At 37.0% G+C, this 57671-nt stretch carries 53 protein-coding genes; 22 read left to right on the forward strand and 31 right to left on the reverse strand.

What is annotated here, in order from left to right; translation table 11 throughout:
- The first annotated feature begins 155 nt into the window (after positions 1-155).
- Positions 156-989 (forward strand): hypothetical protein, encoded by an 834-nt coding sequence (locus PHX18_03825; GenBank protein MDD3593739.1) that lies wholly within the window; start codon positions 156-158, stop codon positions 987-989.
- Here PHX18_03825 and PHX18_03830 read toward each other — a convergent pair.
- From PHX18_03830 to PHX18_03850, 5 genes are all read right to left on the reverse strand, one after another.
- Entirely contained in the window at positions 978-1940 is a 963-nt protein-coding gene (locus tag PHX18_03830; protein ID MDD3593740.1) for a glycosyltransferase, read from the reverse strand. The genes PHX18_03825 and PHX18_03830 overlap by 12 nt on opposite strands.
- Positions 1940-3208 (reverse strand): 3-deoxy-D-manno-octulosonic acid transferase, encoded by a 1269-nt coding sequence (locus PHX18_03835; protein ID MDD3593741.1) that lies wholly within the window; start codon positions 3206-3208, stop codon positions 1940-1942. The genes PHX18_03830 and PHX18_03835 overlap by 1 nt, the downstream gene beginning before the upstream one ends.
- A 27-nt stretch (positions 3209-3235) precedes the next feature.
- Complete coding sequence (gene rimO / locus PHX18_03840; protein MDD3593742.1) at positions 3236-4543, reverse strand: 30S ribosomal protein S12 methylthiotransferase RimO; 1308 nt, start codon at positions 4541-4543, stop codon at positions 3236-3238.
- A gap of 3 nt (positions 4544-4546) precedes the next feature.
- Positions 4547-5047, reverse strand: a complete 501-nt coding sequence (locus tag PHX18_03845; GenBank protein MDD3593743.1) for a YajQ family cyclic di-GMP-binding protein — start codon at positions 5045-5047, stop codon at positions 4547-4549.
- A 165-nt stretch (positions 5048-5212) separates the two neighbouring features.
- Positions 5213-5548: a hypothetical protein gene (locus tag PHX18_03850; GenBank protein ID MDD3593744.1), complete on the reverse strand. Its 336-nt coding sequence runs from the start codon at positions 5546-5548 to the stop codon at positions 5213-5215.
- A 241-nt stretch (positions 5549-5789) separates the two neighbouring features.
- Here PHX18_03850 and PHX18_03855 point away from each other — a divergent pair, with 241 nt between their 5' ends.
- Positions 5790-6161: a hypothetical protein gene (locus PHX18_03855; GenBank protein ID MDD3593745.1), complete on the forward strand. Its 372-nt coding sequence runs from the start codon at positions 5790-5792 to the stop codon at positions 6159-6161.
- Here PHX18_03855 and PHX18_03860 read toward each other — a convergent pair.
- The 4 genes from PHX18_03860 to PHX18_03875 all read right to left on the reverse strand — a co-directional run bounded on the left by PHX18_03860 (position 6151) and on the right by PHX18_03875 (position 11077).
- Positions 6151-6981: a TIM barrel protein gene (locus PHX18_03860; GenBank protein ID MDD3593746.1), complete on the reverse strand. Its 831-nt coding sequence runs from the start codon at positions 6979-6981 to the stop codon at positions 6151-6153. The genes PHX18_03855 and PHX18_03860 overlap by 11 nt on opposite strands.
- A 2-nt stretch (positions 6982-6983) precedes the next feature.
- On the reverse strand, positions 6984-8372 hold the full coding sequence (locus PHX18_03865; protein MDD3593747.1) for an MFS transporter: 1389 nt from the start codon (positions 8370-8372) through the stop codon (positions 6984-6986).
- A 12-nt stretch (positions 8373-8384) separates the two neighbouring features.
- On the reverse strand, positions 8385-9635 hold the full coding sequence (locus PHX18_03870) for an aminotransferase class I/II-fold pyridoxal phosphate-dependent enzyme (GenBank protein MDD3593748.1): 1251 nt from the start codon (positions 9633-9635) through the stop codon (positions 8385-8387).
- A 578-nt stretch (positions 9636-10213) separates the two neighbouring features.
- Positions 10214-11077: a hypothetical protein gene (locus PHX18_03875; protein MDD3593749.1), complete on the reverse strand. Its 864-nt coding sequence runs from the start codon at positions 11075-11077 to the stop codon at positions 10214-10216.
- 197 nt (positions 11078-11274) lie between these two features.
- Here PHX18_03875 and PHX18_03880 point away from each other — a divergent pair, with 197 nt between their 5' ends.
- Positions 11275-11706, forward strand: coding sequence for a hypothetical protein (locus PHX18_03880; GenBank protein ID MDD3593750.1), 432 nt, complete (start codon positions 11275-11277; stop codon positions 11704-11706).
- A gap of 128 nt (positions 11707-11834) precedes the next feature.
- Positions 11835-12854, forward strand: coding sequence for an acyl-CoA dehydratase activase-related protein (locus PHX18_03885; protein ID MDD3593751.1), 1020 nt, complete (start codon positions 11835-11837; stop codon positions 12852-12854).
- Position 12855: 1 nt separating this feature from the next.
- On the opposite strand, the gene PHX18_03890 is transcribed toward PHX18_03885, so the two are convergent.
- From PHX18_03890 to PHX18_03900, 3 genes are all read right to left on the reverse strand, one after another.
- Positions 12856-13338: a hypothetical protein gene (locus tag PHX18_03890; protein ID MDD3593752.1), complete on the reverse strand. Its 483-nt coding sequence runs from the start codon at positions 13336-13338 to the stop codon at positions 12856-12858.
- A 29-nt stretch (positions 13339-13367) separates the two neighbouring features.
- Positions 13368-13703, reverse strand: coding sequence for a hypothetical protein (locus tag PHX18_03895; protein ID MDD3593753.1), 336 nt, complete (start codon positions 13701-13703; stop codon positions 13368-13370).
- A 109-nt stretch (positions 13704-13812) separates the two neighbouring features.
- The gene (locus PHX18_03900) at positions 13813-15042 is read right to left on the reverse strand and encodes a replication-associated recombination protein A (protein ID MDD3593754.1); all 1230 of its coding nucleotides are present in this window, start codon (positions 15040-15042) and stop codon (positions 13813-13815) included.
- A 39-nt stretch (positions 15043-15081) separates the two neighbouring features.
- Here PHX18_03900 and PHX18_03905 point away from each other — a divergent pair, with 39 nt between their 5' ends.
- On the forward strand, positions 15082-16335 hold the full coding sequence (locus PHX18_03905; protein MDD3593755.1) for a sugar ABC transporter substrate-binding protein: 1254 nt from the start codon (positions 15082-15084) through the stop codon (positions 16333-16335).
- A gap of 88 nt (positions 16336-16423) precedes the next feature.
- Positions 16424-16972 carry a hypothetical protein gene (locus tag PHX18_03910; GenBank protein ID MDD3593756.1) on the forward strand — a complete coding sequence of 183 codons (549 nt, stop codon included), beginning with the start codon at positions 16424-16426 and terminating at the stop codon, positions 16970-16972.
- Here PHX18_03910 and PHX18_03915 read toward each other — a convergent pair.
- A complete protein-coding gene (locus PHX18_03915; protein MDD3593757.1) occupies positions 16962-17714 on the reverse strand; it encodes a M55 family metallopeptidase in 753 nt (250 codons plus the stop codon). The two genes, PHX18_03910 and PHX18_03915, sit on opposite strands and share 11 nt — an antisense overlap.
- Before the next feature lies 1 nt (position 17715).
- On the reverse strand, positions 17716-17949 hold the full coding sequence (locus PHX18_03920; protein MDD3593758.1) for a hypothetical protein: 234 nt from the start codon (positions 17947-17949) through the stop codon (positions 17716-17718).
- Positions 17950-18141: 192 nt separating this feature from the next.
- Between PHX18_03920 and PHX18_03925 the strand changes: the two genes are divergently transcribed.
- Entirely contained in the window at positions 18142-19647 is a 1506-nt protein-coding gene (locus tag PHX18_03925; protein MDD3593759.1) for a hypothetical protein, read from the forward strand.
- Positions 19648-19650: 3 nt separating this feature from the next.
- Here PHX18_03925 and PHX18_03930 read toward each other — a convergent pair whose 3' ends face one another.
- Positions 19651-20613, reverse strand: a complete 963-nt coding sequence (locus PHX18_03930; GenBank protein MDD3593760.1) for an HD domain-containing protein — start codon at positions 20611-20613, stop codon at positions 19651-19653.
- Between the two features lie 136 nt (positions 20614-20749).
- Here PHX18_03930 and PHX18_03935 point away from each other — a divergent pair, with 136 nt between their 5' ends.
- Complete coding sequence (locus tag PHX18_03935; GenBank protein ID MDD3593761.1) at positions 20750-21154, forward strand: hypothetical protein; 405 nt, start codon at positions 20750-20752, stop codon at positions 21152-21154.
- Positions 21155-21220: 66 nt separating this feature from the next.
- On the opposite strand, the gene PHX18_03940 is transcribed toward PHX18_03935, so the two are convergent.
- From PHX18_03940 to PHX18_03970, 7 genes are all read right to left on the reverse strand, one after another.
- Complete coding sequence (locus tag PHX18_03940; protein MDD3593762.1) at positions 21221-22336, reverse strand: LptF/LptG family permease; 1116 nt, start codon at positions 22334-22336, stop codon at positions 21221-21223.
- Positions 22337-22338: 2 nt separating this feature from the next.
- On the reverse strand, positions 22339-23061 hold the full coding sequence (gene lptB, locus PHX18_03945) for an LPS export ABC transporter ATP-binding protein (protein MDD3593763.1): 723 nt from the start codon (positions 23059-23061) through the stop codon (positions 22339-22341).
- A 2-nt stretch (positions 23062-23063) separates the two neighbouring features.
- Entirely contained in the window at positions 23064-24032 is a 969-nt protein-coding gene (locus PHX18_03950) for a hypothetical protein (GenBank protein ID MDD3593764.1), read from the reverse strand.
- Positions 24033-24048: 16 nt separating this feature from the next.
- A complete protein-coding gene (lptC, locus tag PHX18_03955; protein ID MDD3593765.1) occupies positions 24049-24606 on the reverse strand; it encodes an LPS export ABC transporter periplasmic protein LptC in 558 nt (185 codons plus the stop codon).
- A 66-nt stretch (positions 24607-24672) separates the two neighbouring features.
- Positions 24673-27114 carry a primosomal protein N' gene (gene priA, locus PHX18_03960; protein MDD3593766.1) on the reverse strand — a complete coding sequence of 814 codons (2442 nt, stop codon included), beginning with the start codon at positions 27112-27114 and terminating at the stop codon, positions 24673-24675.
- Between the two features lie 4 nt (positions 27115-27118).
- Complete coding sequence (locus PHX18_03965; protein MDD3593767.1) at positions 27119-27844, reverse strand: SDR family NAD(P)-dependent oxidoreductase; 726 nt, start codon at positions 27842-27844, stop codon at positions 27119-27121.
- A 3-nt stretch (positions 27845-27847) separates the two neighbouring features.
- A complete protein-coding gene (locus PHX18_03970) occupies positions 27848-29671 on the reverse strand; it encodes a family 10 glycosylhydrolase (GenBank protein ID MDD3593768.1) in 1824 nt (607 codons plus the stop codon).
- A gap of 106 nt (positions 29672-29777) precedes the next feature.
- Here PHX18_03970 and PHX18_03975 point away from each other — a divergent pair, with 106 nt between their 5' ends.
- Positions 29778-30821 carry a DnaJ domain-containing protein gene (locus tag PHX18_03975; protein MDD3593769.1) on the forward strand — a complete coding sequence of 348 codons (1044 nt, stop codon included), beginning with the start codon at positions 29778-29780 and terminating at the stop codon, positions 30819-30821.
- Positions 30811-31575 carry a tRNA threonylcarbamoyladenosine dehydratase gene (locus tag PHX18_03980; GenBank protein ID MDD3593770.1) on the forward strand — a complete coding sequence of 255 codons (765 nt, stop codon included), beginning with the start codon at positions 30811-30813 and terminating at the stop codon, positions 31573-31575. The genes PHX18_03975 and PHX18_03980 overlap by 11 nt, the downstream gene beginning before the upstream one ends.
- Before the next feature lie 60 nt (positions 31576-31635).
- On the opposite strand, the gene PHX18_03985 is transcribed toward PHX18_03980, so the two are convergent.
- Complete coding sequence (locus PHX18_03985) at positions 31636-32190, reverse strand: hypothetical protein (GenBank protein MDD3593771.1); 555 nt, start codon at positions 32188-32190, stop codon at positions 31636-31638.
- Between the two features lie 174 nt (positions 32191-32364).
- Here PHX18_03985 and aroF point away from each other — a divergent pair, with 174 nt between their 5' ends.
- The 4 genes from aroF to PHX18_04005 all read left to right on the forward strand — a co-directional run bounded on the left by aroF (position 32365) and on the right by PHX18_04005 (position 36357).
- Positions 32365-33408, forward strand: a complete 1044-nt coding sequence (gene aroF / locus PHX18_03990) for a 3-deoxy-7-phosphoheptulonate synthase (GenBank protein MDD3593772.1) — start codon at positions 32365-32367, stop codon at positions 33406-33408.
- Positions 33389-34249: a prephenate dehydrogenase/arogenate dehydrogenase family protein gene (locus PHX18_03995; protein ID MDD3593773.1), complete on the forward strand. Its 861-nt coding sequence runs from the start codon at positions 33389-33391 to the stop codon at positions 34247-34249. Before aroF ends, PHX18_03995 begins: the two co-directional genes overlap by 20 nt.
- 4 nt (positions 34250-34253) lie before the next feature.
- Positions 34254-35057 carry an HDOD domain-containing protein gene (locus PHX18_04000; protein MDD3593774.1) on the forward strand — a complete coding sequence of 268 codons (804 nt, stop codon included), beginning with the start codon at positions 34254-34256 and terminating at the stop codon, positions 35055-35057.
- Between the two features lie 79 nt (positions 35058-35136).
- Positions 35137-36357, forward strand: a complete 1221-nt coding sequence (locus PHX18_04005; GenBank protein ID MDD3593775.1) for a S41 family peptidase — start codon at positions 35137-35139, stop codon at positions 36355-36357.
- Here the strand turns inward: PHX18_04005 and PHX18_04010 are convergent.
- Positions 36354-37169, reverse strand: a complete 816-nt coding sequence (locus PHX18_04010) for a helix-turn-helix domain-containing protein (protein MDD3593776.1) — start codon at positions 37167-37169, stop codon at positions 36354-36356. The two genes, PHX18_04005 and PHX18_04010, sit on opposite strands and share 4 nt — an antisense overlap.
- 103 nt (positions 37170-37272) lie before the next feature.
- Here PHX18_04010 and ychF point away from each other — a divergent pair, with 103 nt between their 5' ends.
- From ychF to PHX18_04025, 3 genes are all read left to right on the forward strand, one after another.
- Positions 37273-38367, forward strand: coding sequence for a redox-regulated ATPase YchF (ychF, locus tag PHX18_04015; protein ID MDD3593777.1), 1095 nt, complete (start codon positions 37273-37275; stop codon positions 38365-38367).
- A 71-nt stretch (positions 38368-38438) separates the two neighbouring features.
- A complete protein-coding gene (locus tag PHX18_04020; protein ID MDD3593778.1) occupies positions 38439-39230 on the forward strand; it encodes a sigma-70 family RNA polymerase sigma factor in 792 nt (263 codons plus the stop codon).
- Complete coding sequence (locus PHX18_04025; GenBank protein MDD3593779.1) at positions 39223-40269, forward strand: prepilin peptidase; 1047 nt, start codon at positions 39223-39225, stop codon at positions 40267-40269. Before PHX18_04020 ends, PHX18_04025 begins: the two co-directional genes overlap by 8 nt.
- Here the strand turns inward: PHX18_04025 and PHX18_04030 are convergent.
- A complete protein-coding gene (locus PHX18_04030) occupies positions 40247-42217 on the reverse strand; it encodes an AMP-binding protein (protein ID MDD3593780.1) in 1971 nt (656 codons plus the stop codon). The genes PHX18_04025 and PHX18_04030 overlap by 23 nt on opposite strands.
- A gap of 96 nt (positions 42218-42313) precedes the next feature.
- Between PHX18_04030 and PHX18_04035 the strand changes: the two genes are divergently transcribed.
- Positions 42314-43255, forward strand: a complete 942-nt coding sequence (locus PHX18_04035) for a type II secretion system protein (protein MDD3593781.1) — start codon at positions 42314-42316, stop codon at positions 43253-43255.
- A complete protein-coding gene (gene purD / locus PHX18_04040; protein ID MDD3593782.1) occupies positions 43252-44520 on the forward strand; it encodes a phosphoribosylamine--glycine ligase in 1269 nt (422 codons plus the stop codon). Before PHX18_04035 ends, purD begins: the two co-directional genes overlap by 4 nt.
- Before the next feature lie 128 nt (positions 44521-44648).
- Here the strand turns inward: purD and gyrB are convergent, their stop codons facing one another.
- From gyrB to PHX18_04055, 3 genes are all read right to left on the reverse strand, one after another.
- Entirely contained in the window at positions 44649-47090 is a 2442-nt protein-coding gene (gyrB, locus tag PHX18_04045; GenBank protein MDD3593783.1) for a DNA topoisomerase (ATP-hydrolyzing) subunit B, read from the reverse strand.
- 94 nt (positions 47091-47184) lie between these two features.
- Positions 47185-49560, reverse strand: a complete 2376-nt coding sequence (locus PHX18_04050) for a DNA internalization-related competence protein ComEC/Rec2 (GenBank protein ID MDD3593784.1) — start codon at positions 49558-49560, stop codon at positions 47185-47187.
- Between the two features lie 631 nt (positions 49561-50191).
- Positions 50192-52285: a hypothetical protein gene (locus tag PHX18_04055; protein MDD3593785.1), complete on the reverse strand. Its 2094-nt coding sequence runs from the start codon at positions 52283-52285 to the stop codon at positions 50192-50194.
- Positions 52286-52972: 687 nt separating this feature from the next.
- Here PHX18_04055 and folE2 point away from each other — a divergent pair.
- From folE2 to PHX18_04070, 3 genes are read left to right on the forward strand one after another with little or no spacing between them, the layout of a single operon-like run.
- Positions 52973-53767: a GTP cyclohydrolase FolE2 gene (folE2, locus tag PHX18_04060; protein ID MDD3593786.1), complete on the forward strand. Its 795-nt coding sequence runs from the start codon at positions 52973-52975 to the stop codon at positions 53765-53767.
- A 15-nt stretch (positions 53768-53782) separates the two neighbouring features.
- Positions 53783-55153 (forward strand): MFS transporter, encoded by a 1371-nt coding sequence (locus PHX18_04065; GenBank protein ID MDD3593787.1) that lies wholly within the window; start codon positions 53783-53785, stop codon positions 55151-55153.
- Positions 55154-55206: 53 nt separating this feature from the next.
- Positions 55207-56325: an SIS domain-containing protein gene (locus tag PHX18_04070; GenBank protein MDD3593788.1), complete on the forward strand. Its 1119-nt coding sequence runs from the start codon at positions 55207-55209 to the stop codon at positions 56323-56325.
- 6 nt (positions 56326-56331) lie between these two features.
- On the opposite strand, the gene PHX18_04075 is transcribed toward PHX18_04070, so the two are convergent.
- The 3 genes from PHX18_04075 to PHX18_04085 all read right to left on the reverse strand — a co-directional run bounded on the left by PHX18_04075 (position 56332) and on the right by PHX18_04085 (position 57647).
- The gene (locus PHX18_04075; protein ID MDD3593789.1) at positions 56332-56697 is read right to left on the reverse strand and encodes a hypothetical protein; all 366 of its coding nucleotides are present in this window, start codon (positions 56695-56697) and stop codon (positions 56332-56334) included.
- Positions 56698-56699: 2 nt separating this feature from the next.
- Entirely contained in the window at positions 56700-57131 is a 432-nt protein-coding gene (fliS, locus tag PHX18_04080) for a flagellar export chaperone FliS (protein MDD3593790.1), read from the reverse strand.
- A gap of 72 nt (positions 57132-57203) precedes the next feature.
- Positions 57204-57647 carry a hypothetical protein gene (locus PHX18_04085; GenBank protein MDD3593791.1) on the reverse strand — a complete coding sequence of 148 codons (444 nt, stop codon included), beginning with the start codon at positions 57645-57647 and terminating at the stop codon, positions 57204-57206.
- Positions 57648-57671 lie beyond the last annotated feature (24 nt).

Genomic DNA, 57671 nt, shown 5'->3' on the forward strand with positions numbered 1-57671 from the left:
ACCCGCATAATCCAAGACAGCGGATTTTAAAAATCCACAAATCCTAAAGATACAGCCTTTGATTTCTCAAAGGCTTTTTTATTTATATACTATAAGGGCAATTTTTTCTGAATTTTGTTTTTATTTATATATCATAGGTAAAGGCATGTAGATTTATGCAAAATCAAGGTATCCAACAAAATCAACAAAATGTAGCCATACCGGCTGCACAATCGCAGAGAAGCAATCCTGCTCTTAGTTATTTAAACAATGTAAGGGAGCGGGTACCTGCCGATGCGTTTAATAAAAGTGCATTAAGCGCCCAACAAATGAGCCAGCTGCAGCAGTTAGAACAAGCTTATCAAAGTTTAACGCCGGAGCAGCAAATGCAGCTTCAAGCTGCATATCAACAGCAAGTGCAGCAAGCCAGAAGCTCGCGCCCATCTCTTCTCAAGCCTATATTATTTTTAGCATTGGTGGGAACTCTTATATTCAGCGCTAAAGCAAGGGGCATTGCAAAAAAACCGTTTGTAATGTTGAAGAATATGATTACAGGCAGAGGCAAGGTAACAACGGACAAGGCTCTTACAGAACATTTAAAAAATATTCTTGAAAAAGCAAAAACAGGCATTCTCAAAAAAGCCGATATTAAAAATGTATCAATCAGGTTAACAGATATGGCTGCTGCAGAAAAAAATGCTACGGTCGGCACCATAGAAAAATTAGCGAGAGAATATTCAAACTGCGAGTCAGGCGTTCCTAAAATAATTCTTAAGTTCAAAGAAAATACTAAATTGCCGGACGTCATAAAAAACATGAACATATCAGACGATCTTTTGAAAAATCTTGAAAACATATCACTTATAAATAAAGGCGGCAAGTCAACTCTCGGCAACGATATTGATATCCAGGCAATAGTAAGGAGCTTCAATGATACAACGGATAAACCGGCAGCAGTAAGCGGTGTCGGCAGTAAAATTTGGAACTTCATAAAAGGTTTAAACAGCTAATTTACCGAGCATATTATTAATGGCGGTTTTAGACGAATGATTTGCCTCAACAATTTTTCGTGAATTTTGGACTATACGGGTATATTCATCATAATTCTCCAGATAATGGCGAATCTTCTCAATCAAATCATCAAAACTGCGGTGGATTATAATACTTTCATTTTCTTTAAAAAGCGTGTGTGCTTCTGCCCTGTCATCGCTGATTAAAAGTTTTTCACAAGCCATAACCTGAAAGGTCCTGTAATTAAGTGAACTCCTCCCCTGGCAGTTAAAATTAAAGACTATTCTTGTCTTATTGAGTTCATCAGCCATCTGATTTTCTGTAGCAATGAAGCCCCTGTAATTTTTTTCAAGCAAAGCTTTATCTTCCAAGTTTTCCGCTCTGTTTTTGGCATCTTCAAAATGACGCTCTATAGCATACCAGGCAAATTGTTTGTCTTTAAACTCTTTCATAAGGTTCAAAACGTTATGAAGCCTGAAATCAGTATCTAAACGACCTGCAAATGATATGTCATATACAGGCTCAATACCGTGATTTTTATAAATTTGAGTGTTAACAAAATGCGGCTGGTAAAAAAGATTTTTTATCTCATTTTTTTTATCGTTATAAAGTTCCTCGTCCCAATAAAAAGTATAATTATCATCATCTTTAAGCAAATGGTAATAACATTGCCAATCCTTGCCGGAATGCTCATTCTGCATAACGTCAGAAAAATAATTTATCGCAGGAATATTGATATTATCAAGCGCTTTAAACCTCAGCGCCGAAAAATCATAACCGACCAAAAAGTCATACTTGTTGGCATTATATAACTCTAACAAATATGTTTTCTCGTCTTTTAAGACGTCAAAAATATCAATCACATGTCCGTTCTGTACTATACCGTCAAACAGACTGTTAATTGTAAGTCTTCCGCCTATACTATGTGGTAAAATTCCTAAAAATCTCATTACGTTAAAATCTCTTTCACTTCGTTAAGAGCATTTGCCAATGCGCCTTTGTTATCTTCAAAAACAGCAATAGAAGCTGCCGAAGCTTTTTGATAAAATTCTTCTTCTCTAAGCAGTTTAATAAGGACATCAAGAAGCTGCTCCTTGTTTTCTACAAGAAAAGAGGCGCCTTTATCAATTAAAAACCTGTATATATCCTTAAAGTTAAAAACAATATTACCTGAAACCGTTGGCACACCATAAATAGCGGCTTCCAGTGGATTATGCCCTCCGGTAGAGGAAAAACTTCCGCCTATAAAGGCAATAGCAGAGATACTGTATAACTTTGACAGCTCGCCCATAGTATCAAGCAAAATCACATCAGATACGCTAAAATTACCGCCCTTTGAGCGTAGAGAACAGTTAACTTCATAATCTTTCAAAAGATTTTCAACAGAAGCCAGTCTTTCGGGGTGTCTGGGCGCTAAAATCATTTTCAAATCAGAAAACTCCTGCTTTAGTTTTTTGAAACCTCTTATTATAATTTCATCCTCACCCTTATGGGTGGAACCTGCAATAATGACTTTATTTTCGCGGACTTCAAGCTGATTTTTCAAGCTTTCAATCTCTTTAAAAGAGAGCTTTGTATCTTCAATATCGAACTTCAAATTCCCCATAACATTGGTGATATCGGGACTTGCACCTATATCAATTATTCTTGCCATATCATCAAGGGTTTGCATCAAAATGCGCGAATAATTGTTCAGAACTTTTTTAAAAAACCACGAAAACTTTTTATAGCCTTTGTATGAATTAGGTGAAATCCTGCCGTTTATAATCATGCAAGGGATATTTTTCTTTTTAAGCCTGTAAGCAAAATTAGGCCATATCTCTGTTTCCGCTATTATAACGAGTTTAGGGTTAACGGATTTTATTGCACTGTTAATTGCAAAAGAAAAGTCAAACGGGAAGTAAACAATTTTATCAACTGTGGATTGAAATTTTTGGTTAGCAACTGCGTTTCCTGTTTTGGTAACGGTAGAAAGAACTATTTTTTCATTTGGAAATTCTTTTCTAAGCCTTTTTACAAAATTTTCAACAGCATTAACTTCGCCTACAGAAACCGCATGAACCCAGATAGATTTCTCATCGCCAAAAGATTTTTCATAAAAACCCGCTTTTTGAAAAAAACCTGCCCGAAACTTCGGCACAACAGCCAAAGCTGCAAGTATAACGGGCAAAAATAAAATCGTTAAAAATATAAATACTAAGTTATAAATAAAATACATGTTTTTCCTTTTTTAATTATTATAGCTCTAAATCTCACCAATCAAATCATACTCATCTGCGCCTGTTATGGTGCATAGTTCAATATCAGCAGGAAGCAGCGGTTTATCGGATTTAATATAAACCAAACCGTCAACTTCAGGAGCATCTCTGTATGAGCGTGCCGTAATTTCGCCGTTAGAGGCGATTTGCTCTATTATAACCGGAATCTGCTTACCTATGAAGCCTTGATTAATCTCATAGGAAATTCGGCTTTGGGTTTTCATTATAATTTTTTTGCGTTCTTTCTTTATTTTTGCAGGAATTTGAGGCTTCAAATCATAAGAATAAGTGCCTTTTTCTCTTGAATATTCAAACACTCCAAGCTTATCAAACCTCATATCTTTAACAAATTGGTGCAAATGCTCAAACTGCTCCTCGGTTTCTGTAGGATAACCTGTAATAAGGGCTGTTCTTACTGCAACACCGTCAATTTTGCTTCTTATTTTTGCCAAAAGCTCCCTATAATCAATTACGGGTCGAAGCATTTTTTTCAAAACTTCAGGATGCGAATGCTGCAGCGGAATATCAAAATATTTAACGACTTTAGGCAAATTTGCCACAGCATCAATTAATTCATCGTTAATCATAGAAGGATAAGTGTACATCACCCGTATCCACCCTAACCCCTGTATATCATTCAGTTTTTCAAGCAAACTTGCCAAGACAGGCGCGCCGAATTTATCATATCCGTAATAAGATGTATCCTGCGCTATTAAAATAATTTCGTTAACGCCTTTATCAACCAACTGTTTTGCTTCTTTAATAACATCTCCCATATTTCTGCTTCTATAAGGACCTTTTAAAGCAGGAATAATGCAGTAGCCGCATTTATAATTGCAGCCCTCCGCTATCTTAAGATAAGAGGCAGAACCAACCGTAATTTGCTGACGCTTTACATTTTCAGGGTAAAAAATTACGGGATTGGGTGTAACATGGTAAATTTTCTTAATCTGTTTTTGTTCAAAATCCTTGATGACATCAACAATTTTGGTAATATCGGCAGTACCCAGAAATGCAAAAATCTCGGGGATTTGCTCCTGCAGTTCCTGCTGGTACTTTTGAGCCAGACAACCTGTTACAATTAAGGGCTTATTAATCTCAACAAGCTCCAGAATATAATGAATGCTCTCTTTTTGGGCATCTAAAATGAATGAACAGGTATTTACAATAACAACGTCGGCGCCCTCTGTATCAAGAGTAACTTTATAACCTGCCTCTGAAACCATACCCAGCATAAGCTCCAAGTCCACAAGGTTTTTAGGACAGCCGAAATTAATTGCGCCTATCAGGGTCATAATCTACCTGTAGTTTGTAAATTGAAGAGGAATATTATATGCATCTTCATTACTTTTTAATAATTGAATTACCGCCTGCAGGTCATCTTTATCTTTGCCGCTGACTCTGACCTGATCTCCTTGAATAGCAGGCTGCACCTTTATTTTAGAAGCTTTGATATCTGCCGTGATTTTTTTTGCCAACTCCTGCGTAAGACCTTTTTTTAAATTAAATACCTGTCTTACATTACCGCCTAAGGCATTTTCAAGCTTTTGCGCATCTAAAATTTTGATACTTAAATTACGTTTAATCATCTTGGATTGTAGAATATCAATAATGTTTTTCAATTTTGTTTCATCGTTAGTAGTAATAGTTATAGCCTTATCAGCTTCAAGTTCTACTTGTGAGTTGGAATCTTTTAAATCAAACCTTGCCGAAATATCCCGCTTAGTCTGGTCTATTGCATTTACCAGCTCTTGTGCGTTAAATTCACTTACAACATCAAAACTGCAATCTTTTGCCATATCAACCCTCAATACTTGTAACCATAATCCATACCTTATCATTAAAAAAGTTCGCACGCAAATATTTCACTAAAAATTAGTGAATAAAAATAACATATAAGAATACTCTTATCAAAAAGAGTTTAAAAGTGCATAATACTGAAAAATAACAGTATAAATTATGTATTATGCACTATATTTAAATTCTCTCTTAATGTTTGTATCTAACATCTTGGTAATAGATTCTAATTCGGTAGAAGCTGCCTTTTGTTGAGTTTCAATATTCTTTTGGTCGATTTCAAGAATTTTGTCCATAGCATTGATTTGGTTTTCTTGTTGTTCCAAAATGTATTGAGTGTAATCATCTTCATTCTGCATAGCAGTACTTTTTTGTGTAGCAATACCTATTGATTTGTAGGAAAGGTATTGTCTTTTTTCCATAATTCTTTGCATTCTGAACTCAACGTCTGCCTTGTAGGTGGTTAGTGTGAGCATCCTGCAATTTAGTGATGCAATAGTCATAACTCTGCTCTCCTGTTCTCTCTGACTTTAATGGTTAAGGGAAGTATATTTTTTCTCTCTTGTATATATAAAAACAATATACTTTTTATTATTGCTTTTTTAGAAAAGTTTTAGTTAACAAAAGTTCATATTCACCGAAAGTAACAATTTCGTAACATTTTCAGGGATTTTTATCAAAAAATTTCCAAAATCATGTATTCTAATCATAGGTAACTATAAGATTTCTAACGAGGCATGATATATGAGAATAGGAAATTGTACCGGCTATACATTTGGCTCTAAGATTGATGTAGCAAATTCGAGTACACGAAGAGCCTTTAGAGAAATACTCCGAGGTAATCCGAATATTCACCCGAATCGTGTTGAAAATTTGATTATGCACCGTACAATGGATGACGGGCATGACCATATTATAAGGTACGTATCAACTTCTGACGGACGTTATTTACTAAAAATAACCGAAGTAAAATCCGACGGAACAAAGGGAGTATCAACGTTTACCAACAGCATTCCGTTTGTCAATCCGGAAGACTGTTTCGTACATGCCTTTAGCGAGCATGGAACCCAATACTATATTGACCAAGCAAAAAGAAGGTTATGTGCTATAGCTTAGAGTAATATTCTTTTAAAAGCACTGCATCTTCTTCCATAACAGGGCTTTCACAAACCAAAACCCCTCTTACATCAAAAGCTTTAAAGGCTTTCATTAAGGCTTTGTAATCAAAATCAGATTCCCGCATCATTAAATGCCTTACTTCACCTTTTTGGGTATATTCAATCCCGGCAGCATGCGCATGGAAATTTTTAAGAGCAAAATCACCCAGCTCATCACCTATTTGCTCTAAAATACGGCTAAAATCGTCATAAGAATTATAAGCCCCGCCGCTCCTTGCATGAAGATGTGAAAAATCTATACAGGGCAGTACATTATCGTAGAGTTTTGATATTTTTATAACTTCATCTAAATCCCCCCACTGAGTAGGTTTACCTGTGGTTTCAGGTCTGACAAAAACGGTATTTTTTTCTTCTTTAAGTGTTTGCATAATCTCATCAAACCCCGCTTTAACTTTATCAAAAACCACGTCTTTATCAGCTCCCATATAAAATGCGGCATGGAAAACTATACTGTATAACCCAAGCTTTTTTGCCATTTGGGCTGTTTCAACCACTCTTTGAACGCTGGCTTCGATCTTTTCTTCTTCTTTAGAATTCAGATTAATATAATAAGGCGCATGGGCCGTTAAAATCATATTCTTTTGAGACGCAAATTCAACAATTTCCCGCTGATTATCGCTGCTCATTCTTACACCATGTACAAACTCAATTTCAACACCGTTAAGCCCCATTTCCTCAAGATCATCGAATGCCTGCTTATAAGTGCGAGGCTTAGTTCTGATAGGTATTCCGGCAGTAATAAAGTTAAGTTTATCCATATTTATACTTGTTTTTCTTTAATTGTAAGAGAAGCAATTGCAGCCAACAAAAGCACAATTCCTCCGATTATAAAAGCGTATTCATAATGATAAAACGTACCTGTTTGGGTGTTAAAGGCATTTTGGTTAATAAACCAGGCTAAAAGCGTACACACTAAAACTTGCGGACCTGCGATAAAGATGTTAAATATACCCATTACAGAGCCTTCCATGCCGGGTTTAATATATTCGGAAAGCATTGCAAAAGGTAAAGCCAAAACAGATGCCCAGCCTATACCTGCTACAGCCATTGCAGCCATAATAACATTTGTATTAACCGTAAACGCCATAGCTAAAAATGCCAATGCCATAATAGTTACACAAATAGCATGGACCAGCTTATTACCGAATTTTGTGGATAAAATACCGATAGGAATTGAAATAACAAAACATATAAGGTTAAATACGGCAAAACATATTGAAGAAAAGTTGGTCCCGTCAAGTTTTGCGGAATTAAAGGATGCAAGAGCAGTGCCGTCTGTGGCAACATCAGGCACACCAAACACATTATGTACGGCAAATTGCGTAAAGAAAATAAACATGCACATAATGCCTATCCAGGTAAAGAATTGTACGATACAAATTTTGGCAACTTCGGGAGAAAGCTGAAAAAATCCTTTAAGATTTTCTATAAATCCGGGGTCTTTAATTTTCTCATCTGCCTGAGCGCTTTCTGCTGCAGGAGCCTGACCTTCCTGAATAGTAATACATGTCCAAAGCATAGCAAGTAAAAACGCCAGCGCTGCCATTATAAATTGAGCATTAATACTCATTTGATAATTAAAAATCATTTTTAAAACAGGTGCAGTACCTGCTGCAACAACAGAGCCAAGCCCTATGGCAAAACTCAGGAAAGAATTTGCGATAGAATGCTGCTCCGGCGGAACAATATCAGGAACCAAAGCTCTATATGGACCTTGCGCAACATTTACACAGGCATCTATAACCCAAATCATAATTGCAGCAATCAAAAGCCCTGACCATACGGGAAGGGAACTCCCTGTAATTCCGCCTAAAAATTCCGCTATATTACCGGAATTGGGGAAAGCCCACAGTGCTATGGCGGCTAAAACAGCACCGCCTAAAAGATAAGGACGGCGGCGTCCGAATTTGGTATGGGTTTTATCGCTAAGCGCACCTATAACAGGCTGCACAATCATGCCCGTAAAAGGACCTGCCAGCCATATTAAGCCAAATAACATCGGATTTGCACCAAAACCCTCTGTTACAGGACCTGATAAAATTATCCTCATTTGCCAGGCAAATTGAAGCCCGAAAAATCCTAAACAAAAATTCAACAGTTGAAACGTTGATAATCTCTTAAGACCGTTTGAAACAATATTTTCCTGCATTATAATTCCCTCTTAATAGTAAAATCCATCTTTTTTCATACGTTCAAAAACTTCATACAAGTTTTCTTCCGTTGCTACAATTGAAACCCTAAAGAAACCCTCTCCGTATTTACCAAACGCAGTACCCGGCACAGCTACAATACCTGAAGTTTCAAGCAATGCCGATGTGAATTCTTCTGCGGTGTTATATTTTCTTGGTATCGGCAGCCATAAATAAAAGGTATATCTTGGTACTGTTGAATTGTCAATCTCCCAGCCCAGCTCTTTGAAGCCTTTAACAGCTATTTGCTGTTTCTTTTCGTATATTTTATTAACTTCATTAATATAATCATCACCTTCTTTAGCGGTCAAAATTTCGGCTGCCGCCTTTTGGACAGCCTTATATAAGCCTGTATCAATTGTTGATTTAAGTTTGCCTAAAACAGCCACAGCATCTTTATTTCCGCAAGCCCAGCCTATTCTCCAGCCTGTCATTGCATAAGGTTTGCTAAGACTGTGAAATTCAATTGCAATATCCTTGGCCTTATCAAACTCTAGTATGCTTCTTGGCGGCTGCTCACCTTCGAAGTACATATCAGCATAAGCTGCATCACTTACAAGCAAAATATTCTTTTCATAGCAAAAATCCACTACTTTTTTTAAGTATTCATCTGTTGCAGAAGCGCCCAGGGGATTATTGGGATAATTAATTACAAAGGCTTTAACTTTTTCGGGGTTAAATCCTTCCTTTTCAAGCTGCGCCAAAAGCTCATAAGGGTCAGGCATGTAGTTATTTTCAGGAGTTAAAGGAATTGAATAAGCATGCCCGCCTGATGTTTTAATTTGTTCTTTATAAGAGGCATACCCGGGGTCAGGTATCATAATAATATCCTGATTATGTATATCCAAAGAAGGGTTAATTAAAGTTCTGAACATGGCAGATAGACCTTCTTTAGAACCTATTAGAGAAAAAATTTCATCCACAGGATTAACATCAACCCCGAAGCGCTTTTTCATCCTATGTTTAACTGCTTCAAGATAAAAAGCTTCACCTTTTGGTACTGAATAAGAGTGTATGCCTTTTTCATCCATTGATTTTGTCAAAGCATCTATCACGTACTGCGGAGGATTTTGGGTAGGAGCTCCAATACTAAGCATAATAGGGGGACGGCCTTTTGCCTCAAGTTCAGGTCTTAATCTGTTAGTATCCTGTGCTATCTTGAACATAATGTACGTTTCAAGGGTTTTAACGTAATCACTGTAAAGCGCTTTTATATCAGGCATGCTATTCCCCTCTTATCTGTAATCGTCTTTTTCATTTTATTACAAATATAGACAGGAAGGAATAAACCACTAACGGTTATCGGAGCAAAGTTACTTTTTACTGTCATTGCGAAAAAATACGAAGCATTTTGAGGCAATCTATTGATAAGGTGGTGTTTTACAAGACATTGACCTGGATTGCTTCACTTACGTTCGCAAAGACGGTTCTCGTCATTGCGAAAAATGCGAAGCATTTTGTGGCAATCTATTGATAAGGTGGCGTTTTACAAGACATTGACCTGGATTGCTTCACTTACGTTCGCAAAGACGGTTCTTGTCATTGCGAAAAAATGCGAAGCATTTTGTGGCAATCTATTGATAAGGTGGCGTTTTACAAGACATTGACCTGGATTGCTTCACTTACGTTCGCAAAGACGGTTCTTGTCATTGCGAAAAATGCGTAAGCATTTTGTGGCAATCTATTGATAAAGTGGTGTTTTACAAGACATTGACCTGGATTGCTTCACTTACGTTCGTAAAGACAGCGAAAAATAACTCTTCACCTATTCACTAACCGCTAAGGGTAATAGATATTAAACTTAACCCAATTTGCCAAGCAAATCAGTGCAATTTTCCAAAAGAACATTCGCAAGGTCTTTAGGGTCAATCATAGTTACAACTTGTTGGATTAATTGAGGCGGCAAACCTTGTGCAATATTGACAAGAAGCTCTTTATCAAGCGCTGCCATACCCTGAATCATATCGCCTTTTAGAGATTTTTCAAAACATTCTGATAATCTGTCAGTGGGTATTTCTTTAAACAGTTCAGGCTGCTCTTTTAATAAATGGGCTGATAATCCTACTAAATGCTTTTTGGGAAGACTTTGAATAGCTTCCAGGAATTTTTCGGGCTTAAGAGCTTCGATTTGTTTAAGCATATCCGATTTATTGCTGGTGTTCATTCTTTGCCCTGTAGCTTCTTCGTACATTTTATTCAATTCTTGGGGATTTAGCTGTTTTAAATATTCCATTACGTTCTTTTTTTCAATTTTATCGCTGGCTAAGAATCTTTTAAGCGTGGCTTCGGGAAGCATTTCCATAATTTGCTTGTTTGTATACATGTTCTTTAGAACTTTAATCATTTCTTCTTGAGGAATAGAGCCTAAAATCTTTGCCAACTTTTCCTTTGTGAAAAATTTCATGCCAAGAAGAAGATGTTTTTTTTGTAAAAGCTTTAACAAATAGCTGACATCACTGCTTTTCATCATTTTAATGAGCTGATATCTTACTTTGGGGTCATTTAAGTTCAAATCTTTAACTAATTGTGAAGAATTATAATTGGATTTCTCATAAAACTTAGCAGCACCGCTTTTTTTAGATTTGCCGCTTTTTGAAGTCCTGCCAGCTTGTTGACTAGTCAACAAGTGCGCATACTGCGTTAGAAGTTCTACATCAATATCCATATTAACCATTTTCGACCACCAAGTTTAATATCTGTATTACTTTTATCGGCATTTTTACTTAAAACTTTAGGAAAAATATGATATAATCGGAGAAATTGAAACATTTGTTTACAATTCACAAAAAACTAACAAATTAATGCTTGCCCATGTTTTAAAACAAACAACAAGGTTCTGTATTTAGCTAATGGAGGTTCTAAATGAACGCAATAAGTTTCAACGCACATACCCCGCTTTCCCAAAATGACATTACAAGATTGCCAAACCAGGCTTCTGCGGCAATAGCAGCTCCTGCAGCTGCAGTTACCCAGTCAGGGGATTACTATGGCGAACCCAAAAAAATGAGCGGCTTAACTAAGACTATTATCGCTTTAGCTGTGGCAGCCGGAGCATTAGTTACTTTAAAAAGGACTAATTTACTAAAAGTTGCGCCGGATGCAACAGGTACAATGAGTAAAATTAAAGGTTATGCAGCTAAAGCAGCTGATTATGTAGAATATCCTTTTGTAAAAGCTTATAAGTTTGTGAAGGGCTTGTTCGGCAAAAACGCCGATGATGTAGCAAAAGCAGCTGATAATGTAACACCACCACCGGCAGCAGTAACACCACCACCTGCAGCGGTAACACCATAACTAAGGCATCTGAGGTGTAGCGGACTTAGCAACTAAAGTTTAAGCTATTTATAGAAATACGAAAAACACAATCTTGCAAAAGGTTGTGTTTTTTTATGCTAAAATATACTCAGGCAAGGAGAAGAATATTGAAAATAGGCATTCCCAGAGGGCTTAGTTATTACAATTATTATCCGTTTTGGCATGGTTTTTTTACACATTTAGGTATTGAAGTAGTCGTATCGGATAAAACTACCAAACAAATTGTTTCAAACGGCAGTGCTTTGGTTGTCAGCGAGACCTGCCTGCCTGTGAAAGTGTATGTCGGGCATGTATTAAACCTCTTGGATAAAGGGGTTGATGTAATATACTCTCCAAGTATTCAATCCATTGAACCTAAAATTTATAACTGTTCTAAAATAAGGGGTTTGCCTGACCTGGTAAGAAACGTAATTAAAAGGAATTATCTTCTTATTGAACCGACTTTAGATATGTCAGAAAAAAATCAGGGATTTTATCAATACTTGTATGAGTCAGTTGCGCCTCTCGGCATTACCGATAAAAAATTAATAAAGGCGGCTTCTAAATCAGGGTGGGAAAGTATGAATCGCTATACAAAAATGGTGAAATCGGGAATGGATGCCGAAAAAGCAATGCGGCTTGCTATTCAAGGCAAAATAGAACTTGAAAACAAAGAACATAATACTGATAACAAAATTAAAATAGCCGTTATTTCGCATGCTTACAATTTATTTGATAATCAGATAAGTATGAAAATTATTCAAAAATTAAACAAGATGGGAAGCGTAGTTTATTTAGCTGAAGAACTTGAGAAAGAACAGCTGCTTCAAGGGTTCCATAACCTGGATACCGATATTTACTGGGCTAATGAGTACGAAATGTCCGGAGCTGCAGGATTATATTTAAGAGATAAAAAAATCGACGGCGTTATAACTCTTACATCCTTCGGATGCGGACCCGATTCACTTATGATAGAGAGAATAACAAGGTTTGCAAAAAAATATAAAAAACCGCTGCTGAATTTGACCGTAGATGAACACACCGGTGAAGCAGGTTTCATCACAAGGTTAGAAGCCTTTACTGACATGATAACCAGAACAAAGAGAGCTTCTGTATTAAAGCAGCTAAAAAATACCATACAAGTATAGCCTAACCTTCGTTATAATCACCCGCAAAACTTATTCTTTCAACAATTTTGAAAAAGCCAAAACAAAGTCCGCCTATACCTGCCCAAATACCGGCATTTTTAAACATTGATTTAAGCAGAGAAGTATCCAGTTTCAAAAAAGCTTTCATATTGATAAGGGCATCTGCGACTAAACTAACGGCTGCAGCACACCCGCCTACAAAAGCAAGGGATTTTAAATTATCCTTGGTTTCTCCACCAGAACCGCCGGACTGAAGTTGAGCAACCGCCGTATCCGCTCGCATGAAGGATATGCCACCGCCGTTTCTGACCATGTCATTCCCGCCGCGGCTGACAATTTTGCCCCCGCCGTTCCTGACCATGTCGTTCCCGCCCCGGCTGACAATATCGTTCCCGCCGTTCCGGCTGAACATGCCGTTTCTGCTGACTCTGCCACCCCTGCTGCCTCGATGATAAGAAAAGTTTGCATTTATTGCATCTATCATATCATTCGCCTTTATGTAGTAACCATTAACTATTTATTAAATAATCCGTTTATCGCTTTAAAAATACCGCCAATAAGTAAAAATATTCCTGCAACCTTAGGAATGTTATGTAACATTTGTTTGATTGTTATAGGTTCAACGCTTTTAAAGAATTTGGATGCCAAGTTATTTCCCAAATCCCATACCACACTAAACGCAGAGGCAGCAGCTATATTTTTGCCTGCCCAGCCGATAAAAGTGTCTTTTTTAATTTCAGCAGGAACTATAACGTATTGGGTAGCCCCAAACGCCTGGTTTTGTTTTTGTTCCTCGAAACCGCGCATCCCCGGTTTTATGGGTTGTGCGCCAATCGCTGACACTTGCATTGTTCATCTCCTTGGTTTTTGTGGTAAACACTTAACGTGTAACTAATCTTCTTAACAGATTATAATAACACAGCGGTTTTAAAAAGTAAATACCCTGATATAAAATTAATTATAAATACTTTGTATCAAGCATTTCATCAGGGAGAAAGGTTTGTGCCTCATTAGGATGATTGTGGGAGTATTTATAATCAATCCCAAAACCGTAACTTGAAGCAGCTTTATAATGAGCGTCTTTCAAATGGGCAGGCACGGTATAATTTTTACCTTTGTGCAGGATATCATTAAGCGCTGAATCAATTGCACAAATTGCCTCATTTGATTTCGGTGCTTTGGCAACGTAAATAGTTGCTTGAGCAAGCGGAATTCTTGCCTCGGGAAGCCCCAGCGTTTCAACAGCCTTAAGTGCATTCATAGCAAGGACAAATGCTATAGGGTCAGCATTTCCGACATCTTCTGATGCGCAGACGACAAGTCTTCTGGCTATAAATCTCGGGTCTTCGCCGCCCGCTATCATTTTTGCAAGCCAATATATCGCAGCGTCAGGGTCTGAACCTCTCATTGATTTTTGGTAAGCAGAGGCAATATCATAGTGTTCCTGCATATCATATTTTATTGTTTTTCTTTGAATAAGCCCTTCCAGGATTTCCAGTGATAGGCTGCGCTCCTGTCCGTTAAAGTCGCTCGAAAAATAAGAATATTCAACTAAATTCAACGCAATTCTTGCATCTCCACTTGCAAAATTCACTATAGCTTCACCTATCTGTTTATCCAGTTCAACTTTACCGTATTTTTCCATCAGATATTTATAACCTTTTCTAATGATGGAAAGCATAGCTTCGTCTTCAAGCGGTTTTAACATCATAACCTGAGACCGTGAAACCAACGCTGGGTTTACCTGAAACGAAGGATTTTCCGTAGTAGAGCCTATCAGATAAAGCGTTCCTTTTTCAAGATGAGGCAAAAGGGCATCCTGCTGCGTTTTATTATAGCGGTGAATTTCATCTATAAACAGAACCGTTTTAATACCAGCCCGTAAATTTTCTTTTGCACGCTCAACAGCATCTTTTATATCTTTTACCCCTGATGAAACTGCACTCAATTCAATCATATCACTTTGTGTTTCTTTGGTAATAAGCCTTGCAAGGGTTGTTTTGCCGCATCCGGGCGGTCCCCATAAAATCAAAGAAAATAACCGCTTTGAAAGCAGCAGATTTTTCATTGCATTATTTTCCGATAAAATTTGATTTTGTCCCAAAAATTCACTCAAAGTTTTCGGGCGCAAAATTTCCGCCAAGGGAATTTGTTTATTTTGTTCTTCCAAATTTGTAAATAAATTCATATAATATCCTAAGAGGTTAGTTTTTAAATCGGAGTTGAAATGAAAAAAATATCATCAATTCTATACGTTAGTCTTATTTTAATTTTATTCTTAACAGGCTGCGGTGTAAACAAAGGAGCGAAAGGCACTATCGAACTGGAATTTTGGACTTTGCAGCTTGATAGTTTCAGGCCTTACATAACAAACGTTATATCACAATATGAAAAAGAAAACCCTGATATTAAGATTAAATGGGTTGATATCCCTTTTTCGGAAGGGGAAAAAAGGACACTGGCCTCGGTTATGAGCAACAACACGCCTGATTTGGTCAATCTTAACCCTGATTTCAGCGCTACGCTCGCAACAAGAAAAGCCCTGGTTGATATAAAAACATTGGCGCAGCCTGAAGATTTGGAAAAATATATCCCTCAAACCATTGATAACCTGAGTTATGGGGAAGTAGTATTTGGTATTCCGTGGTATTTAACAACCTCTGTTACTTACTACAACAAAAAAATACTCAATGCCGCAAACCTGACAGAGAAAGATTTGCCTCAAAATTACTTTGACCTTAAACATTTTGCCGAAAAAATCCGCCAAAATTCCAATGTCTACGCTCTTATGCCTACAGTATGCGAAGGCGGCAATATGCTGAAAATTTTCAACAAATACAATTCCTTAATCTACAAACCGGAAGGTTTAGACTTTAATAACGCTGAGAATATAAAAATATTAGAGCTTTACAAATACCTTTATCAAAATGACCTTATCCCTAAAGAATCAATAACTCAGGGGCATAGAGAAGCGCTGGAGCAATTTATGAGTTCTCAAAGCGTCATTTTGATATCAGGAACAAATTTTTTAAATTCAATAAAAGAAAACTCTCCCGAAGTGTACTCTAATTTGGGAATATATGAACAACTCAAGGGCAATAACGGTAAGTCGGATTTTTCGATGATGAACCTTATTATCCCGATCAAGTCAAAGCATCCGAAAGAAGCGCTGAAATTTGCGCTGTTTTTAACAAATGCAAAAAATCAGCTTGAATTTGCAAAACTTGCCCCTGTTTTTCCGTCCCAAAAAGAAGCGTTGAAAGACGAATATTTTTCATCAAATTCCGATAGCTTAGATAAACAAATACGCCGCATAGGCGCTCAGCAGCTAAATCATTCTGTTGCCCCGATAAAAATCCAGCAAAATCATGCCCTGCTAAACGAAATAATTAACCGCACGGTACAGCAGGTACTCTTAAACCAAACTCCCGCAAGCAAAGCCCTTGCAGATGCTCAAAAAGAATGGCTTGGTTTGCAATAAAAATAACTTTATAAAACTTAATAAAATAGACTTGTGAATAAATAGAAACTATAATTTTATTAATCACATATTGTTTAAGAGGGTTAAGATGAGCGAAAATACATTGTACAATGACAATGCCATTATGTCACCAAGCGATGTCAGAAAAGTATTGGATACCAACAATGAAGAGATTAAGGATCTTTGTCGTAAGTTAAAGGTATTCCCCAAAAGGGACAGGAATACCGGCAAAACTTTCTTTCTGAAAGATGATGTTGAATTCTTAAAACGAATTAAGGAACTTCATTTTAAGGCTGACAAATTTTCTGAAATAGATGAAAAAGTTATGCCTCATTCTGCTGTCCAAAACCCTATTGCAACAGTAGACAATTCTTCTCAACTGCAATTAATGGAAGAGTTTAAAAATGCCGTTGAAAAAATGGCATTTAGCCATGAAGCTCTTATTGAAAAAATTGAAACAACTCTTGAAAATAAATTGGACGGTTTGGACGAAGTGGTAGTTGAGCTTATTCAGGTAAAAACAGAAAATGAAAATTTAAGAATAAAGCTTAACCAACTTACCAAAGAAAACTATGAACTTAAGTCCTCTTTAGAAAGATTTAAGCCGATGGGGTTTGGTTTTTTCGTCAGACAGTAGCGGAGATTTTTTGCATGAATTTATAAACTTCTTCGTAGTCGGAAGAAGAAAATTTTTCGCACTTACCGTCAGCAAGTTCTATTTCTATTATGTAATTATCCGAAACAGGATAGGTAATTATCGGTAGGTTATTCACTTTGCTTGCAGTTTGAATATATTCTTCAAGCAGCTCTTCATTCTTTCTGCAAACAGCGGCCGAAAAAGATATGGCTTTTTTGGTTTCTATAGTTGTAATATTACCTATATCTTCCTTAATTTGAGAACAAAGCACGTCATCCCCCGATGCCAAAACTATACCCACACCTTTTGAAGCGGCAAAAATCGCATTTAATTGCGCCTCTCCAACCGTAGCGCCGTTAAGTTTAACATCTTTAAACGCCATATTAAAAGTATGAGCCAAAACGCCGTTGCTGCAAACTTTTGCATGACAGCCCAAGAATATTACCGCATCAAAGCTTTCATGCAGTCCGTACATCATAGAAACCGGTTTGGGTTTGCCTGTGATAAGAGTTACATCCTCCGGCAGTTCGCTTAAGGCTATATTATTCATTGCGCCATGCGCATCGTTTATGACTATATCCTCTACACCTGCCAGCTTTAAGCCTTTTATAAGAGCATTAAGTTCCTTATGCAGCTGCAGACACATCTCATTATAAGGAATAGAATAATCGCACGCAATCTGACTAGGGTTCACAACCCCGTTTAAGCCTTCAACATCAGCTGAAATGTATATTTTTCTCATTTTAAACTTCTATAAATAATCTTGTACCGACTATATTAGGCTTTCCGTTATAATACCCCGCAAAATATCCCCCATGAACAGGCTTATTTTTACCGTAAAACTCCCTTTGGGCAGAAGCTTCGGAATTTACAAACGGATTAGCAAAAGGATTAACCTGCGAGGTCGTCTTTTTAACAGGGGTAACTTCACCAGTTTGAAATGTTTTACCTAATAGACTGACAAGATTTGCTAACATACTTTTACCTTATAACCACCTGAAAAATATTATAATAACACAATTCTAAATTTCAATAACCATATTATACAATTTTCGACAAATTTTAACAGCATCAAAACCCAAAAATCATATTAAAAGTTTAGAAAAATTTACCATTAAACTAGCAAAAAAAAGTTGTCCGAGGATTTAATAGTGTTGAAAGTACACATCATGAAAATATTTGGAAACGAAACCCTAACCGGAATAGTTAATAATAATAAATTAAGAACCTTAGCGTCAAATCTTACCAGCCCTAAGGCTCTATTGCCGATTATAATTTTAGAAGCAGGTGTAACAGCGGGAAGAACCTATCAAGCTTATAAAAGAGGCGGGATTATAGAGGCAAAAGAAAGAATTATAGACGAGAGTATAAGTGCAGGCGTATGGCTGTTCGGTATCACGGGTTTAAACTGTCTTTTTGATAAAATAATAGGTAAAACCGGCATTTTTGATAAAAAAGGACTCTCTGAAATAAAAGTGGATGTCGGCAGCGATATAATAAGAAACCCGCTTAAAAAAGCCATAGAAGTAAGACCAGAAATAAAAAACAAGCTCACAAGCCTTAAATTTACAAAAATAGCGATGGCTTCTTTAATAGGCGTATACCTGAGCGGTATCATGCTGCCCAAATTTTACCAAAAAATTACTGCCAATACCCTAAAGAAACAGAAAAAAAACAACAACAATAATAATAAACCGCCTCAATCAATAGAGCATAAAGTTTCCATAAATGAATTTTTAAAAAAGACTAAACAAAAAGATGTTACTTTCAATGGACTGGGAGATACTATGGGTGCAGCAGCACATCTCATGGAAAATAACCAGATAGTTAAGCTGCTAACAATAGACGGGGGACTGTTTCTGGGAAGAGCGAAAAGCACGAGGAATAAAGATGAAATGATTGAAATTCTCTTTAGGGACTTGGCATCAACTTTCTTCTATATGCTCTCAACTCCGTTAATATTCTTCGGGTTATCTAAAATCGCTGATAAGTTTAAAGGCAAAAACACAAATATAGACCCTAATACAGCTCATTTTATAAATGAGCAGCTGTCAGGTCGGGTTAAAGCCGGTATGAATTTAAATGATTACAACAGGCTTATTTTAGGAAACAGCCAAAATACAGATGGCATTATTGCTGCAATAAAAGATAAAACTATTGATATAAAACACTTTGAAGAACTGTTAAAATCCCAAATAACCGACAGTAAAGAGATTTCAAGAGTTACGGCTAATGCTAAAAGGTTCCTCGACTTAAGACCCGATTGTGCCTCAAAATCACTGCTGACTATCAGTGAAATAAAAAATTCGCTTGGAACAGGACTGGCTAATGATGCCGAATTTCTGACAAATGCCGTAAAGACAGCCACCAAAGGTAAATCTCAGAATGCGGCAAAATTTGTATCATTCAAAGAAATAGACAAAATCAAAATCAAAGCAAAAGAATACCTGGAAAGTGTAGCGGAATATGCATCCAAAGCCGGGCAGGGAGAAATAACCCCCGAAATATTAAAACAGGTTAAAAACCGTAACATGGTCATGAAACTTTTCTATAACGGAATAGGACTTGGAGTTTCAATACTCTTCTTGTCTACAATAATCCCTAAAATACAATACTACATAACCGAAAAAAGGACAGGGAGCAAAGAATTTCCGGGAATTAAAGGACTGGTTTAAGAATCAGTCATTTAACCTCTTATATATACGGTCAAAATCTTCCTGAACGTTAGAGAAAGCGTCTATTATGTCAGGGTCAAACTGGTTACCTTTACCCTCCATGATAATGGCGCAGGATTTTTCATGAGAAAAAGGTTCTTTGTATGCCCTTCTGGCTCTAAGCGCATCATAAACATCCGCTATGGACATAATTCTTGCAGCAAGCGGGATTTCTTCACCTTTCAGTTTATCCGGATAACCTGTGCCATCCCAGCGCTCATGATGTGAACGTGCAATAACTTTACCCATCTGAATAAAAGTATTGTCGCCAAATTTACTGTCAACTTCATTCAATGTATCGTAGCCGAGCACGGTATGGGTTTTCATAGTCTCAAATTCTTCCTGTGTTAATTTACCCTGTTTGAGAAGAATTAAGTCGGTAATTGCAACTTTGCCTATGTCATGCAAAGGGCTTGCATTTCTTATATTTTCTATAAACTCTTCCGTAATGACCTCTTGAAATTTAGTTTTTTTAGAAAGCTCAATAGCCAAAGCATAACAAAATTCCTTTACTCTGTCTAAATGCTTGCCGGTATCATCATCTCTTGATTGGGCAAGTTTTGCCAGAGAAAAAATAGTTTCCATCTGCATAGCATCAATCAGTTTTATATGTTCCAGCAGTTTTTTTTCAAATTCAGCATTCAAATCGTTCAGGGTTTGTTTTAAATTCTCTGTCTCAAAGAAATTACATAACCGGACTTTCAAGTCTATTGAATCTAATTCATCAGCAAAAATAACAGGAATATTTATAATCCTGTCATCAGTTTTGGCAATATTAAAACCGTAAAAATCAAATATAACTAAATCAAAGTTAAACTCATCAACTTCGTCAAAACTGCTCACGATGACAACATTAGCATCCTCTTCGGCTATGCCAAGCTCTACTCTTCCTTTATCATCTGTAATTACTAAAATATTATTAGTCATGCTATCCTTACCTAAACTTATTCCAGTTTAACATTTTTTGTAAACAAATGTAAATAATTCTTTTAAAATCCTAAAGTTTTTATTAAATATGCCGATAAATTGATTAAGAAAAGAAAGTCAATCTAAGGAGAAAAATATGACACATATCGGACCCGAATACGTTAATCCCAATTCAGTAAATTTTATCAAAAACGACTCCAAAACAGAAACAAACAAACCTGCTAAAGAAAAAGAAGAGGTTAAAAGCAGCAGTGTCGAAAGCAAAAATATTCCTGCTGATGAAATCCTGAATCATTTGGCGCATGCCAGCTTAATTGCACAAATGAACATTAAACCTAAAAAAACTATTGACGTTAATCAATACAACGATGAAGCAGCAAAAGAAAGAATAGGGAACCTTATGGCAGGCTTTGAAGCACAAGTTTTAAAAGGGCTTGGTGCATTCGAAAAAGAAATGGGTAATATGCCGCTGTATCAAAACCTGAGTGAAAGCGCAAAACTCGAATTGGCAGCTAATTTATTCAGCGCCGATAATATGTAAGTTTATAAAGTTATAAGTCTATTTAGAGAAACATTTTAACCGTCTTTTAAAGGCGGTTTTTTATTTTTAAATATCCTTCAATTTAGCGTAAAAGTAAGTGCCCACGGATATTATGGTTATCGGCAAAAATGCGGTAATAAACGGAGGCAGAATAGATTTTTCCGCCAGCATATCAATAAAAGGAATTGTCAGGTAATATGAAAAAATTATCAAAGCGCCTAAAGTAAAGCCGACAAAACGATTCTCCCTCGGTCTGCTCCAGCCCAAAACAACCCCGCAAAGCGCAAAAACTATACAGCTCACTGCCTGCGCATAACGTTGGTAGAGTTTATTTTTTGTATAGTTATACTCATCTGATATTTGCTCATCTTTAAGCAAATTCAGATAATCATTTACCTCTTTGTGAGTTAATGATTCTACTCTGATGTCATAGGCTTTTAAAAGTTTTTGTGCATTTATTGCACTTTTGCCTTTTAAAATAGTTACACTGGGTTTATCTACTATAGCCTTATAAATCCCCGAGGTTAAAAGCTCATATACCTTTACTTCATGCACAACAAATTCATCGCCTGTAAATTCACCTCTTTGTGCAAACATAATATTTTTCATCGAAGGGTCATCGGTAGGAAGCAAATTATCAGGCGCTATTTGAAAAATATTAATATACTGTATATTAGTACCGTCATAACTGTTAACTATTATAAGTTGTTTAGGGTTGCTTTGAATATCCCGTTCTAAATAGGCAAATTGTACATACTGCTTGCCTTTTCCGGTATAAACAAGTTTTTTGGCTGAATATGGGATTAATACATTGTATGCAAATAAACAAAATACGGCGAAAATCAGACCAAGTGTGATAACAGGGGTTACAAGCCTGAAAAAACCTACCCCCGCCGAGCGTAAAATAACAAGCTCAAAATTACGGCTCATTACATCAACAACAAATAATGAACCGAGCAATAACCCTACCGGAATTGCTTTGCCCAGGATTGAAGGAATTTCGAGAACAAAAAGTTTCAACCCTACCTGAAAAGAAATTTCACCATCAATTATTTTACCTATAATTTTGAACATAATTTCAGGAGAAATCCATATAACGACGAAAACAATAATCCCGACAACAGTTGCCGCTAAAATTGATTCCAAAATATATTTATCTAAAAGTTTGATTTTATTTTTCATTGTTATAGCTCAAAATCTTCACCCAGGTAGAATTTTTTAGCCTGAGGGTTATTTGCGACATCAATGCTTGAGCCTGATATCATAATTTGACCGTCAAATATAATATTAACCCTGTCCGTAATAGATAGCGTTGCCTTTGGATTATGGTCAGTTATAAGAACTCCTATATCCTTTTTAATCAGTTTTCTTATATGTTCCTGAATTTCCTGAATGGCGATAGGGTCAATGCCTGTAAAGGGTTCATCAAGCAGTATAAATCTCGGCTGTGCTGCCAATGCTCTTGCGATTTCAACTCTTCTTCTTTCTCCGCCCGATAACTTAACGGCAGAAACACCTCTTAAACGTGTCATACCAAAATCGTCCAGCAATTCTTCCAGAAAATCTTTCTTCTGTTTATCATTAAGTTTCTGATTCATTTCAAGCACCAGCTTAATATTATCTTCTACCGTCAATCGCCTAAAAATAGATGTTTCCTGAGGCAGATAACCAATACCGGCAAGCGCCCTTTCATGCATTGGTCTGTTAGTCAGGTCGACACCGTCCAGCTCAATTTTGCCTGCTTCAGGTCTTACCAATCCCACTATCATATAAAATGAAGTTGTCTTGCCTGCCCCGTTAGGACCTAAAAGTCCTACTACCTCGCCGGGGTTTACATCAAAAGTAACATTATTAACTACTGTTCTGTTGTCATAAATTTTTACTAAATTCGTTGCTTTTATTGCCATCTCTATATACCTTTATTCCCTGAATCTAAACTTTCAAGGTTGTTTATTATCGTCCTAACATTGCCTTCTGCGGTAAAGTTTTTCGGGTTCATGGTAATTTCAATTTCATCAGCCTGAATGCTCTTATCCCCTTCCGTAATAGTAGAACGGCCGGCAAATACAATTTTGTTGGGTTTTTTAGTTTTAGGGTTAGGTAACAAAACAGCTTTTGGGCCTGTGGCAGTAAATTCGTTATAAATAATCTTCACCGAACCGCTTGCCATTGCCGTATTTGTTTTATTGTTAAACTGCTGATATTTACCCCAAATATTAACTTTGGTATCATCAGAAACCAAAACAGTATGAGTATTGCCGTTTGCAGTCAAAACCTCCGTAGCTGTGGTTAATGTTATTTCATCACCTGTAACCGTAACTTTTTCCTGAATAATTTTTGCATTACCTAAAATCCTGAGTTTTTCCAAGCCGCCCTTGTTAGTAATTTTAATAACTGCGCGGTCAGAATTTGTTTTTATATCATCATAAGTCATCACGACATTATTTTTAGCTTCCATAATATTGGTATCCAAATTAAATGACTGGTAATCAGACTTTATCGTAACCGTAGGTTTTCCCATCTCTGTCATCTTTGATTGAACATTACCTGTCGCCTCGCCTTCCTTATTAATCAAAGAAAGTTTTAAAATACTTGCTTTCACCTCACTTTTGCTATCTTTTGTCATTTTTATAACATTAACTCCGTCCACAAAAGTAGCAGTATCAGGTTTACCTTCGGCATTAATAGTTAAAAACGCCTTTGGGCTGCGCACATTAACATCATCTATGGTAACTTTAACATCTTTAGTTAAAGTAATAAGTTTTTTACTGTCATCGTAATCCTGTTTTTTTGACTCAACTACTAAAGTTGCGGCATGTGCCGAATGAATGCCGATTATCAAAATGAGTATTAAAATTATATGTCTTATAACTTTCATAGGCTCTCCTATCCTTTTATTTCTTATAAATTCTTAGTTCTGTATTATCGTATATTTCTATTTTTTTGAAATCTGTCGTTATGCTTGCGCTGTTACTTAAAGCAACGATTTCATATTGCTTCCTTATAACAACATTACCATGAGCATAAACTTTATCATCGGCAGTAGCCCAGGATGCTTCATTAGCAGTAATTTCAGTATCATCCTCACCTACTACACGAACCCCTCCCGTTAAAGTAACTTTTTTTTTGTCTGCAGAATAAATACCCGTTGGAGCGGTAAAGCTCATAATTACTTTGCCCTTCTGATAGTAATTACCAACTATATCAGTGAGTTTTGCGTTAACTTTAGTGCTGTCATATTCACCGATAGCGCTATAAATTTCCCAATATTTTATCCCGTCTTTTGTTTCTGTAATAACAATATCTTTGATGGTAACGGACTCTAAAGAACCGTCGCCTGAAAGCGCCTTTTTAAAATCAGCTGTAATTCTTGCAGAAAAAATAAACGCCGCTACCCCCAAGACAGCAAAAACGATTAAAAATATTATGGAAAATTTCGTTCTCTTCTTCATATGAAATATTTTACCAATAAATAACCGAAAATAATACTACGTTAAGTAAGATTTAACAATTAAATCCTACAACATATCAACAGGGTCAACATCAATAAGGAACTTTATTTCAGACGGGGTATTAATGGTCTTTATAAAAGAAGTAATCAAAAAATGCCCCTTGCCGCCCATTCTGTTTTTAATTAAAATTTGATACCTGTATTCATTATTCAACTTGGAAAGAACGCATTCTGACGGACCGAAAATTTCCAGTTTTTCTTCAATACCCTGATTTTTAACAAGCGCTAAAAATCGGTTTGCAATTTCAGCAGCCAATTTTTCTGCCCTAAACTGAAGCTTTGAACTCACAATAAAGCGAATTAACTTAGAGTAAGGGGGATACCCGAGTTCGTACCTGTTTTGGATTTCCTGCAAATAAAAATTCTTATAGTCCTGATTTTTAGCATCTGTCAAAGCAAAAAAGTCAGGATTATATGACTGAAAAATCACAAGCCCTTCAAAATTTCCCCGGCCTGCTCTGCCTGCCACTTGCGTCAAAAGCTGAAAGCCTCTTTCCGATGCTCTGAAATCAGGGAGCCTGAAACTTTGGTCAGCCATCAAAACCCCCACCAGTGTAACATTGTGGTTATCAAGTCCTTTTGCTATCATTTGAGTGCCTATAAGGATATCAATTTTACCGTTTGCAAAATCCTGCAAAATATTGATATGACCGTGCTTCGTCGACATAATATCACTATCAAGCCTTGCTATTTGAGCCTCGGGAAAGTCTTGTCTTGCAAATTCTTCCACCTTTTGCGTTCCCAGCCCGTAATTTTTTATGGTTTCTTCACCGCACTCAGGGCAAACTGAGGCAATATTACGGGTATAATTGCAGTAATGGCATCGAAGTTGGTTTGTAGGTTTGTGCAAAATCAAAGGTATCGAACACTTCGGGCATTCAATGATATGACCGCAGCTTACGCAGTACGAAGTTGTCGAAAACCCCCTTCGGTTAACAAGCAGAATAATTTGCTTTTTGTTGGCTAAATTAGCGTTAATTTCATTACGCAAGGCATTTGAAAATATGCTATGGTTGCCTTTGGCATTTTCAAAACGCATATCAACAACCTTAACTTTTGGAAGTTTTGCATCGTTATATCGTTCGGTTAAAGTCAAGAGGTGATTCGAATTCAATGCCTCATAATAAGAATTTATATCAGGCGTTGCGGTTCCTAAAAGCACCATTGCTCCTTCTCTTTGCGCCCGTTCTTTTGCGAGCAGGCGGGCATCATAACGGGGATTTACCGAGGTTTGTTTGTATGTGCTTTCATGTTCTTCGTCAATAACTATCAAGCCTATATTCTTTATCGGAGCAAATACTGCAGAGCGGGCGCCTATAATGATTTTTATTTCTTCTGATTTGAGTTTTTGGTAAATATCATATTTCTCGCCTTCAGAAACGCTGCTGTGCCATACTGCTACCTGCTCTATACCGAATTTAGCGGCAAAACGTCTTGCAAGCTGAGAGGCGAGGGCTATTTCCGGCACTAAAAATATCACGGTTTTACCTTGTTCTATCACATCGTTTATCAGCTTAAAATATATTTCAGTTTTGCCTGAACCTGTAATTCCGTAAAGCAAAAACGGAAAAGTATCCCCTGCTTTAAACGCTTCTTTGAGTTTATAATATGCAAAATTCTGCTGCGCATTTAAAACCGCCAAATCCTCCTGCTCTACGTTTGCAAAAATTTTAAGTGCATTTCTGTATACCTCTGCTTCTTTTATTTCAAGATTTCCGTTTTGCTCAAGTTTTTTTAAAGTAGCGCCGGTTGTTTTAGCAAGTTTTATAAAATCGCTTTGTTTGATATCACCTGTTTCCTTTAGAATATCAAGCACTGTTTGCTGACGTTTTGTAGCGTTGTCAGAGTTTTTATAAACAATGGTTTTTTCAAATTTTGTTTGTGCTGATTTTTCCTCAATCTCACTTTGTACCGTTAAAATTTCTGCAGCCTTAAGTTTCCTTAAAGCCTCATAAAATTTTGAAGGGGTGAGCTTCGCAGCTTTAAGCAAGGAAGTTTGCGGTGTCTTTTGTTTTTCTTTTAAAATTTCAAGAATTTTGAGCTGTTCTTTGGAAAAATCATGCCCGCCTAAAATCCCGTCTTCAAGCAAAGTAACAATTTTCTTGGATTTAGATATAAAAGAAGCCGGAACAGCGGTATCTATAACACTTTGCAAAGAGCAGCAATAATAAGCCGAAATCCATTGAAGGAAATTCAGATATTCCAAAGTAAAAACAGGTGTTTCTTCTAAAATTTGATATATTGATTTAGCTTTGATATTTGCGGGCAGATAGTTAGAAAACCCGACCACAAAAGCATTGACTGCCCCTTGCATACCGAAAGGAACGAGAACAATTTGTCCTATTTTAAGTTTTGGTTTTAAATCCTCGCTGACCTTGTAGCTGAACGTTCGCGTATCAATATTCGGAATGTCTACCAAAACCTGTACATATTGAAAATCATTATTCATAACACTAACCAACACTCATACCCGCACAAAGATTAATATTTTGCCCCGTAACCCCCTTTGCCTCCTGCGAAATCAGATATCTAACAAGGTTTGCTATTTCAACAGGCTCAATAAATCTTGACTGGGGAATCATATCTGTCAGCTCTTCTTTTGTAAAACACTCGTCAAAAGACTCTTCAAGCAGACGTGTCTTTACAAAACCGGGGCTGATTGTATTAACTGTTATATTAAAAGCCGCAAGCTCCAGCGCCAGAGCTTTTGTCATTCCGGTGAAAGCTGATTTTGTCATTGAATACAAAGAAGCATTTGCCTCGCCTACCACTCCGCTGATTGAGCCGATATTTATTATCCTGCCGAAAGAAGCCGATTTCATATCTTTTACACATAGTGAAATCAACTCATAAGGTACAATAGTATTAAGCCTTACAAGCCTGTTAATATCAGAAATTGAAGTATCTTCAACCTTGCCGTAAAAATATCCGCCTGCGTTATTAATTAAAACCTCTATCCCGCCCAAAGCTTCTTTAGCTTTATTATAAAGAATATCAGCGGCATTCTCCCGCAAAAGGTCAATTGCAAAATAACCTTTCGCACCTATATGTGACTGCAGACAAGCAAGCTTAGTTTCATCTCTGCCTGTTAAAAATACACTATGTCCGCTCCCGGCGAGCAAAGCGGCAATACTTTCGCCGATTCCGTTAGAACTCCCTGTAATAAGAATATTCGTCAAAGCTTACTTTTTCTCCGGTTTTTCATACAAACGATCTTGCTTCTTAGTTGAAGGTTTGCGCAAAACGCTCAATCTTAAAGCATCAAAAAAAGTTTTACTGATAGAATCAACATCGTAAAAAATCATTCCGTCCATTTTTTGCGCTCTTGCAACCAAAAGCTGGTTGAAAAAATCACGGGGAGGGTTGTCGTTATAAGGTTCTGTATAAACAGGATAAATTTGTGTTTCTTTCGGCACGTTTAAATTTATATTCTCAAAGATTTTTTTTGCAAAATCATCATCAGCCGACGTTAAAACAGGCAATAACGCTATTTGATTTTTATCAGCATTCCAATTTTTATAATCCTGAGAAGACTCTGCTGCCAAAGGGTACAAATTAACAGACAAAAGCAAGTCTTTATTTAGCTGCCTCAAAATCTTCAAATTCCTGACTAAAGCGGTTATTTTAGAAGCCTTGTATGCCTTCCACAAATGCTCCTGCTCACTGAGCGGTTCTATTTTTGCAGGGTCAATACCCGTAAATTTATGAAATTCTTCTTTTGCATATTTGGTATATCCAAGCTGTTTGTTATCGGCATCTTCTGAATAAGGATAAATCAAATAAGAAAAGTTTATACCGTCAACATCGTATTTTTTAACCATTTCAACGGCAGTATCAATAATAAAGCGCTGCACTTCAGGGTTGGCAGGGTCAAGGTAATAGTCCGCTTCCCCCGCTTTTGACAATTTAGAGTGCGTATTCAACCATTCGGGGTGAAGTTTTGAAATATGAAGTTGCCTTTGGGAAGGGTCCGGAGTTCCTGCATTAAAGGTCGGGGTTGATAATATGACTTTCATGTCATTTTGATGAGCAAGCTCTATCCAGGCCGCTATAGGGTCAAAATTGCCGTAATAACGCAGCTGCTCAGGCATGCCGGCTTTCTTCATAACTGATGAAGGATAGACCGTAAAACCTTTGTAAGTTGTGTCTATATATATGTGTTCTATGTCCAGCCTTTGAATAATATCAAAAGCCTGCACTACTTCATCAACAGACCGTTGCAAAGGTATAACCCACATCCCCCTGTGCTCGGACGGGATATATTTGGCAGAAGAGTACTGCGCCATATCGGCATATAACATTGCGTCTTTGGAAAGTCTGTTAGCATCTTCATAGTCTTCAAACTTAACAAGCTTCCTTGCCGTATAAAGCAAATCATCCGCTCTTTTCAAATAAAACTTCATGTTATCAACATTAACTTCATCAGGGTTAGAGTTTGCAAGAATATCTTTAACTTTGTCAATTCTTGCACGGGCTTCATAGGTATAATTGTCCGGTATAGCCTTTACTTTAAGTTTGCTGCTTTCAAAATCTATCTCTATATCAGCGCCCTCAAACAGGTTATCATTGATAAAGTTTTTGGCAGTGCCTTCACCGCTGAGAACAAACCCGTTTTTGGGTATAAAAGAGTTATACTGGTTGATTTTAGACACTCTGTTATTAATGATTACAGCTTCCAGCCCGTTAGGCGCGGTACCTGTTGTTTCCCCGTAAAGGCTTGTAAAAATAACGAGTTCGTTCGCCCCTCTTAATTTATCGCCGGGGTCAATTTTAGAGATAACAAACTCTTTATAAACAACATAAGGAGAAGTTTTTTTTACTCTGGGCTTTTCTTCCCAAAATCTGTATTTTTTAGGTTTCTCCTGGGTTTGGGTATTACCGTCAACATTAGCTTCATTAGAAGTTACGGCAGGTGAATTTTCCACAGGTGTATTTTCTTGCGCACAAGCAACGGAAATACACATAAAAAGTGAAATTATAACAGGTAAAATCTTCTTTATATACACTAAAAAGTCCCTCATCTTAAAAATATTAAAAAATAATTTATTTTCTTTTGTTTATACAATTATTATATTAAAATAAAAACATTAGAATGTATTGTAAAGAAAAAATATGAAATACAAAGATTATTACGAAATTTTAGGCGTAAAGCGCAGCGCAACGGACAAAGAGATAAAATCCTCTTATCGTAAACTGACAAAAAAATACCATCCTGATGTAAATAAAGAAAAAGGTGCGGAAGAAAAGTTTAAAGATATAAACGAAGCGTACGAAGTCCTCTCTGACAGCCAAAAACGTCAAAGATACGACCAATTGGGTTCAAATTGGCAGCAAGGTTCTGAATTCACTCCGCCGCCGGGGTTTGAAGGCTTTAACTTTGGCGGAGGCAGGGGCGGTTTCGGCGGTTTCAGGACATCTTCTTCTTATGAAGACCTTGGCGGATTCAGCGACTTTTTCAGTTCTTTGTTCGGTGATTTTACCTCACAATCTCAATCGCAAAGAAGAGCCTCAAAAAATACGGGTTCACCATTTCAATCATATACCCGGAGCGCAAAACGCCCAAACCCTAAAAACCTTGATATAAACGAAACCCTCATAATCGAACCTGAGGACGCAATAGACGGCATATCCAAACCCGTAAAAGTTACTTACCTTGACAGCTGCATAGAATGCACCGGCAGAGGCAGCAACTGCTATAAATGCGGCGGAACCGGAATTGCTACGGTTTCAAAATCATTAAATATTAAAATACCCAAGATGATAAAAGAAGGTCAAAAAATAAGACTGCCCCGCGAAGGTAAAAAAGATGAATACGGCAATATCGGCGACCTTTATCTGACAATAAAATTCAACCCCAAATCACAATTTAAAATCGAAGGCGAAAATGTAACTTCTGACGTAGAAATCACTCCTGCAGAGGCTGTTATGGGTACGGTGAAAGAAGTAAGAACGCTAAGCGGTGCGGTAAAAGTTACTATTCCGCCGGGAACTCAGGGCGGAAAATCTTTGCGCCTGAAAAATCTCGGGCTTCCTAAAAAAGACGGTTCATCAGGTTTTCACAATGCCAGAATTAAAATTGTACTTGAAAGTCCTATGTCGCCCGAGGTGAAGGAACTATATAAAAAATTGTTTGAGATTGGCAAGCATGCAAAATAACGATATTTTTCAACGAAATGAAATGTTTTGGGGCAAAGAATTTCAGCAGTATCTTCAAAACGTTAATGTTGCCGTTTTCGGCATAGGCGGGGTGGGCTCTTATGCGGCAGAAGCCTTAGCCCGTAGCGGCATAGGATGTTTTACTATTATTGATTTTGACAAGACTGCCCCTTCTAATATCAACCGGCAGCTTATTGCAACGTGTAAAACTTTAGATAAATATAAAGTTGACCTGATGAGAGAAAGAATACTCCAAATCAACCCGACTGCAAAAGTCAATGCCGTTAATGATTTTTATACATCTGATATGAACAGCTTATTTGAAAAAAATTTTGATTTCGTATTGGATGCAATAGATAGTTTTGCATTTAAAACAGCGCTTATAGGGTACTGTATGGCAAAAAATATCAACATCATAAGCTCTATGGGGGCAGCAAACCGAATTGACCCCTCACAGCTTTACATTGCAGACCTGAAAGATGTTACAAAAACCAACTGTGCCTTTGCTTCAAGAATAATTAACAGATTAAAAAAGGATGGGATTAAAGAAGGACTGGCAATGGTCTTAAGCAGCGAAAAGCCGATAAAACCGGAGAAACATACAATAGAAGAAAAAATAACAACAAATTCGGGACAAACTATAGAATATAAAAAAATCACACCTGCAACAACGCCTTTTGTTGCGCCATGCGCAGGGATTATAATGGCATCGTATGTACTTCAAAAGTTATTGGAAAACAAAAAACAGGGATAACTATGTTAAACACTCTGCCTATAGCTTTACCTTAGCAATAGCTTCTTACGCAGGGGCTGCTTATGTTTCGGTTGTATCTTCCGTTTCTTCAGGTGCTGTTGTTTCTTCTACTGCAAAAGCGGAAACGGATTTATAAAAATCGACTTCTTTTTGCAATGATTCTAGTGTTGCTTTTAGAGTATCAAGATCCTTTTGATTACTGTTTACCTGGTTTTGGTAAACCTTAATTTGGGTACCTGTAGCTCCTTCTAATCTTGCTTGCCATTTTGTAAGTTCTGCTTCTTGCTCTTTTATATCATCTTCAAGAGTTTTAAGTTCATCTTCTTTTGTTTCTATATTACCGTAATCAGCAAGGATTTCAGCTTTAGCCTGGGCTTCAGTTAAACCTTTTGCTTGAGCATATCTTGTTATAAATGCTGCTGCTGTCTCGTTAGGATTGGGTGTAATTGTAGTACCTGTGGACGGTGGCGGAGTAGTTGTTCCGCTTCCGTTGGCGGAACCTGTGGAAGAATCTTCCGTTACATACTTAAAAGTTGATGTACGTGCGGTTGTTTTGGTATTCGGAGTATACACATCATACCTTGCTTGCCAGTAGCTGAAGAAATCATTAGTCATAAATTTAAAACCCCTTATTACACTATTTATATTTTATTTGTATCGGCATATAACTATCAAAACTTTAATATTTGAGAATCGTTATTTACAAATTGTTACAATATTATTTCAAATTACCAAAGTGTTTTTTTTATGTAAGAATAGGAAAGGAGAGTTTAAAACGGAGAGAATATAGTGATTATAGTAATGGAACCCGGGGCAGGTCAAGAACAAATCCAAAAAGTGGTCAAAAAACTTGAGGACAACGGTTTTAAAATCAATATAAACTGGGGAGAAGTACTGACGGTAATTGCGGCAATAGGCGATAAAAGGCTTGTCCAGCCGCAGTCTATAGCATCACTTGAAGGGGTAAGAGAAGTTAAGCTTATTCAGGAACCGTTTAAACTCGCAAGCAGAGAATCAAAAAAAGAAGATACCGTTATTGAATTTGCAAACGGCGTTAAAATAGGCGGCAATTCAAGACCTGTTATAATGGCAGGACCTTGCAGCGTGGAAGATGATGTGGAAGGGCTTTTGGAAATAGCCGCAGGGGTAAAAGCTGCAGGAGCTACTATTTTAAGAGGCGGAGCTTTCAAACCCAGAACATCGCCTTATGACTTTCAGGGGTTAGAGGAAAGAGGGCTTGAGCTTCTTGCTGCGGCAAGAGAAAAAACCGGGCTTCTTATTGTAACGGAAGTTATGGATACTTTGGACTTGCCGTTAGTTAAAGAATATGCCGATATCATACAAATCGGTGCAAGAAACATGCAAAACTTCAAACTCTTAAAAGCCGTAGGCAAATGCCAGAAACCCGTAATGCTAAAAAGAGGACCTGCTGCTACTATAAGAGAATTTTTACTTGCTGCTGAGCATATTATGTATGCAGGCAACGAGAATGTAATTTTATGCGAACGGGGCATCAAAGGTGTAGATACAACTTACGCAAGGAACACCCTTGATATTACCGCTATTCCTATAATAAAGAAGTTTTCTCATTTACCTGTTATTATTGACCCCAGCCATGGAACAGGGAGAAGATATTTAATAGAACCAATGAGCAAGGCAGGACTTATAGCAGGCGCCCACGGGCTGATGATTGAGGTTCACAACAACCCTGATGCGGCAAGCTCAGACGGGGCTCAAAGTCTTTCTATTGAACAATTTCAAACAATGATGGTAACATTAAATAAGTTAATAGGCAGGATTGATTGGGATAATAATGGCGGAAAAAAAGCTTAGTATAGGAATTATAGGTCTAGGATTAATCGGCGGCTCGATTTTAAAAGGGCTGCAGGTTTTTGGTAATTTTAAAATTAATGCCTTCAGCGCTAATGAAAAAACTATCCAATCCGTAAACAAGCTTAAAAATTGTCATGCCGCTAATAATATAAATATATTGAAAGACTCTGATGTCATTTTTATTTGCACACCTATTCATAAAATCATTGAGGACGTTAAAAATATTCTGCCGATAGTTAAAAAAGAATGTATTATAGCTGATGTTGCAAGCCTGAAAGAAGATATTTTAAATGAAATCAATGAAAGTATCGAATGCAAATTCATAGGCACACATCCTATGGCGGGAACAGAAAATTCAGGCTTTGAAGCGAGCTTCTCCACCCTGTTTGAAGATACAAAATGGGTAATAATACCTTCTAAATGGGTAACTGAAGAAGACGTACAAACATTAACGGAGATAATAAAAACTTTAAACGCTCAACCCTTAACGGCGGATGCAAAAAGCCATGATAAGGCGGCAGCGATTATAAGCCACACGCCTATGCTTATAAGTCAGGCTATTTTTGCAGCATTAATCAAAACGCAGGATGAAGAAGTCAGGAATTTGGCTTCAAAACTTGCTTCAAGCGGGTTTAAAGATATGACAAGACTGGCACTAAGCAATACAACCATGGCTTCAGATATGCTAAAATTAAATAAAGACAATATTAACGAGGTATTGGAAAGTATTCACGCACAAGAAAAAATGCTTATGCTGCCTCATTATTTTCACAAAACAATAGAAGAAATAATTGAAAAACGATTAGAAATGTACTCAAAAGAAGGAAAAAACAGGTTATAATTTTATGTCGATAGCTGATATTAAACGCATAATAAATACACTTCCGTCCTTGCCTGCAATGCCTAATATTGTAGCCGCAGCGCTTGACGTGATAAAAGACCCGGAATCTAACGCAAGCGAACTGGGCGCAATAATAACCAACGACCAGGCGTTAACTTCTCAAATATTAAAAGTGGTTAACTCCGCTTATTACGGACTCTCAAGACCTATTACCACCGTTCAGCAATCCATAACAATGGTTGGTTTCAATGAAGTGAGAAGCATAATCATAAGTTCTGCAATGAAGCCTATGCTCACTACTCAAGGCGGTAAAGAACTTTGGGAACATTCTATAAAAGTTGGGATAGGCGCAGAAGTCATAGCCAAAAAACTCGGCAGGCGTGATTTTGATGAATGTTTTGCTTTGGGACTATTGCATGACATAGGAAAAATCATTTTTGAATTATATAACCCTAAAGCCGCTTTTGAAGTAAAAAAACTTATCTCGTGCGGAGCGAACTCTTATACGGCAGAAAAAATGCTGTTCGGATTTGACCATACAGACGTAGGGTTTGAACTTGCGGCAAAATGGAAACTTCCCAAGGTTATAGCCTCCGCCTTAAAATATCACCACCGTCCTCAATTAAGCGATTTTCCGACCACAGTGGGAATTGTTTACGCTGCAAACAGGATTGTCAAAGACCCGCCGAAGGTTCCTGTACTTGAACCCGAGGTTGCAAGAAGGCTTGACTTTGATATACCGAATCCTACAAAACTCAAACAGGAAATTAATGAAAAAAGCGCCTTGCTGATTAAAATATTAAACTAGCTTATATGCCAAGAAGAATAATTATATTTATTTTTTTAGTATGATAATATAAGAAAAATACATTAAGAGGAAATGAAAATTGAAAAAATCATTCTTAAACAAAGCAATAATAAGTTTCATAATTTTAATATCGGTATTCTGCATAAGTTACAACGTATTTGCTTATACGCCGCAATCCTTATACGATGAGGTTTGGAAACTGATTTACTCAAAATATGTAGACCAGGATAACAACGGTCAAAATTGGAATAAATGGCGGCATAAATACGATGATGAAATAAAAACCGATAAGGATGCTTTTGTAGCAATAGATACAATGGTACTTAGCTTGAATGACCCTTATACAAAATTCCTCAACCCTGAAGAGTTTGCCGAAGAAGGAAGCGCAATAAGCGGAACTCTTAAAGGTATCGGTGTCCAAATATCGGTAAAAGACGGAAAGCTGCTCGTTGTAGCCCCTATTGAAGATACCCCCGCGTCAAAAGCAGGACTGCTTGCTAACGATTATATAGTTGAAATTAACGGCAAAAGTACCAAAGGCATGAGCGTAAAAGATGCGGCAGATAACATCAGGGGCGAAGAAGGAACAACTGTTACGCTTTTAATCAGAAGAAATAATGTGGATAAAACTTTTATAATCCCGAGGGCAGAAATTAAGTTAAAATCAATTTCAACAACACCTGTTAACAAAATGAAACTTAATGATTCTATCGGTTATATCCGTATAAGTACTTTTATGAATAAAAGCACGGCAGCCGAGTTTGCTCAGGCATTAACAACGTTAAGTAAAAAACAAGGCTATATAATAGATTTACGTTCCAACCCCGGAGGGCTTTTGTCCAACGCAATATTTATAACAGATATGCTGGTAAGCGGCGGAACAATAGTAAGCACGGTAGACCGTGACGGTTACAAAGATACAACAAGAGCAAGCAAAAGGATTGTAACCAACAAACCGCTGGTTGTTTTAATCAACGGCGGAAGCGCCAGTGCCAGTGAAATCCTTAGCGGTGCGCTAAAAGATAACGGAAGAGCAACTCTTGTCGGCGAAAAAACTTTCGGCAAAGGGCTGGTTCAGGAGATTAATAGGTTACCCGGCGGAAGCGGTATAAATATCACCACTCAAAAATATCTGACCCCTAACGGCACAGACATTAACAAAAAAGGTATTACACCCGATATTGAAATAAAACTTACAGAAGACGATATCAAGAACGAAAAAGACCCTCAGCTCCTAAAAGCCCAAAGCGTATTGATTGAAAAAATTTGTCAATGCAATAAAACCGCCAACCAAAATTAATGCGCGGAAAAATGGAAATTTTTACCTAAAATTTTATCTCTGAGGATGACCATATCTTTGCCGTAAATATCTTCCAGAGATTTACCCAATTTTGACTGTACATCTCTCAAATACATATCATGAACAACAACTTCTTTTATAATAAAGACCAGTCCTTTATTTTTGGTATAAACACAGTTAGGAGCGGAGTCCTTTTGGCTTATTGTTCCAACCATACCTTCTTCATTATCAACAGAAAGCACAATCCATCTGCCGCCAAGATTTTCTTCTATTTTATCACCTAAACCATGTTGATATATAAGACCAAAATCAGACTCCAGATTGTTATAACCGACAATTTTAATATCCACTCCTCTGTCATGCGCATCTTTAAATTCCTGCCTGTAAGCCTGAAAATCCTCATCCCAAATTTCAACAAAAATCTCTTTTTGGGCGCTTTGCAAAATACTTACAAACTGGTCGCTTATAGATTTTTCGTCACGCAAATTAATAATCGGTTCGATATAATCATCTGATAAAGAAGGCAAATTTTCTTCCAAATACTCAATAGAAGTATCTATCTTATTTTTGTACCTGTCTAAAATTTTCTTGGGCTTAATAGGCATATACATTTGAGGTTTACCGCCCGTAGCAACTATTATTTTCTTGGTTTCCAACGCTTTTAAGGTATCATAGGCTCTGGCCTGTGGAACACCTGAATTTTTACTTACCTCATACCCTGTGGAAGGATTATTTTTTAACAAAGCGACATAGACCTTTGCCTCGTAAGAATTAAATCCTATTTCTCTCAGATGATTGATTAAAATATCCATAAACTACTTCCAAAAAACCCATGCTTATAATATCTTTTATATTATAACATGCTTGTTTTTCGGAAACGGCTGCAGCAGAGAATACAACAGAGAGGATATAACATTGTTAAGAGCAGGAATTGTAGGATTGCCTAACGTAGGGAAATCAACCTTATTTAATGCGCTGACTTGCAGTAAAAACGCGGAGTCGGCAAATTATCCGTTTTGTACCATTGAACCCAACGTAGGTGTTGTAATGGTACCGGACGAAAGATTATATAAGTTAAAAGACCTTGTAAAAACACAAACTGTTATTCCTGCCGCAATAGAATTTTGTGATATAGCGGGACTTGTTAAAGGGGCAAGTCAGGGTGAAGGTTTGGGAAACCAATTCTTACACCATATAAGAGAAGTCGATGCCATTATAGAAGTCGTAAGATGCTTTGATGATGAAAACACAATCCACGTTGCAGGAAAAGTAGACCCTGTTGCTGACATAGAGATAATCAATACGGAACTTGCTCTTGCCGATTTGTACAGCTTGGAAAAACGCTTAGAGAGAATATCAAAGCAGGTAAAAGCAAAAGACAAGGCAGCTGTAGTTGAAGAGAGCGCAATCAAAAAAGCTCAAGGTCTTCTTGAAGAGGGCAGATTTTTCTCTATAGAAGAATTTACGGAAGAAGAAAAGCCTTTTATTAAAAACCTTCATCTTCTTTGCTCTAAGCCTATAATTTATGCGGCAAATGTATCTGAGAATGAGTTGGCGGCTTCAAACGATTATGTAAGACAAGTGGAAGAATATATTAAAAACCAAAATGCACAGGTTGTTATCATCAGCGCACAAATAGAATCGGAACTGGCTGAACTTGATAAAGAAGAGGCAAAAGCATACCTGCAAGACCTTGGGATAGAAAACTCGGGAGTTGAACGTATGATTAATGCCGCTTATCATTTATTGGGACTGAGAACATACATCACGGCAGGTGAAAAGGAAGTCAGGGCCTGGACTATTACAAAAGGGGCAAAAGCGCCTGAGGCTGCGGGAGTTATACACTCTGATATGGAAAAGGGGTTTATAAGGGCAGAAGTCATTGCTTATGCGGACTTCATAGCCTCAGGTTCACACCTGGCTGCAAAAGAAAAAGGTCTGATGCGTCTTGAAGGAAAAGAGTACATTGTTCAAGACGGTGATATAATGCTTTTTAGATTTAACGTCTGACAAAAATCTTCTACAAAATCAAAGAATATGATATAATTGGGGTACCACAAGTTGTAGTTAGAGGTTAAAGAGTGTTTTCCGAAGTAAACGACTTAAATTCCAGTGTAATAAAAGATCTTATTGCAAGGTACAGCCTGTCTAAATCGGACAATGAAAAAAAACTTCTTAAAAAAGAGATTACGTCTTTGTGCCTGCCTTTTGTTAAAAAAATTGCAAGAGGGCTGGCGAGAAGAAATACTGACCCTATTGAAGACTTAATTCAGGTAGGTTGCGTCGGGCTGTTAAAAGCTATAGAACAGTACAGCAGCAAACACAAAACAACTTTCAAAACTTATGCGACTTATTTCATAACAGGCGAAATAAGACATTATCTCAGGGATAAAGTTTCAATGATAAGAGCCCCGAGAGAACTTCAGGAATTATCTTATCGTATCAACCAGCTTATCAGAACCCTGACGCTGGAACTTGACAGAGAACCGACAGACTATGAAATATCAGAACATTTATCTATCAGTGTAGAAAAGATAAATGAAATAGTTCAAATAGACAGAAGGAAGAATCTTGTATCGCTTGATCAAGCTCAAGCAAATCAAGATGATGCTTCTCTGATAGATAAGCTTGTGGATAACAAGTATCTTGAGTCTGAAAAAAACAAAGAGGAAAACGGCATTCTTATTGAAGCTATAAACAGTTTAGAACCGCAATTGGCGGAAGTTATCAGGATGAGTTTTTTTCAGGATATGACACAGCAGGAAATTTCACAGGAAGTCGGAGTTTCACAGATGCAAATAAGCAGAAGACTGAAAAAAGCATTGGAAGAGCTTTCTGCTATTATGATACAAAAGCGGGAAGAAAATGATTAATACTCTGCAGCTTTTACTTAAGGAAAGCTTATTTTTTTACTGGTATAGCGCACTTTTTGTTTTTATTGCGGGACTTTGCGTAGGAAGCTTTTTAAACGTTGTCGCATTACGTTCATTAAGCAATGAAAGTATCGTACTGCCGCCTTCAAAATGCCCGAAATGTAATCACCCCCTGAAATGGTATGATAATATACCTGTATTGTCATATTTTATACTCTTAAGAGGCAAATGCAGGTACTGCTCAGCTCCTATAAGCATTCAATATCCTATTGTGGAATTAACTACAGCATTGATTTTTACAACTTTGTTCATGAAATTCGGGGCAACGTGGAATTTTATACTTTTATGCTGCTTAGCCTCATGTTTCATTGTAATGTGTATTACAGACCTGAAAGAACAGGTAATATTCGATAATATTTCAATACCTGTTATCCCTATAGGTCTATTCTACAGTTTTTTTAATATCGGCAATTTTCATTCCGGCAGCGTAAATGTTTTTAATACGGGCATATATCTTCAAAATTCTTTTATCTCCTCTCTTGCGGCTGTATTTATTGCATTGTTGTTCTTTGAAATCATATCTTTTCTTTCAAAGCTTTTTATTAAACACCGTGCATTTGGAGAAGGCGATACCATAATAGCTATGGGAATAGGAGCCTGGTTTGGAGTAAAAATACTTATAATAACGATTATTTTAAGCTTTATTACGCAGGTAGTAGCAACGCTGCCCTTAGTAACAGCCAAGCTAATCAAAAATAAAAATTACAACTTACTGCAAGGCTTCGGCTTATTAATAATATCTCTCATTGTGGCTGTAACTTCAAATATTTTAGGCGTTACAGAAACCCATACAGGCGCGGTTATAACATTAGTTATAACTATTATTGCTGCGCTTTACGGTACCATTAAGATTTTCTCAAATTTAGACAAAACAAACCTTACAATGCTGCCTTTCGGACCTGCACTGATTGCGGCAGCTTTTTTAGCTGTATTCTTCACAGATTACTGTGTTGATATTATCTATACATTTCTTCGATAACACGTTCGTACTTTTCAAAAACCATATTTTTTCTGATTTTTGCTGTAAAAGTCATTAACCCGTTTTCTATCGTAAAACCGTCTGAAACAAAGCTTAGGTTACTTATTCGCTCAAAAGTACGATAATTGCTTCTTGCCGCAATTTTCTCATTAAGTTCTTTTAAAAGCATCTTTTTAAACGCAGGGTCTTGTTCAACTCCCGACTCTTTAACTCCGTTTTCCTGAGCCCATTTAATCATAGTTTCTTCATCAGTTTTAATTAAAGCGCCCAAAGAGCTTTTGTCCTGACCAACAAGAACTATTTGTCTTACAAAATCGCTCATCATACAAGTTTGTTCAATAGTATCAGGCTCTATATTTTCGCCGTTGGAAAGAACTATCAAATCTTTTGCCCTTCCCGTTAAAATAAGGCAATTATCTTCCGTAATCCAGCCTAAATCACCCGTTATAAACCATCCTGTCTTTAATAAGACCTTATCGGTTGCTTCTTTATCTTTATAATACCCTCTCATTATCTGGGGACCTTTTGCCAAAACCAACCCTCTTTGCCCTTTCGGCATAAGAGTTAATTTGTCGGGGTCAACAATAACAATTTCGGTTTCGTTGATAGGATAACCGGCAGAATACATCTTATTTTTAGCGAACTGTCTTGCTGTTAATATAGGTGATGTTTCAGTCAAACCGTAACCTACTACTACCTGCAAGTTGGCTGCATCAAAGAAATCCTCTATATGTGGAGCTAACGCGCCGCCGCCTGATATACATTTTGGAAACTTACCGCCTAAAGCTTTTCTTATTTTATTGAAGACCAGTTTGTTGGCAAGGTTGTAAGCAGGCATAAGATATGCCATCTTAATATTTGCTTCAAACCTTTCTATACCTCTCGGCGATTGATTATGTATACAGGTACCGTCTAAAAGCCTTCTTACTTTTCTGTATCTTTTTGCCATATGCAATAAAGAATAAAAAATACCTCTTTGAATATTAGATTTTGTTTTTATCTCATTAGCAATACCTTCATAAATAGATTCCCAAAGCCTCGGAACCCCTACTATAAAATCGGGGCGGTATTTTTTCATATCTTTTTTAAAGCTTCTTATATTTGTATAGCATAAGGTAGAACCGCAATACAAAACATAATATTCAACCATTCTTTCGTACATGTGCCATATAGGAAGAACGCTCAATATATGCTGGTTGCTCGGAATTACGATACATGGGTGAAGGTTGATAAGCTGACTTACGAGATTGCCATGCGTTAACATAATCCCCTTTGGCTTCCCTGTTGTTCCCGAGCTGTACACCAAAGTAGCCAGGTCATCTCTTGATATATTCGCTCTTTTTACTTCTCTGCCCTTGCCCATTTCAACAAGATTTTCAAAGCTGTAAAGAGGAACTTCCGTTTCCAGATTGGAAATGTCTTCATTTCCGATATAAACAATAAATTCAATACGGGAAGCGGACAGCATACCTGCTTTCTTGATTAAGTCAATACTATCAGTTACCAAAGCCTCACTATCACTGTGTTCATAAATGTATCTTAATTCTTCAAAAGGCGCCAATGAACCTCTGACAGCGTTAACAGCGCCGCAAGCCAATATAGCCTGATCAATAAGCAGCCACTTTGCCGTATTTTCGCTGAAAATTGCAATGTGTTTACCTTTTTCCAATCCTAAGGTTTGCAGAGCAGCTATTACCAAGTTAACTTTTTCATAAGCTTCTTTAAAAGTTAAACGAATTTTGGAATAATCATCCTTTAATGCAAAAAGGTCAGGGTATTTTCTTGCACATAGCGAAAGTGCCTCCGTAACGGAGTTCAATTCCTTAATATTTTTGATAACAAACATGTGCTTACTTACAAATTTTGAAATGTCATAACCCGAATCCGGTGTCTTCGTTAATATTTCCGCGTGCATATTCTTTTTCTCACAATGTAGTAGTTCATACATTCTACTACAAAACCTATAAATAAAAAAATTTGTTACAATAGTATCATTTTTTTAATTAACTTCTCTAAACAGGAAAAAAATGTTAGAATTAAAGCTATGAATAATAGAAGTAAAAAAAACGCATTTACATTATCGGAAGTTCTGACTACCCTTATGATAGTAGGTGTGGTTGCAGCAATTACCATACCTGCTCTTAATTCTAATATAACGGAAGAAACAAAACTCAAATCTCTTAGAGCTTTTAATAATGCTTTTAATCAAAATATCCTCACAACAATCGCTGAAGATGCTTGCGACAGTCTGTCCTGTCTTAATAAGTGGGGAGATTCGGCAAATGCCAACATAATGCACAACGGGGCTTTGGAAAAATATCTGAACTATGCAAGCCGATGTATTCCCGATACAACTATACCGGATGCTGAATGTCTGATACAGGGTTGTAAAGATGAAAAAGATACGAAACAAGAAGGTTGCGTAAATGAACTATGCAAAGATAAACAAGGTCAGGAAAAAGACGACTGTTTAACAGAGGAACATGACGAGTGTTCTTATGACATAAATGAATGCTACGACCCAAAATGTACGGGATCGGGCTGCTGGGGTAATTCAAAAGCATATTGTATGTTAGACGGTGCTGACTGTAAGAATATTAATTACAATAAAGATTTCAGAAAATATTTACTGACAAACGCTATGTCATTAGCTATAGTGGATTTCCCCGGAAATTGTGCAAACGAAGATATCGCAGCTGAAGACGGCGAATCGTCATTATATGCCTGTTCCTTAATTTATGTGGATGTAAATGGCATAAAAGGCCCAAACCAAGCAGGGAATGATATTTTTGCTTTTTATATTCTTGATAAACCTATAAACAATGTATTCCTGTTCCCGTTCGGAGGCGAGATAGATTTCCCCGATGAAGACGGCGCTGTACATAGATACAGCTTGGGAGAAACTCAATGCGACCCTAAAAGCATTAATATAGAAAATAGGTTTGCCTGCACAGCAAGAAATTTGAAATTCGGAAGTCATCAATGAAAATACTAGTAATAGGCAAAACTGCAAGAGAACATGCTTTCATAGAAAAAATTTCAAACAGCCCGAGGATTACCGAGCTTTTTTGTGTACCGGGAAATCCCGCTATAGCGGAATATGCAACTTGTGTAAACATTGCGCTTGATGATATTGAAGCAATGGCATCTTTTGCAGCCGAACATCAAATAGATTTAACCGTAGCGCTTGATGAGTATGTTATTGCAAAAGGCATAGCGGATATTTTTGAGCAGTATAATCTTAAAATTTTTGCACCAAAAATAAGCAGCGCACAAATTGCACTCAGCAGAGTTTTTGCAAAAAAATTTATGTATAAAAACAAAATCCCCTCTTCGAAATACGGTATCTTTGATAAAGAAACATCAGCCATTGACTACGCAAGAAAATCTTCTTATCCCTTATTGATAAAGTACGATACTCTTGAAGAGCAGGATACTTACTTTTGCGAAACCTTTAACGAAGCAAAAAAATATATTCAAAAAGCTTTTAGCGATGCCCAAAAACAAATCGTGATAGAAGACTACATTGAAGGTGATGAAATCACATTTACAATCCTTACCGACGGGTTTAATGTTTTACCTTTTCCTTTTGTAAAATTGTACAAAAGAGCGTTGGAAGGCGATGGCGGAGCTATTACAAAAGGAGTGGGGGCTTATATTCCTCCAAACAAAATTAATCTTCACATAGAAGAAATCATTGCAAAAAAAATAGTATTTCCGCTGTTAGACACAATGCAGGAAGAAAGTATTGCTTATGAAGGTTTTTTGTCGATAAATTTTGTTATAACTCCCAAAAACGAAGTAAAAGCGCTGGAATTTTCTCCTGCTTTTAACATTTTAGAAGCGGTAAGTGTTCTCCCTCTGGTTGAGGATGATTTAATAGATATAATTTATGCGAGTATATCAGGTGCATTGGGTGATGAATATTCAAGCCTCAACATCACTGACGATACGGTAGTAAGCGTCGGGCTTTTAAGCGGAAATTATCCTTTTAACCATAAAGAAAATACAATGATTGAAGGCATAGAAGATATTGATGAGGATGAAGTTGAAGTCTATTACAATAATACCGCTATGAACAGCAGCTACGAACTCGTTACCGCGGGCGGTCTTCCCGTTATATTAAGAGGAACCGGCTCAACTGTAAATAATGCGAGAGAAAGAGTTTACAACTGCATAGATACAATCACTTTCCCTGAAATCAGATACAGAAAAGATATTGCAAAATTTAATATTTCAAAAGACTTCTAAATAATAAAAAAGCCTGCCGTTTAAGGCAGGTATCGGTTAAATATGCTCTTCATAAATCTACTATACCCTGATAAATCTTATTTGAACATTAGGCTGTAGAATTATTAATATATTAGCCTTGAGAATAATTAAGTATCAATATTCGTTGCATATACTGCATTGGATTCAATAAACTCTCTTCTGGGTTCAACTTTGTCGCCCATTAGAATATCAAAAAGCCTGTCGCAAAGAACTGCATCATTAATATTAACCTTCAAAAGAGTTCTGTTTTCAGGATCCATAGTTGTTTCCCAAAGCTGTTGAGGCATCATCTCGCCCAAACCTTTGAAACGCTGAATATTCAATCCTTTTTTACCTCTTTCATCAATGAAACTTTGAAGCTCGCTAAATGACTTGACAGTAACCTCCTGTTTTTCATCGACTAAAAGAACAAGTTCTTTTTCCTCTTCAATCAAATATCTCCTTATTTCAGGATAAGCCTCTTTTATTCTTTGAAACTCAAGAGTATGAATAAGCGTAGGTGTAATTAACACAGGGTCAGACTCATTCCCCAAATCAATTTCCAAATGGCATTTTAAGGTTTCGGGATTTTGTTTCAGAGTAATCTGATAATTTGCAGCCTCACTTATATTGTAGTTTTCAGCATGATCCTTGAGGTAATGTTCCAGGTAGTTTTTGACTTTAGTCATGTTTTCTTCATTTTCAAAACACTCATCTTTAATATTAGACCTAATCATACCCCTTACAATTACACTTGGAATACCTTTTAAAATAGGGCTGTGGAAAGAATTATAATAATTCGACATGTTTTTAATAAGCGCATCAAGTTGTTCATCCTTGACAGAGTATTCTTTTGTTTTATCAAACAAAATAACATTTTTAGTTCCTCTGTCAATCAGCCTTTTACTTAAAGCTTTATCGTCATATAAATATTCCGATTGTTTGCCTGTTGTAATTTTATACAAAGGCGGCTGGGCAATATAAACATAACCATTCTCAATAAGAGGTCTTGCATACCTGAAAAAGAATGTCAGAAGCAAAGTCCTGATATGAGCTCCGTCAACATCAGCGTCAGTCATGATGATTACTTTGTGATATCTTAATTTTTCCACATCAACTTCTTCATCATTTTTACTTATATTCATGCCTATCGCCTGTATCAAAGACTGAATTTCATTATTGTTATAGATTTTATCAATTCTGGCACGCTCAACGTTCAAAATCTTACCCCTCAAGGGCAAAATAGCCTGAAACATTCTGTTCCTGCCCTGTTTAGCGCTGCCGCCCGCGGAATCTCCCTCTACAATGTAGAGTTCGCATTTTTCAGGCTCACGGCTTGAACAGTCAGCCAGTTTACCCGGCAAAGTAGAGTTTTCAAGCGCGCTTTTTCTTCTTGTTAATTCTCTTGCTTTTCTTGCCGCTTCTCTTGCTCTTTGAGCCTGCAATGTTTTTTCAATAATTGTTTTGGCAAATTTAGGGTTAAACTCCAGCCATTCCTGATATTTTTCCCCAACTACATTTTGCACTGCTGTTTGCGCTTCGGAGTTGCCCAGTTTTTCTTTTGTCTGCCCTTCAAATTGAGGTTCGGGAACTTTTACGCTTATAATGGCTGTCAAACCTTCTCTGATATCATCACCAACAAGATTTTGGTCATTGGACTTAAGCATATTATTTTTTCTTGCATAATCGTTAATAATACGTGTCAGTGCATTTCTAAATCCCGTAAGGTGAGTTCCGCCATGGTGTGTATTAATATTATTGGCAAAACTAAGGACATTTTCGGTGTAAGAATCCGTATATTGGAACGAAGCTTCTACTCTTACACCTTCAAATGTCTGGTCTATATAAACAGGCGCATCAAATAAAGGGGTTTTGTTAGCATTCAAAAACTCTACGTAGCTTGCAATACCGCCTTCATAATGAAAAATCTGTTCTTGTTGAACTTTTTCATCATAGAAAATAATTTTTAATCCTTTGTTCAAAAACGCTGTTTCCTGCAACCTCGTTACAATAACATCTCTGTCAATAGCAGTAGTTTCTTTAAATATTTCAGGGTCAGGCCAAAAATGAGTTTTTGTGCCTGATTCTAATGTTTCGCGAACCTTTTCAACATGGGTATCAGGCTCACCCCTAAGGTAAGTCTGTCTGTGAACCCAGCCGTTTCTTGATACTTCCACGGTCATTTTTTCAGATAACGCATTTACAACAGAAGCGCCAACACCGTGCAAACCGCCTGAAACTTTGTAACCGCCGTCACCGAATTTTCCTCCTGCATGCAGGACGGTATGAACAATTTCTAAAGCCGATTTTCCGCTGTCAGGTTTAATATCCACCGGAATACCGCGGCCGTTATCTATAACTGTAATACTCTCATCATCATGCACCGTAACTTTTATTTCCGTACAATAACCTGCCAAAGACTCATCAACCGAGTTATCTACAATTTCATATATTAAATGGTGCAATCCTCTTTGACTGGTAGAACCGATATACATACCGGGACGCAGTCTAACCGCTTCTAATCCCTCTAAAACCCTAATATTACTGGCATCATAAGATTGTGTTGTCATAAATTCCTCTTTTTCCCAAGTGTTTTACTTCCTTCTGTATTATAACACAAAGGTATCTAAATAGCTGAAATGTTACAAGCACAAAATATTATATCTATTTACTGCAAGGTTTTTGATGGATTTGCTTCTTCCATTGTTTGCTCTCATTATCAAAATTATAAACATGAAAAGTTTTACCATCGGTACTGATTCTTATTGAGTTATCATAATCGGTTCTGAAAATTCTTCCGTATTTAAGGTAATTCATTACTATAGGGCATGGATGTCCGTAACTATTCTTACCAACGGATATTACGGAAACATCAGGATTTACCATTTGTGCCATCTGATAATTAAGCGCATTTTTGCTGCCATGATGACCTACTTTAAAGGCTTCTACTTTTTTGCCGACATTCTCCTTAAGGCATTTGTAAGAATTTTTTTCATTATCACCCATCAAAAGCAGATCAAAATCTTTATAAACAATAAAAAGTATTATAGAGGTATCGTTTTGACTGTTAGGAATAGTATCAGGCGGCTTAATGGCAATTATTCTGATAGAATCATCAAGCTTTATTTCTTGAACCGGGTTTAATATTTGAACCGGTTTAATATTTTTACTGTTAAAATAATCCATCATGGTGTAATATGTCTTACTTTTAGCGCTTTCGCCGTTTGTAATCACCTGCTTGACATTAACGGACTTAAGAACATCAACAGCCCCGCCTATATGGTCGCTGTCAGGATGCGTCAGAATTAACATATCAAGCGTGTTAATACCGCTGTTCTTCAAAAACGGGACAATAACACTCTTTCCCGAATTATAATTCTTGCCTTCGTTTCTGCCTGCATCAACAAGTATAGTCTTATTCTGTGGTGTTTCAATCAAAATACTGTCCGCCTCACCTACGCTCAAAAATGTTACGCGCAAATCATCCGCAAAAGCTTTTACTGCAAATGAAACAGACAGGAATATTACAAGTATGAAGGTTATTATTTTCTGTCGCATATTCTTAAATTCATTTTTAATTAATATTGTAAATAATATTATTATACTATAGAATATAATTATTTCCAATAAATTAGGCTTTGCAATATAAATAGTAGCATTTGGCAGTTTTGAAATAAATTCGGCTACAAAGATTATTAAATTAATAAAAGGTTCATTGACTTTATCAAGCAGAAAGCCTATAAAATAGCCTGCTTTAGACATCCAAATAAATATACTTGAAATAAAACCGCAAAAACTCATAATTGCCATAAACGGAAGAACAAGCATATTCGCCAAAATTGAATAAATATTAAAAGTATTAAAGCAATACATCTGAACCGGAGCTGCCCATACCTGTGCCACAAAAGGAACGACGAACCATCCTGATATCCAGGGTTTTACGGGGAATAAATTCATCAAAGGTTCAGCACAGTTCATAATCCCGAAAGTAACTAAAAAAGATAATAAAAATCCTATATCGGTAATAAGCATAGGGTCATAAATAAGCAAAAGCATACATACCAAGAACAAAATCGTATTATTAGGCGCAGCTCTGTCCAAGAGTTTCCCGAGCAAACCAAGTTCTAACATCCAGGTAGCTCTTGTAACAGATGGCGGAAATCCCGTCATCAAAGCGTACACAAATACAACAAATGCGCCTGAAATGATAGTTAATCTAAACGGAACCTTAAGCTTGGAAAAAATAAAATACCATACCCCGAAGATAAAAGCCACATTCATACCCGATGCCGCAAGCAAATGATATAACCCGGAGTTTATAAAATCCTGCTTTATTTGTGCGGACGGCTTGATTGCTTCGCTGCCAAAAACTATCCCGCCGAGTACTTCCGTTTGGCCGGGTGATAAAATTTGCAAATGCTTTTGAATAATATTTTCTCTTACCTTGTCCGCTAACTGAATAATTTTTTGCCAAAACGTTATTTTTTCGGGAATTTTTTGAAAGCTTTTTGCAATAGAAATTGTAAAAATCCCCTGATTTTTTAAATATTCCCCGTAATCAAACTGCCCGGGATTATGTACTTCAAACGGTTTTTTGACTTCAACATCAAGCCTTAAATAATCGCCGCGCCTTACATCAACATCGCCGTCAAGCAAAACCATAGTTTTCGCCTTGAGGGTTTCCCTAGAGCCGTCGTTATTTTCGACATTATCTATATTAAAATAAAATCTCTTTTTACCGGAGGCGCTAAAATCAGGCAGATTAGCAACTCTGCCGTAGATGGTTTTGGTCTGATAAGCATAAGACAAAAATTCATCGGGTCTCGGGATTCTAAGGAAGGTATATACAGTCATTAACAAAAAAGCTAACACTAATACAATACTAAAGCGTAAGCTCAAATATTTTTTATAAAATCCGAAAAGCAAAGCTAAGGTAAGTAAAACGGCAAAAAGCGGAATTAATCCTAAGATTGCCCCACTGACAGCAAAAATAGCAACGCTCGAAAATATTATAGTTTTTATATGCTTTTCCAACTCCATAAAAGAATTATATAGCAATAAGCTTAAGAGAGGAAGCTGGGAAGGAAGCTAGGCAGCTGGGAAGCTGAGAAGCTGGGAGGTTATTTTGCCGTCATTGCGAAAATGCGCAAGCATTTGAAGCTGTTATTTTGCCGTCATTGCGAAAATGCGCAAGCATTTGAAGCTGTTATTTTGCCGTCATTGCGAAAATGCGCAAGCATTTGAAGCAATCTATGGGAAAGAAGTTAGGCAGCTAGGCAGCTGAGAAGCTGGGAGGCTGGAAGGTGAAAAGGTGGAGAGGTTATTTTACCGTCATTGCGAAAATGCGCAAGCATTTGAAGCAATCTATAGGAAGGAAGCTAGGTAGCTGGGAGGCTGGGAGGTGAAAAGGTGAAGAGCTTAAGAGTTGAAGTTCTTCTTAATGTCATGCTGAGGAGCGTAGCGAGCTCAGTATCTTACCGATTTTATGTTTAAACTTCAAGTTGGAGGACTCAAGTACCTATTGGTAAGACTTGAAGCACTGGATTGTCACAAAAATGCTAGGCATTTTTTCGCAATGACATCACGCTTTTATGTATTGAAGTTACAATCATGAAAAACAGGTCAGAATAACTTCTGACCTGTTTTAACCTATTTGATTATTTTGCTCATCTTATTGTTTTTTTCGTCTTATTTCGTGACCCTCTTCTGCTAGTGAGAAAAATCCTTTCACAAAGCTTGTTTTCACTTCACTTAATTTAGTTTTTGCCGAATTATATTCAGCGCTGGCATATTCTTTTGCTTCTTTAACTTTTGCCTCAATCGGGTCTAATACTTTATTAGCGGCTGCACCTATACCGATTTCAGTTTTTTCTGCAACTGCAGAAGCTTTTTCTTTAACTTTTTCCTTTACTGCTGTTGCTGCGTCAGATACAACTTCTAAGCCACCTCTTAATTCTTCACCATAAGCTTTTAATACTTCTTTTGTCGCATCATATTTTTCGCCTGCATATTCTTTTGCTTTTTTAACTTTTGCCTCAATCGGGTCTAATATATCATTTGCTACAGTTCCTACAGCTATCACTGCTTCCTCTTGTCGTTGTTTAGAAGAATCTGTAGCTTTTACGTTAGGTTGTGTTGCTGGTGCTTTATTTGCTGTTTTTGCTGCGTCAGCTGGTGGGTTAATTAAATCAGCTTGTTTTTCAGCTGCTTCTGCTGCGTCTGCTGTTTTTTGTGCTGCGGCAGGTATAGGTGGGGTTGCTGATGAGTTGGGCAATAGGCTATCTGCTAAGTCAGGGGATATTAGCGCTAATTCATCTGCTTCTTCTGGTGTTAGCGTACCCATCCCATATTTATTCATAAGTTCTAATTTTCTTGGATTTGCATCATTTTGAGAGGTATTCGTACCCACATTACTCTCTTGTGCTGCTGATCCATCAAAACTATCATTTCTGTGTGGGTCTTCACTTGCAGTCTCTTGTGCTGCCGGTGTTGCTGCCGGTGCCGCTGCCGGTGTTTCTGCTTTATCTGTTTTTTGGAATTTCTCTAAGTTTGATTTTGCTTTAGGTAGTTCAAGGTTTAATTTTTCAAGATTTTGTTTTGCTGTTTGCAGTTCTTTTTCATCTTGTTGTTTTGCTGCTAATTTTTCTTTCGTTGTTGCTTGAGCTTTTGTATATTCAGCTTCAGCGTTTTCAAGTTTATCTTTAGCTTCTTTAACTTTGCCTTCTAATACTTTTATTTGATCATCATATGCTTTAACAGCTTCATTATATGCACTTGTATCAAGAGAACCATCTTCTTTTTTATAGTCGTTTTGATTTGGTTTGTTATTAGTTTTATAGTCGCTAAGCTCTTTTTCTGCAGTAGTTACGTCTGTTTTAGCTGTGGCTACTCCTTCTTTAGCTTTTGTTTCAGCGCCTTGAGCTTCTATGTAAGCGTTTGCTGATGCTTCAGCTTGTTTTGTTTCTGTATCAACAGCTGCTTTTTCTCTAGCTATTGCAGTTTCAATATCATTTACTTGTGTTTGTGCTTCCGTTCCGGTTGTAGGATTACCTGCTGTAGGTAAACTTGAAGTTCCGGCGGGGCTTGCACTCGGTGATGGGCTTGAAGCTGCTTGAGGTTGAGGTTCGGCTTGAGGTGTACCGGCAGCTTGTGTTTTTCCGCCGCCGAATAAAAGATTGCTTAACCCGCTGAAAATATCACCAATAGCGCCAAGTATCCCACCTGAGCTTTGATTTGTATTATTAGCGGCTGTATTGTCATTTGCAACGGCTGTATTAGCTGTAGTTCCTGTTGTTCCTGAAGTATTTGCAAGCGCATTTTTTACTTGATCTCTATAGGCTTGATTAGTTGTATCCTGAGTGTTAGCTGTCGAACCTTGTGATGAACTGCCAAAATATCCCATGATACCTGCAGTGCTGTTGCCTTTTAATGTATCTGCAATATGAGATTGAGCGTTACCTGTTAATGCTCCTGATACTGCTCTTTCACCAACTCCAAATACGGATGCGCCTGTATTCCATGTTCCTTTTATCGCATCACCTGCTGTACTGCCTACAGCTCCAAATATATCAAAAGATGAACCATTGTTATCCAAATCAAAAGCATCGGCTGTTACTATGTTGGCACCGTTAACCACAACATTTTTACCGGTATCGTATATGCTTTTGCCAAGGTCTGTAACTCCTGTTTTTTCGCCGAGGGATTTTACATCATCCCATCTTCTTGAAAACCAATTTGAATTTGATACTTGTGCTACGTCTGCCATGCTCTATTCTCCTTATGTAATTCTATTAGTTATATTAATAAAGTTATTCTGTGATATATTGTTGCTATATTGGGTATATACTATTTCATTAAGTCTATATGCATAAGGGTTTTAGGTGCTTTACAAAAGTTAATATTTGGGTTTCAACCCCTTCAGCCTAATCTCAGCTTCTTGCCCTCCTTCCTATAGATTGCTTCAAATGCTTACGCATTTTCGCAATGACGGTAAAATAACCTTCCCAGCCTCTCAGTATGACAATAAGGCTGTCACCCTGAACTTGTTTCAGGGTCGCATGGTTGAGCCTGGTTTATATCGACGTACAATAATGAGATGCTGAAATAAATTCAGCATGACATTAAGAAGAACTTCAACTCTTAAGCTCTTCACCTTCTCAGCTTCTCAGCTGCCTAACTTCTTTCCTATAGATTGCTTCAAATGCTTGCGCATTTTCGCAATGACGGTAAAATAACCTCCCCAGCCTCTCAGTATGACAATAAGGCTGTCACCCTGAACTTGTTTCAGGGTCGCATGGTTGAGCCTGGTTTATATCGGCGTACAATAATGAGATGCTGAAATAAATTCAGCATCTCATTAAGAAGAACTTCAACTCTTAAGCTCTTCACCTTCTCAGCTTCTCAGCTTCCCAGCTTCCTAGCTTCTTTTCCTGCTTATGCTATAATTTTTTGCATGACTAACGATTTAAAAGACATACAAAACCTCACTGATACACGAGGAGTGGAAATACAAAAAGTCGGGGTAAAAAACGTAGAAGTACCTTTGAATGTACAAAGAAAAAACAGCGACAACCAGACTGTCAGTGCAAAAGCTAGGCTTAGTGTAGCATTGCCGCATAATTTCAAAGGCACTCACATGTCGCGATTTATTGAAGTTTTGTCAAAATGGGGAAGTAAAAACCTGCTCGGAGTTGATATAAAAGGATGCTTAATAGAAGTTGTCAACAAACTGCATGCCAAAAAAGCCGAAGCAAAATTCGAGTTTAAATACTTCATAGAAAAAACAGCCCCCGTAAGTAAAAAGACATCGCTTATGGGTTACGACTGCTCATTTAAAGGAATATACAAAGCCGACGGCGAATACAAATTTATTCTGGGGGTAAAAGTACCTGTTACAACGCTATGCCCTTGCAGCAAAGAGATTTCTCAATGCGGAGCCCACAATCAGCGTGCAATAATAAGCGCCAATATAAGCTATGATGAAGAAGATATTATTTGGATTGAAGACTTGATAGAAATAATAGAGTCAGCGGCAAGCTGCCCCATATACCCCCTTTTAAAAAGGCAGGATGAAAAATTCGTTACGGAACAGGCTTATAATAATCCGAAATTTGTTGAAGATGTAATAAGAGATTTGGTATTAAAATTCAGAAAAAATGATAAGATAACTTGGTTTGAAGTTGATATAGAAGCATTTGAAAGCATTCATAATCACAGTGCTTGGGCTTATCAAAAAGAGAGCAAATAGAGAAGTAGAGGAAATATGTTATATAAATTTATTGAATCATTTAAGCAGCCGCCCGAGCTTGCACCTATAAACGATAAAAAAATTGTTGATAAACTGTATCCAAGATGGCGTTTTAAAATGTTTTATTCTCTCTATATCGCTTATGTTGTGTTTTATCTTTGCAGAAAAAACATTTCCGTTGCCATGCCTGCAATGAGCGCCGATTTAGGATATTCCAACACAGAGTTGGGGTTAATCGGCAGCGCATTATATTTTTCGTACGCTTTTGGTAAATTCATTAACGGCGTGCTTGCTGACAATTCCAACGTAAGAATGTTTTTACCCACTGCATTAATTTTGTCCGGGGTAGTCAATTTTTTATTTTCCTTAAGTGTAAGTTTTTTCCTTACAGATTCAATACACATTTTAGGTTATACAATTCCTGTTCTGCTGTGGATTTTAGCATTTTTATGGGGATTTAACGGATGGTTTCAGTCAATGGGCTTCCCTCCCATAGCAAAAAGCCTCACCTACTGGTTTTCTAACAAAGAAAGAGGTACAAAGTGGTCATTGTGGAGTACCTCGCACGAAGTCGGCACATTTTTAAGCATAATTTTATCAGGATTTTTGATTGAGCATTTTAACTGGCACAGTTTATTCATAGTACCTGCAGCCATTGCAATAATCACGGGTAAATGGCTCTGGCACAGATTAAGGGATAAACCTCAAACAATAGGTCTGCCTGATATCGAATTATACAGGGAAAATAATCCCGCCGAAATTAAAGAATCCGAGGAAGAAGAATCTCTCTCTTACCTTGAAATATTTAAAGTACATATCTTATTTAACCGTACAATGTGGTTGTTGGCGTTTGCTTATGTATTTGTATACATAGTAAGGTTCGGCACTCTTGACTGGATAGTTAAATATCTGGTGGAAGTAAAGCAATATACGCTTTCAGCAGCCGCAATGAAACTCAGCATACTACCGTTAATAGGGAGCATAGGCACAATATCCGCAGGGTTTGTTTCAGATACTTTATTTAAAGGCAAAAGAGCGCCTGTTAATATAATTTATTTATTCGCCTGCGCTGTTTCGATTGTAGCTTTCAAATTTAATACCATCCCTGCTCTTGATTATTTATATTTATCGCTCATAGGAATATTTACCTGCGGACCCCAAGTATTAATCGGAGGGTTATGCGCAGTAGAGTCCAGTTCTAAAAAGGTTGCTTCAGCTGCAACAGGCTTCACCGGTTCATTCGGGTACCTCGGTGCAATCTTCTCGGGAATAGGCACGGGATTTGTAGTCGATAAATTCGGTTGGAACGGCGCCATCGCATTTTGGACTTTATCGGCATTGGCAGGTTTGATTTTGTGTATCCCGATGCTCCGTAATAATAAGTAATTAACAAATCAGCGAACTTGGACTTTTTCTATATACTGCTATATAATCAGGAAATGAAAAATTTGTTTAATATCAGAATAAATAAAAATAAAGAATACCTTATGCTTAAAGAAACGCTGGAGCAGGAAAAAGTCTTTAAAGATTTAGTAAGTAAATATTTTGATACTGATTTTAACATCACAACCAAAGATTTTCCGTTAAAAAAATGGGACAAAATAGTTATTTGTGCGAGCGGTTCATCAAAAAATGCAGGGGAAATAGTCCGTTATGTAATAGAAGATTTGGCACAAACAACTTGCGTTGTAGAATATGCAAGTGAATATGCGCACAGAAAAAGTAATCTTGGGGCAAAAGATTTATTTATAGCGATATCACAATCAGGCAACACCGCCGATACTTTTGAAGCCCTCAATCGCGCAAAAGAAACAGGGGCTTGTACCTTTGCAATAACTAACGATGAGAATTCAAAAATCCACAAAACTGCCCACTACAGTGTAATAGCCGATGCAGGAATAGAAAAAAGTATTGCGGCAACAAAATCATTTACGGCGCAGCTTTTTATCCTTTTTGTATTTGCAATAGCGTTGGCAGAGCAGAATACTAAAAATAACCTGACAGACTTAAAACGCGATTTTTGCGCTTTAGGTGATTTATACAAAGAGGTCTTTGACCAGCGCAAAAAAATTAAAAAAATAGCAAAAACTCTCAAAAAATCAAAAAGCATTGTTGTTTTATCGCGTAATATAAATTCGGCGCTTGCTAAAGAAGGCGGGCTGAAAATAAAAGAAACCTGCTATATTAATGCAATAAGCGCATCGTCAGGAGAGTTTTTGCACGGGCATTTTGCATTTTTGGACAGAACCGTACCTATTATAGCAATCTGCAATAAACCTACAGATACTCAGGAAAATTATGATTTACTTTTAAATAACATTTATCAAATCAAAACTAAACGAAAAACCAATACAATTATAATCAAAACCCGAAATGATTGTTTCATTGAAGAAAGATTAAAGAACAAATTCTCTATTGAAATCCCGCCTGTTATAGAAATTTTCACTCCGTTTTTAAACTTAATAGCTTTGCAGCTGATAGCCTATGAAACCGCAAAGCTTATTCATACAGATATTGATAAACCAAGAAATCTAACCAAGTGTGTTGATAACGAATAGCGTCAATTAAATATCAAATATACTGTTGCCGGTTTTTTCGGTAGATTTAATTTGATAAGCGTCTATGACATCCTGTTCTTGTTTTACACCCAAAATTTCTTTCTTAATCTCCATTTTTTGAAGCTGCATTGCTTTGAGAATAAATTCATTTTTTTCTTTCATTATTTTTGTAAGCTTAAGAATATATTCAAACTTTTCCTCATCAAGTTCTTCAAGGTTAAATTGAGAATCCGCAAGTTTGGCAACCATATCATAACGCTGTTCAAAAGGTTCTTTTACATCATCGAATTTCTTTTCTTTACACAGTTTTTCAACTATTTCGGTTTTTTCCAAAATAGCTTCATAAAGGCTTTTATACTCTTCATAATTCATCCCTAAGCACTCCTGTTTATCAAGTCTTTATCAATCAAACTTTCTTTTTCTTCCCCTGCCGCAATTTTTATTGCCTGCTCCCAGGTTTGCTTGAGCTCTCTCAAATGTGCAATAACTTCATCAAGCATCGAAGAATCCTTCTTTACATTTGCCTGTATTAAACGGTGGCTTAGGTAATCATAAAGCCTGAATAAATTCTCTGCAACTTCACCGCCGTTTTTCATATCAAGAGTGTTCATAAACTCTGTTATAATTCTTTGGGCTTTAACAATATTATTGTGTGTTTCTTCTATTTCACGATTATCCATAGAAACTTTAGCACGATTTAAAAAATTTATCGCACCGTCATAAAGCATAATAAGAACTGTTTCCGGCGATGCCGTTAAAACCGAGTTTTGTTTATACTGTTTTATGTAAGGGTTGTATGAATTCATAAATTCCTCTTATAAGATTATAATTATATATCGGACAAATCTTAAAAAACTTGATACTCCGTTCGATGTATTTTAAATCTTTTTATCAACAAACATTCCGGAAGCGCTTTTAGCTTTATCTAACACCATTAAAAGCTCTTCAGGACTAACTTCTTGTATGATTTTGTTCGTAGTAACGTCTATCATTTCTATAATTTTTTTTACCGAGTTGAATTTTACGGTGTACTTTAATTCTTCGACAGACTCGCCGTCCTCTAATGTAAGCTCCAGAATTTTTTCGTCATCATCCTGCTCTATAAGTTCGTTGGTTTTCTTTATCGCAAGCTGTTTCTTTTTATTATCCTTTTCTTTTTTCTCATCAGGGTTAATTTTAGCGTCTTTTTCCGCCTGCTCTACCGTTTTCAAATAAACTTCCGCACGCTGTTTAGACTCTACTTCCGCCTGATGGGCTGTTTCGGAAGGCGCTACGGGTCTGTATAAAGCAAAATTTGCATTTGTAAGTCCATCCAATGACATATAAAAAATCCTTTTTCAACTACT

Source organism: Candidatus Gastranaerophilales bacterium (genome assembly GCA_028696075.1).
Taxonomy (GTDB): Bacteria; Cyanobacteriota; Vampirovibrionia; order Gastranaerophilales; family JAILCC01; genus JAQVHS01.

Excerpts from the sequence above, each read along its gene's own strand:
- PHX18_03825 (MDD3593739.1), top strand. The coding sequence starts at position 156 with ATGCAAAATCAAGGTATCCAACAAAATCAACAAAATGTAGCCATACCG.
- PHX18_03830 (MDD3593740.1), bottom strand. The coding sequence starts at position 1,940 with ATGAGATTTTTAGGAATTTTACCACATAGTATAGGCGGAAGACTTACA.
- PHX18_03835 (MDD3593741.1), bottom strand. The coding sequence starts at position 3,208 with ATGTATTTTATTTATAACTTAGTATTTATATTTTTAACGATTTTATTT.
- rimO (MDD3593742.1), bottom strand. The coding sequence starts at position 4,543 with ATGACCCTGATAGGCGCAATTAATTTCGGCTGTCCTAAAAACCTTGTG.
- PHX18_03845 (MDD3593743.1), bottom strand. The coding sequence starts at position 5,047 with ATGGCAAAAGATTGCAGTTTTGATGTTGTAAGTGAATTTAACGCACAA.
- PHX18_03850 (MDD3593744.1), bottom strand. The coding sequence starts at position 5,548 with ATGACTATTGCATCACTAAATTGCAGGATGCTCACACTAACCACCTAC.
- PHX18_03855 (MDD3593745.1), top strand. The coding sequence starts at position 5,790 with ATGAGAATAGGAAATTGTACCGGCTATACATTTGGCTCTAAGATTGAT.
- PHX18_03860 (MDD3593746.1), bottom strand. The coding sequence starts at position 6,981 with ATGGATAAACTTAACTTTATTACTGCCGGAATACCTATCAGAACTAAG.
- PHX18_03865 (MDD3593747.1), bottom strand. The coding sequence starts at position 8,372 with ATGCAGGAAAATATTGTTTCAAACGGTCTTAAGAGATTATCAACGTTT.
- PHX18_03870 (MDD3593748.1), bottom strand. The coding sequence starts at position 9,635 with ATGCCTGATATAAAAGCGCTTTACAGTGATTACGTTAAAACCCTTGAA.
- PHX18_03875 (MDD3593749.1), bottom strand. The coding sequence starts at position 11,077 with ATGGATATTGATGTAGAACTTCTAACGCAGTATGCGCACTTGTTGACT.
- PHX18_03880 (MDD3593750.1), top strand. The coding sequence starts at position 11,275 with ATGAACGCAATAAGTTTCAACGCACATACCCCGCTTTCCCAAAATGAC.
- PHX18_03890 (MDD3593752.1), bottom strand. The coding sequence starts at position 13,338 with ATGATAGATGCAATAAATGCAAACTTTTCTTATCATCGAGGCAGCAGG.
- PHX18_03895 (MDD3593753.1), bottom strand. The coding sequence starts at position 13,703 with ATGCAAGTGTCAGCGATTGGCGCACAACCCATAAAACCGGGGATGCGC.
- PHX18_03900 (MDD3593754.1), bottom strand. The coding sequence starts at position 15,042 with ATGAATTTATTTACAAATTTGGAAGAACAAAATAAACAAATTCCCTTG.
- PHX18_03905 (MDD3593755.1), top strand. The coding sequence starts at position 15,082 with ATGAAAAAAATATCATCAATTCTATACGTTAGTCTTATTTTAATTTTA.
- PHX18_03910 (MDD3593756.1), top strand. The coding sequence starts at position 16,424 with ATGAGCGAAAATACATTGTACAATGACAATGCCATTATGTCACCAAGC.
- PHX18_03915 (MDD3593757.1), bottom strand. The coding sequence starts at position 17,714 with ATGAGAAAAATATACATTTCAGCTGATGTTGAAGGCTTAAACGGGGTT.
- PHX18_03920 (MDD3593758.1), bottom strand. The coding sequence starts at position 17,949 with ATGTTAGCAAATCTTGTCAGTCTATTAGGTAAAACATTTCAAACTGGT.
- PHX18_03925 (MDD3593759.1), top strand. The coding sequence starts at position 18,142 with ATGAAAATATTTGGAAACGAAACCCTAACCGGAATAGTTAATAATAAT.
- PHX18_03930 (MDD3593760.1), bottom strand. The coding sequence starts at position 20,613 with ATGACTAATAATATTTTAGTAATTACAGATGATAAAGGAAGAGTAGAG.
- PHX18_03935 (MDD3593761.1), top strand. The coding sequence starts at position 20,750 with ATGACACATATCGGACCCGAATACGTTAATCCCAATTCAGTAAATTTT.
- PHX18_03940 (MDD3593762.1), bottom strand. The coding sequence starts at position 22,336 with ATGAAAAATAAAATCAAACTTTTAGATAAATATATTTTGGAATCAATT.
- lptB (MDD3593763.1), bottom strand. The coding sequence starts at position 23,061 with ATGGCAATAAAAGCAACGAATTTAGTAAAAATTTATGACAACAGAACA.
- PHX18_03950 (MDD3593764.1), bottom strand. The coding sequence starts at position 24,032 with ATGAAAGTTATAAGACATATAATTTTAATACTCATTTTGATAATCGGC.
- lptC (MDD3593765.1), bottom strand. The coding sequence starts at position 24,606 with ATGAAGAAGAGAACGAAATTTTCCATAATATTTTTAATCGTTTTTGCT.
- priA (MDD3593766.1), bottom strand. The coding sequence starts at position 27,114 with ATGAATAATGATTTTCAATATGTACAGGTTTTGGTAGACATTCCGAAT.
- PHX18_03975 (MDD3593769.1), top strand. The coding sequence starts at position 29,778 with ATGAAATACAAAGATTATTACGAAATTTTAGGCGTAAAGCGCAGCGCA.
- PHX18_03980 (MDD3593770.1), top strand. The coding sequence starts at position 30,811 with ATGCAAAATAACGATATTTTTCAACGAAATGAAATGTTTTGGGGCAAA.
- PHX18_03985 (MDD3593771.1), bottom strand. The coding sequence starts at position 32,190 with ATGACTAATGATTTCTTCAGCTACTGGCAAGCAAGGTATGATGTGTAT.
- PHX18_03995 (MDD3593773.1), top strand. The coding sequence starts at position 33,389 with ATGGCGGAAAAAAAGCTTAGTATAGGAATTATAGGTCTAGGATTAATC.
- PHX18_04000 (MDD3593774.1), top strand. The coding sequence starts at position 34,254 with ATGTCGATAGCTGATATTAAACGCATAATAAATACACTTCCGTCCTTG.
- PHX18_04010 (MDD3593776.1), bottom strand. The coding sequence starts at position 37,169 with ATGGATATTTTAATCAATCATCTGAGAGAAATAGGATTTAATTCTTAC.
- PHX18_04025 (MDD3593779.1), top strand. The coding sequence starts at position 39,223 with ATGATTAATACTCTGCAGCTTTTACTTAAGGAAAGCTTATTTTTTTAC.
- PHX18_04030 (MDD3593780.1), bottom strand. The coding sequence starts at position 42,217 with ATGTATGAACTACTACATTGTGAGAAAAAGAATATGCACGCGGAAATA.
- PHX18_04035 (MDD3593781.1), top strand. The coding sequence starts at position 42,314 with ATGAATAATAGAAGTAAAAAAAACGCATTTACATTATCGGAAGTTCTG.
- purD (MDD3593782.1), top strand. The coding sequence starts at position 43,252 with ATGAAAATACTAGTAATAGGCAAAACTGCAAGAGAACATGCTTTCATA.
- gyrB (MDD3593783.1), bottom strand. The coding sequence starts at position 47,090 with ATGACAACACAATCTTATGATGCCAGTAATATTAGGGTTTTAGAGGGA.
- PHX18_04050 (MDD3593784.1), bottom strand. The coding sequence starts at position 49,560 with ATGGAGTTGGAAAAGCATATAAAAACTATAATATTTTCGAGCGTTGCT.
- PHX18_04055 (MDD3593785.1), bottom strand. The coding sequence starts at position 52,285 with ATGGCAGACGTAGCACAAGTATCAAATTCAAATTGGTTTTCAAGAAGA.
- folE2 (MDD3593786.1), top strand. The coding sequence starts at position 52,973 with ATGACTAACGATTTAAAAGACATACAAAACCTCACTGATACACGAGGA.
- PHX18_04065 (MDD3593787.1), top strand. The coding sequence starts at position 53,783 with ATGTTATATAAATTTATTGAATCATTTAAGCAGCCGCCCGAGCTTGCA.
- PHX18_04070 (MDD3593788.1), top strand. The coding sequence starts at position 55,207 with ATGAAAAATTTGTTTAATATCAGAATAAATAAAAATAAAGAATACCTT.
- PHX18_04075 (MDD3593789.1), bottom strand. The coding sequence starts at position 56,697 with ATGAATTATGAAGAGTATAAAAGCCTTTATGAAGCTATTTTGGAAAAA.
- fliS (MDD3593790.1), bottom strand. The coding sequence starts at position 57,131 with ATGAATTCATACAACCCTTACATAAAACAGTATAAACAAAACTCGGTT.
- PHX18_04085 (MDD3593791.1), bottom strand. The coding sequence starts at position 57,647 with ATGTCATTGGATGGACTTACAAATGCAAATTTTGCTTTATACAGACCC.